The following is a 56,420-nucleotide window of genomic DNA, read 5'->3' as shown; positions in this document are numbered from 1 at the left end:
TGGTCAGCAGAGCAGGGCCTGGATGCCGTTCGGCGGCGGCCGGCGCTTCTGCGTCGGCGCTCAGCTGGCCCTGCTGGAGATGCGGGTGATCATCAGGGAGGTGTTGCACCGCCTGGATCTCACGGCGCCGGATCCGGCGCCCGAGACCAGGCGGCTCACCAACGTCACCCTGAGTCCCGCACGACTCACCCGCGTTATTGCGCGCGCCCGGTCTCTTGATCGGACGACGTAGCGGGGTGCATGTCGTCACGTCGTTCGTCGGCGCCCAACTCCTCGCGGAGGCGGTCGTAGTCGATGTGATGGCTGGTGTACTTCAGCTGGCGAGCGACCTTCGTCTGCTTCGCCTTGGCTCTTCCTCGGCCCATGGCTCAACTCCCTAGTCCCCGCTGCCCATGCTATCCGACAACGTTACGACTTGAAGAATTATGCAACTGCGCTGGATTAGTCTGTCACTATGCACGTGGAGGTCAACCAGGCCAAGGCGGATTTGTTCCGGACTCTCGGCCACCCCGCTCGCATCAGAGTGTTGGAGCTACTCCAGGAAGGGCCACTTCCCGTCAGGGATCTCCTGGCCCAGATCGACATCGAGGCGTCGAGCCTCTCACAGCAGCTGGCGGTCCTGCGCAGAGCGGGCATCGTGACCGCCATCCGTGAAGGCAGCACCGTGGTCTACACACTGGCCACACCCGAGCTCGCCGACCTGCTGCGGATCGCCCGCCGCATCCTGACCGACATGCTCGCCGACCAGGGCCAGCTGCTCGCCGAGCTCCGGGCGGAGGTCCCCTGACCGGCCCGTGGGCCGGAGCCGCCACCCGGTAGGCTTCGGCCCATGGTCTCCGAGCTGTTCGATCCCAAGGCGTGGCAGGAAGTCGAGGGGTTCGACTTCACCGACATCACCTACCACAGGGCTGTCGACCAGGGCACGGTGCGCATCGCGTTCAACCGCCCGGAGGTGCGCAACGCCTTCCGCCCGCAGACCGTCGACGAGCTCTACCGCGCGTTCGACCATGCCCGGCAGACCACCGACGTCGGGTGCGTGCTGCTGACCGGCAACGGCCCCTCGCCCAAGGACGGCGGCTGGGCCTTCTGCTCCGGCGGCGACCAGCGCATCCGCGGCAAGGACGGCTACCAGTACGCCGACGGCTCGGCCGCGACCGGGCGGCTGCACATCCTCGAGGTGCAGCGGCTGATCCGGTTCATGCCCAAGGTGGTCATCTGCGTGGTGCCCGGCTGGGCGGCGGGCGGCGGCCACAGCCTGCACGTGGTGGCCGATCTCACACTCGCCAGCGCCGAGCACGCCCGGTTCAAGCAGACCGACGCCGACGTGGCGAGCTTCGACGGCGGCTTCGGCTCCGCCTATCTCGCGCGCCAGGTGGGCCAGAAGTTCGCCCGCGAGATCTTCTTCCTCGGCGACACCTACAGCGCGGCCGACGCCCACCGGATGGGCATGGTCAACGCGGTGGTGCCGCACGAGGAGCTGGAGGCCACGGCGCTCGACTGGGCCCGCAAGATCAACGCCAAGTCGCCGACGGCGCAGCGGATGCTCAAGTTCTCCTTCAACCTGATCGACGACGGGCTGGTGGGCCAGCAGGTGTTCGCCGGTGAGGCGACCAGGCTGGCCTACATGACCGACGAGGCCGCCGAAGGGCGCGACTCGTTCCTGGAGAAGCGCGAACCCGACTGGTCGCCGTACCCCTATCACTACTGATGCCTCATCCCCGCGCGAGGCCCTGACCTCCCGAAAACCGGTTGCCCGGGCGGCCAGACTGGTGGCATGGAGATCGTGGTGCCGCCGGCGTTGACCGAGTCGCATGTCAAGTGGGAGGGCGAGGCGGGGCGGGCCTGGTCAGCGGGGCTGCCCGCGCTGGCCAGGCGTTATCTGGAGGAGTGGGGGCTGCGCCTCGACGGCGCGTCCATGCACGGCGTGGTCTCCCTGGTGCTGCCCGTGGTGCGGGCCGACGGCACGCCCGCCGCGCTGAAGCTGCAGCCCGTCACCCACGAGAACGCGACCGAGCCCGTGGGGCTGCGCGCCTGGGCCGGCGACGGGTCGGTGCTGCTGCTGGAGCACGACCCGGCCACCGGGACGATGCTGCTGGAGCGGCTGGACGAGAGCCGGTCGCTGTCGGCGGTGCCGGACGACATGAAGGCGATGGAGATCCTCGCCGAGCTGCTGGCCCGGCTGGTGGCGCGGCCCGCTCCCGAAGGGCTGCGGCGGCTCGGCGACATCGCCGGGCAGATGGTGGAGGACGTGCCCGCGGCACTCGCGAAGCTGCCGCGGGAGGAGGACCGGGCCTGGCTGCGCCGGTGCGCGGCGGCGGTCGCCGAGCTCGTCCCCGAGCCGGGCGACCGGCTGCTCCACTGGGATCTGCACTACGACAACGTGCTGGCCGCCGAGCGGGAGCCGTGGCTGGCGATCGACCCGAAGCCGCTGGCCGGCGACCCCGGGTTCGACCTGCTGCCCGCGCTGGACAACCGGTGGGGCGAGGTGGTGGCCTCCGGTGACGTGCGCGGGAGCGTGCTGCGGCGCTTCGACCTGCTGGTGGAGGCGCTGGAGCTGGACCCCGCGCGGGCGGCCGGCTGGACGCTGGGACGGGTGCTGCAGAACTCACTGTGGAGCGTCGAGGACGGCGAGGACCGCCTCGACGATGTCCAACTGGCCATCGCCGAGGCGATGGTTCACCGCCAGTAGGCCCGGCGGCCGGGGGTCAGTCCGAGAGGCCGCGCAGGAAGTCGCGGGTGAGGGCCGCGATCTGGGCGAGCCTGGTCTCCAGGGGGAAGTGGCCGGCGTCCAGCAGGTGGATGCGCGCGTCCGGCACGTCCCCGGCGAAGGCGCGCGCGCCGTCCGGGCCGAAGATCTCGTCGTTGCGGCCCCACACGGCCAGCACGGGCGGGCGGTGCGTGCGCAGGTACTCCTGCCACTGCGGATAGAGGGCGACGTTGCCCTCGTAGTCCAGGAAGAGCGCGAGCTGGATGTCGGCGCTGCCCGGCCGGTCCAGCAGCGCCTGGTCGAACAGCGCCTTGTCCGGGTTGACCAGCGTGGTGTCCGGCACGCCGTGCGTGTACTGCCACTGGGTTGCCTCCCAGGTGAAGTACGCCCGCAGCGCCGCCGTATCGGCCTGCGGGTCTGCCCAGGCCTTCTTGAACGGGTCCCAGAACGGGGTCAGCCCTTCCTCGTACGCGTTGCCGTTCTGGGTGACGATGCCGGTGATCCGCTCGGGATGCCGGACGGCGAGCCGGAAGCCGACGGGTGCGCCGTAGTCGTGCACGTAGAGCGCGTAACGCCGCACGCCGAGCGTGTCCAGCAGCCGGTCCACCACGTCGGCGAAGCGGTCGAAGGTGTAGCCGAACTCTCCGGCGGCGGGCGCCGAACTGTGCCCGAAGCCGGGGTAGTCGGGCGCGATCAGGTGGAACTCGTCGCCCAGCTCGCCCATCAGCTCCTGGTAGGCGATGGACGAGGTCGGGAACCCGTGCAGCAGGACGAGCGTGGGCGCGGACGGGTCGCCCGCCTCGCGGTAGAAGACGTCGAGCCCGTCGATCCGGACGGTGCGGTAGCGGATGGTCACGGTGAACCTCTTAACCGTTGAAAGTCTTTTCGGTGGTTAAGTGATAGCATGATGATCTGCAACCGGTCAAATCGACTTCAGGGGTTAATCACTGTGAGACTGCGTCCGCTCAGGACCGAACCCGTGGGGCTGGACCTGGTCGACACCGTGTGGATCGACAACGCCACACTGGTCGACCAGTTCGACGATCTCGACGGCGTGCGGGCCTGGCTGGCGGATCACGATCTGCCCGGCGGCGGCGACCCGGATCGCGCCCGCGACCCGCTGGTCCAGGCCCGCGACGCGATGCGCGCGCTGCTGGAGCGGGGCGAGGCGGCCCCGCTCAACGCGGTGCTGGCCCACGGCGCCCGCCGCCCCCAATTGAGCGGCGCCGAGCCGTACGAGGTCGTCGTCCTGGACGATCCGGCCTGGCACGCGGCCTGGGTGGCGGCCGCCGACCTGGCCCGGGTGCTCGGCGAGCGCCCGGAGCGGGTGCGCAAGTGTGCCAACCCGCGCTGCGTGCTCTGGTTCTACGACGTGAGCAAGAACGGCGGCCGCCGCTGGTGTTCGATGGACGTGTGCGGCAACCGGGCCAAGGTGGGCCGGTTCAACCAGCGGCAGCGCGTCCGTTCCTAGGAGACCGTGATGACGATCTTGCCTGCGCCGTGGCGGGTCTCGATCTCGCGGTGCGCGTCCGCCGCACGCTCCAGCGGGTACGTCCCGCGTACCGGGAACTTGAGCCGGCCCTCGGCGTACAGGGCGGCGTAGCGGGCCAGGCGCTCGGCGCTGCGCGTGCCCCGGGTGACCTTGATGCCCAGTTCGGCGGCCCTGTCGTGCTCGACCAGCGTGAGGATGCGGTCGCGGTCCTTGACCAGCTCCAGCGACACCTCCAGCGCGTCGCCGCCCGCGCCGTCGAGCGCGGCGTCCACGCCGCCGGGGGCGAGGGCGCGCACCCGGTCGGCCAGGCCCGCGCCGTAGGCGACCGGGATGGCGCCGAGGTCACGCAGGTAGGCGTGGTTCTCCTCGCGGGCGGTGCCGATCACGGTGGCGCCGCGCATCCCGGCGACCTGGACGGCCACCGTGCCGACCGCGCCCGCGGCGGCGTGCACGAGCAGCGTGTCGCCCTCGGTCACGGCGAGCCCCTCGAGGGCCAGCTCGGCCGTCTGCGCTCCGGCGGTCAGCGAGCCGGCCACCTCCCACGGCATCGAGGCCGGCTTGGGGGTCACGTCGCCCGCGTCGACCACCACGTACTCGGCGTAGCAGCGCAGCAGCGAGAACCCGAGCACCTCGGCGCCCGCCGTCACCCCGGTCACCCCCTCCCCCACCTGGTCCACCACGCCGGCGAACTCGTTGCCCGGGATCCGCGGCAGCCCGCCCGTCACCCCCGGCGGGGTCCAGCCGGCCCGGACGGCCGCGTCGAACGGCTGCACCCCGGCGGTCCTCACCCGTACGCGCACCTGGCCGGGGCCGGCCTGCGGAGCCGGCAGCTCCATCACCCGCAGCACCTCGGGGCCGCCGAACTCGGCGAAAGCCGCGGCCCGCATCATCTCGTCGTTCATGCGGCCAGCCTGCTTCCTCAACCGAAGTTGAGGTCAAGCGAGCTAACCGCGCGCAACATATGCCTAACCATTCGGGAACTTTTCGCTTTACTCGTTCTTTATCTGTATATAGTCCGACATGACGAGCACCGGGGGACGGGGCATCGGGTATTGACTGACTTCTTGCGGGTTGCGCTGAGCTTCCCGACGGCCGTTTTCAGCTTCCTTCTGATCGTGGTCGTCGGGTACTGGATCGTCGTGATCACCGGGATTTCCGACCTTGAGGGCGACGCCCCCTGGCTCGGGTTCGGCGGGGTGCCGGCCGGCATCACGATCTCCCTGCTCGTCGCCCTGGCGTGGCTGCTCACGCTGATCGGCAGCCAGTTCGCCGCGGGCCCGCTGCTGTGGGCCGTGCCGGTGCTCGCCCTCTGCGGAGCCTGGCTCGCCACCCGCGTGCTGATCGCCCCCCTGCGGAGGCTGGTGCCGGACGGACCACAGCCCTCACGTGGGGATTTCGTCGGCCGGCGGTGCGTGATCCGCACCGGGCGGGCGACCCCCGACTTCGGCCAGGCCGAGGTCACCGCCGCGGACGGGTCCTCCGCCGTCGTCCAGGTCAGGACGACCGGCCAGGACCGGCTCACCCGCGGCCAGACAGCCCTGATCTTCGAGTACGACGCAGACGGCGAGTTCTTCTGGGTCATGCCTTACGAAAGTGAGCAGTGAATGGATGTGATCTCCACCGGCGTCGGCGTGTTCATCGCCGTCGTCCTTGTGATCCTCATCGGCCTGCTGATTCTCATCAGCCGCCTTTTCCGCAAGGTCGAGCAGGGCAAGGCGCTGATCATCTCGAAGGTCAACAAAGTCGACGTGACCTTCACCGGCGCGGTGGTGCTCCCTGTCGTGCACCGGGCGGAGACGATGGACATCTCGGTGAAGACCATCGAGATCGAACGCACCGGCCGTGAAGGGCTGATCTGCCGCGACAACATCCGGGCCGACATCAAGATCACATTCTTCGTACGGGTGAACAAGACCGCCGAGGACGTCATCAAGGTCGCCCAGGCCATCGGCACCGAGCGGGCCAGCGACGAGAAGACGCTGCAGGAGCTGTTCAACGCGAAGTTCTCCGAGGCGCTCAAGACCGCCGGCAAGCACCTGGACTTCGTGGACCTCTACACCAAGCGCGACGAGTTCCGTGACGAGATCGTCCGGCTCATCGGCACCGACCTCAACGGTTACAGCCTTGAGGACGCGGCCATCGACTACCTGGAGCAGACCGCGCTGCACCAGCTCGACAAGAGCAACATCCTCGACGCGCAGGGCATCCGCAAGATCACCGAGCTGACGGCGATCGAGCACGTCCGGACCAACGAGTTCCAGCGCACCGAGGAGAAGGAGATCACCCGCCAGAACGTGGAGGCCCGCGAGGCCATCCTCGAACTGGAGCGCCGCCAGGCCGACGCCGAGATCAAGCAGAAGCGCGAGATCGAGACGATGAAGGCCCGCGAGGAGGCGGAGACCTACCGGGTGCAGGCGGAGGAGCGGCTGCGCGCCCAGAGCGCCGCCATCAAGACCGACGAGCAGCTCGGCGTGCAGCAGGAGAACCGCAACCGCGAGGTGGCCGTCGCGGAGAAGAACCGCGAGCGCGTCATCGCCATCGAGTCCGAGCGCATCGAGAAGGACCGCCTGCTGGAGGTCATCGCCCGCGAGCGGGAGACCGAGCTGTCGCGCATCGCGAAGGACAAGGAGGTCGAGACCGAGAAGCGGTCGATCGCCGAGGTCATCCGCGAGCGCATCGCCGTGGACAAGACGGTGGCCGAGCAGGAGGAGTCGATCAAGCGGCTGCGCGTGGTCGAGGAGGCCGAGCGGACCCGCCAGTCCGTCATCATCGCCGCCGAGGCCGAGGCGCAGGAGAACCTGGTCAAGGACATCAAGGCGGCCGAGGCCGCCGAGGCCGCGTCGAAGTTCAGGGCCCGCGAGGAACTGGTGCTGGCCGAGGCCAGGCAGCAGGCGGCCGAGCTGGACGCCCGGGCCAAGATGCGGCTCGCCGAGGGTCTGCAGGCCGAGGCGGCCGCGTCCGGCCTGGCAGAGGTCCAGGTCAAGGAGCGCGACGCCGAGGCGATCGAGAAGGTCGGCAGGGCCGAGGCGCTGGTGCTGAACGAGCGGCTGCAGGCCGAGGCCGAGGGCGCCAGGGCGATGGCGCTGGTCGAGGGCGAGCGGCTCAAGGCGCAGGCTGCGGGCGAGCAGGCGATGGCGCTGGCCAACGCCGCGGCCGTGGGCGAGAAGCTCAAGGCCGAGGCCGAGGGTCTCACCGAGAAGGCCGCCGCGATGGCCGCGCTGGACGAGGCCAGCCGGGCGCACGAGGAGTACCGCCTGCGCCTGGAGGCCGACACGGAAGTGCGGCTCAAGCAGATCGACGTCACCCGCCAGGTGGCCGAGTCGCAGGCGAGCGTGCTGGCCGCGGGCCTGGCCAAGGCCAACATCGACATCGTCGGCGGCGAGACGATGTTCTTCGACAAGGTGGTGGGTTCGATCACCGCCGCCAAGACGGTCGACGGCTTCATGGAGCACTCCGAGGTGGCGGGTTCGCTCGCGGCTCCGTACCTGAACGGGAGCGCCAGCCTGATCGAGGACCTCAGGGGCGTCGTCGGCGGGGTGAGCACCGAGGACCTGAAGAACCTGACCGTCTCTGCGCTGCTCCTGCGGCTCATCCAGCGGGGCGGGCCGGAGTCGGGGCCGCTCGGCGAGCTGCTGGACACGGCCCGGCGGCTGGGCGTGGCCGACCAGCCGGTGGCCGCGCTGGCAGCGGCGAAGGTCTGACGCGTGACGGAGCAGGTCGACCTGGAGGCGGGCACCTACGAGGTGCTGCGGAACCGGCTCGGCGCCCAGGCCAGAGCGCTGGCCGCGGCCGCCGAGGCGGTCAACGCGGCGCGGCTGGAGGTGTTCGGCGGGGCGGAGCTGCGGCTGCTGGGCACCGAGCGGATTCGCACCGAGAACAACTGCGTCCCCAGGGACATCGTGTCCCTGGGTGAGGTGATGCTGTTCGGCTACAACGTCTTCATCGGGCTCAAGCCGGAGACGTCGGTGTCGGACGTGTTCGCGGTGCACCGCTTCGCCCGGGAGGGCGACGGGTTCCGGTTCGAGCAGGGCAAGCTGGAGGCGCTGGACGACCCGGCGTTCAGGAAGGACTTCGCCGAGCTCTACCGCTACTACAAGGAGACCCGGCTGAAGCAGCTCCGGCGGGTCGAGGGCAAGCTGCTGGCGGTGTTCAGGACAGGGCCGGCCGACATCCGGGTGCTGCGCTGGGCAGTCAGCCCCACCGGAGTCACGAAATATCTGGACAACAGGGGGGAGCGCGACCACGTCTTCCCCCCGTCCCACGACTTCGAGTGGACCCCGGCCACCCGCGACGACCACGTGCTCGGCCGGCACCCGCACATCGACATCCAGGGCGAGGTGTTCGTCGAGACGCTCGGCGGCGACCTCACCATCAAGATCGAGAACAACACGGAGACCGGCGAGGGCATCTACGCCGAGCCGGTCGCCGAGCCGCTGCAGAGCCTGGCGGACGCCGACGTCGAGCACGCCCGCGTCGGCCCGCTCATCCTCATGCGGATCAGGCCGTACAAGGAGGACGCCTGGCGGCACCTGGTCTTCAACACCCGCACCAAGGCCGTGACCAGGCTCGACGGCATCGGCCAGGCCTGCCAGCGGCTGCCCGAGGACCAGGGCCTGATCTTCCCGGGCGGCTACTACCTGACCACCGGCGCCAGCAAGACGTTCGACACCGACGTGGCGGACCTGGAGTTCGAGCGGGTCGTGCGCGCGCCCAACGGCGAGGACGCGCTCTACGTCTTCCACGCCAGGGACGACGGCCGCTCGCTGCTGCTGCCGTACAACGTGATCAGGAAGGAGGTGGCCAACCCCATCGTCTGCCACGGGTACTCGCTCTTCGACGACGGCACGATGGTGGTCTTCCGGGCCACCTCCGAAGAGCCGACGCGGGTGCACCCGATGCAGGTGTGGCAGACCCCGTACGTCTCCGACACCTTCGCGGCCGCGCAGCCCGCCGGCACCGGCCCGCTGGAGCGGATCGGCAACGCCGAGCTGGTCCGGGGCATCTCCGACTGCCTGTCGGTCACCCGCATGGTGGAGGAGATGGCGCCGTCGGCCGCCACGTTCGAGGCACTGATCGCCGCCTGCACGCGCTCCTTCGACAGCTACCACTGGCTGGCCGAGCACGGCCTGAGCGAGCCGCTCGCCGACGTGCGCGCCACCGCCGAGCAGGTGCTTGACGAGTACGAGCACGTCGAGCAGCTCACCGCCCAGGCCGCCGCCACGCTCGCCGAGGCAGACGAGGAGGTCACCCAGCTGGTCAGGCGGGCCGGGGCGGACGCGCCCGGCACCGCCGACGGGTGGGTGAGCCTGCTGGCCACGCTCCGCCGGGCCCAGGGCCACCTGGTGACGCTCCGCGAGGTGCGCTACATCGACACCGGCCGGCTGGACGAGTTGGCCGCGACCCTGGCCGGTGAGCTGGACGAGGCGGGCAGGCGGGCCGTGGCCTTCCTGGAAGGGGAGGACGCGTTCACCGGCTACCACGCGGCCGTCGAGGCGCTGGCCGCCGACGCGGCGGCGATCGCGACCGCCGCCGAGGCCGAGCCTGTCGCGGGCCGGCTCGCCGAGCAGTCCGAGGGCCTGGAAGTGGTGACCGAGGTGGTCGGCTCCCTGGACATCGCCGACGCCACCGTGCGCACCGCGATCCTGGGCCGCATCGCCGAGGTGCTCGGCGGGGTCAACCGGGCGCGGGCGGTGCTCGACGGCCGCCGCCGCGAGCTGCTGAGCAGCGAGGGCAGGGCCGCGTTCGCCGCCGAGTTCGCGCTGCTCGGCCAGGCCATCACCGGCGCGCTGGCGATGGCCGACACCCCCGACAGGTGCGACGAGCAGCTCGGCCGGCTCATGCTGCAGATCGAGAACCTGGAGTCGCGCTTCGGCGAGATCGACGACTTCGCCGAGCAGCTCGGCGGCAAGCGCGACGACGTGTACGAGGCGTTCTCGTCGCGCAAGCAGGCCCAGCTCGACGCGCTCGCCCGGCGCGCGGACCGGCTGTTCGCCTCCGCCGACCGCATCCTGGCCAGCGTCACCCGCAGGATCGCCACGCTCGGCTCGCCCGACGAGATCAACACGTACTTCGCCACCGACCAGATGGTGACCAAGCTCCGCTCGGTGGCGGCCGAGCTGCGCGAGCTCGGCGACTCCGTACGGGCCGAGGAGCTGGACGGGCGGGTCAAGGCGGCGCAGCAGGAGGCCGGGCGGGCGCTGCGCGACCGGCTCGACCTGTTCGCGGACGGCGGCGAGACGATCAGGCTGGGCCGTCACCGGTTCGCGGTGAACACCCAGCCCGTCGACCTCACGCTGGTGCCTCATGACCAGGAGATGCAGCTGGCCATCACCGGCACCGACTTCCGGTCGCCGGCGCCGGCCTCGTTCGCCGACACCCGGCCCTTCTGGGAGCAGCTGCTGGTGTCGGAGACGCCCGAGGTCTACCGGGCCGAGTACCTGGCGGCCTCGCTGCTCGACCGGGTCACGCCGGGCGACGACCTGGACCGCCTGGTCCGGGAGGCCGCCGCGGCCCGCTACGACGAGGGCTACGAGCGGGGCGTGCACGACCACGACGCCGCCGCGATCCTCGACGCGCTGATCCGGCTGCGCGACGGCGCAGGCTTGCTGCGCTACCCGCCCGAGGCGCGGGCCGCGGCCCAGCTCTTCTGGGCGCACGGCGTGGACGAGGTTTCACGTAAAACATTGGCCACCAGGGCCGTGTCGCTGGTGCGGGCCCGCGAGGTGTTCGGCCCCGGGCCCGCGCTCGCCACGCTCTCCGCCGAGCTGGGCGCGCTGATCGCCGCCTTCCTGGCGACGGCCGGCCTGCCCGACACCGACGCCGCGCTCGCCGGTGAGTATCTGGTGGAGGAGCTGGCCGGCAAGCCCGCCGGGTTCGTCACCGGCAAGGCGGCCCGCGACCTGCTGGAGGGCTTCCACCACACGCTCGGGCCGGTCAGGACACGCGAGTTCGAGTCCGACCTCAAGGCGGTCGCCCTGCCGGAGCAGGTGCAGCTCGCCCGTGCCTGGCTCGGCGCGTACGCGCAGGGGCCCGAGCTGGCCGAAGCCGTCGCCGTGCAGCTGTGCGACCTGCCCAGGCACGACTCCGGCGCCACCGTCACCGCCACCGTGGAGAACCTGCTCGGCTCGCACCCGCGGATCGCCGGCTGGAAGCTGGAGATCCGGCTGGACGAGCTGCTGGCCAGGACCAGGCGGTTCGCGGCCGAGCGGGTGCCGGGCTTTCGCGCGTACCAGAAGCGGCGCACCGAGCTGGTCGCCGCCGAGCGGGAGCGGCTGCGGCTGGAGGAGTACAAGCCCAAGGTGATGAGCGCGTTCGTGCGCAACCGGCTGCTCGACGAGGTGTACCTGCCGCTGATCGGCGACAACCTGGCCAAGCAGCTCGGCTCGACGGGCGAGGGCAAGCGCACCGACCAGATGGGCCTGCTGCTGCTCATCTCGCCGCCCGGCTACGGCAAGACGACGCTGATGGAGTACGTGGCCAGCCGGCTCGGGCTGCTGTTCGTCAAGGTGAACGGGCCCGCGCTGGGGCACGACGTGACCTCGTTGGACCCGGCCGAGGCGCCCAACGCGACCGCCAGGCAGGAGGTGGAGAAGATCTCGTTCGCGCTGGAGGCGGGCAACAACACGCTGCTGTACCTGGACGACATCCAGCACACCTCGCCCGAGCTGCTGCAGAAGTTCATCTCGCTCTGTGACGCGCAGCGGCGCATCGAGGGCGTCTGGAACGGCCGCACCCGCACCTACGACCTGCGCGGCAAGCGGTTCGCCGTGTGCATGGCCGGCAACCCGTACACCGAGTCGGGGCAGCGTTTCCGGATCCCGGACATGCTCGCCAACCGGGCCGACGTGTGGAACCTGGGTGACGTGCTGTCGGGCCGGGACGACCTGTTCGCGCTCAGCTACGTCGACAACGCGCTCACGTCCAACCCGGTGCTCGCGCCGCTGTCGGCCCGCGACCGGTCGGACGTGGAGCTGCTGGTGCGGCTGGCCAGGGGCGACGCCTCGGTACGGCCCGACCAGTTGAAGCACCCGTACACCAAGCCCGAGCTGGACCAGCTGCTCAGCGTGCTGCGCAAGCTGGTGCGGGTGCAGGAGGTGGTGCTGGCCAACAACCGGGCCTACATCGCCTCCGCCGCCCAGGCCGACTCCTCGCGCACCGAGCCGCCGTACCGGCTGCAGGGCTCGTACCGGAACATGAACAAGCTGGCCGAGCGGATCGTCCCGGCGATGAACGACGACGAGCTGGAGGCGCTCGTCGACGACCACTACCTCGGCGAGGCGCAGACGCTCACCGCGGACGCGGAGGCGAACCTGCTCAAGCTGGCGGAGCTGCGCGGCCGCCTCAGCCCGGAGCAGGCGGCCCGCTGGGCCGAGATCAAGGCCGCCTACCTGCGGGACAAGGCGCTGGGCGGCGACGCCGACGACCCGATGGGCCGGGCCGTCGGCGCGCTGGGCCTGCTGGCCGACCAGGTCCGCGACGTGGGCTCGGCGATCAGGAACCGCTGACGGGTCAGGTTTCCTGCCGGGTCAGGGCGGCGGTGGCGTCGCGCTGGATCGCCGTGGCCCGGCCGAGGAAGTCGAGGATGAGCTCCAGCTGCTCGTCGGTGTAGCGCTCGTACAGGCCGGCCAGGCCGGTCGCCAGCGGCACGAACAGCTCGTCGAAGCCGGCCAGCCGCTCCCAGTCGACCTCCACGATGACGCGGCGCCGGTCCTTGGGGTGGCGGGCCCGCCGCGCCAGCCCTTTGGCCTCCAGCCGGTCGATCAGGTTGCTGACGGTGGCGGGGGCCAGGCCGGTGTGCCGGCAGATCTCCCCCGCCGTCAGCGGACCGAGGCGTTGCAGCAGGTCGATGGTCTTCTCTTCGCTCATGCCGAGGCCCAGTCGCTCGCCCATGGCCGTGTGGTACATGACGGCGGCGTTGCTGTTCTCCCGCCCGGCCGTGGTCAGGGCGTCGAGCAATTTCTTTCGGCGATCCGAAACATCTCTGGCCATACGACCCCGCCTCGGCATATATTTCGTTCGGGCGAACGAAAGGTTATCACGATGAAGGCTCTCATCACAGGGTGCGGGATCGGCGGCCCCGCCATCGCCATGGCGCTGCGCGAGGTGGGCATCGACGCCGAGATCCACGAGGCGTACGACGCCGGCGCCGAGGGCGTGGGCGCGTTCCTCAACGTCGCCTCCAACGGGATGGCCGCGCTGCGCGTGCTCGGGCTGCACCACGAGGTGGCGCGCGCCGGCATCCCCACCCCCGACATGGTCATGTGGAGCGGCACGGGCAAGCGCCTGGGCCGGGTGCCCAACGGGATGGCGCTGGACGACGGCACGGTGAGCCACACGATCCTGCGCTCGGACCTGTACCGGATCCTGCGGGACGCCGCCGCCGCACGGGGCGTCCCGATCGCCTACGGCAAGCGCATGGTCTCCTTCGACGACACCGGCTCCCAGGTGGTGGCCCGGTACGAGGACGGCACGAGCGCGACCGGCGACCTGCTGATCGCGGCCGACGGCGTGCACTCGCGCACCCGGCGGCTGCTCGACCCCGAGGCGCCCGAACCGCGCTACACCGGCCTGTACAACTGCGGCGGCATCATCAAGGACCCGAACATCACCGGCGAACCCGGCGTCTACCACATGATGTTCGGCAGGCGCGCGTTCTTCGGCTACACGGTGACCGGCGACGGCGAGACGTGGTGGTTCGCGAACCTGCCTCGCGCCCTCGGCGACGAGCCGGCGGACTGGCGGCCGGTGCTGGAGGAGGCGTTCGCGGACGACGCCGGCATCGCCGCCGGTCTGGTCCGGCGCGCCGATCTGGGCCAGGTGCTCCCCATCCACGACCTGCCGCCGGTGCCCGTGTGGCACCGCGGCAGGGTGGTGCTCACCGGCGACGCCGCGCACGCCACCTCGCCCAGTTCGGGGCAGGGCGCGTCGCAGGCCGTCGAGGACGCCGTGGTGCTCGCCCGCTGCCTGCGCGACGCCGCCGGCCACCGGGAGGCGTTCGGCCGGTACGAGAGCGAGCGGCGCGAGCGGGCCGAGCGGGTGGTCGCCTACGCCAGGAGGATCAGCAGCAGCAAGGCCGCCGGGCCGGTCGGCCGCATCTTCAGGGACGCGCTGCTGCCGATCATCCTGAGGCGTCAGGCGAACCAGGAGTCACTCGCCTGGATGTACCGTCACCAGGTCAGCCTGTGACACCGACTCCGCGCTCGCGGGAAGCAGCGGCAGCCGCACGTCGGGGGTGGGGATGAGACCGCGGGCGTGCAGCACGCCCTTGATCACCGTCGGGTTCGGCTCGGCGAACAGCGCGGCCGACAGCCGGGCCAGCCGGTGCCCCAGCGCCCTGGCCCTGGTCACGTCGCCCGCATGCCAGGCCGTGACCAGCTCCGCGAAGGCGTCCGTGGCCAGGTGCGCGGAGGCCAGGATGCCGCCGGACGCGCCGAGGGCGAGCAGCGGCGAGATGAACGCGTCGTCCCCGCCCAGCACGTCGAACCCGTCCGGCAGGTCCCCGAGCAGGTCCACCGCGTCCTGGTCGACGCCCCCCGCCGCGTACTTGACGGCGGCCACGCGCGGATGGGCGCCGAGCCGCCGCAGGGTCGCCGCGCTCACGGCCTGCCCGGTCCGGTAGGGGATGTGGTAGATGACCAGCGGCACCGGCGTCTCCTCGGCCAGCGCCTCGAAGTGCGCGATCACCCCGCGCTCCGACGGCCGCAGGAAGTACGGCACGGTGACGAGCGCCGCGTCCACCCCGCCGGGCAGCTCCTTCAGCGCCTGTCCGACCGAGCGGGTGTCGTTGCCGGCGACCCCGACGGTCAGCGGCACGCCGCGCTCCCGGCAGGCGACCGCGCAGGTCTCGATCACCCGGCTCCGCTCGTCCGGTGTCAGGGCCGCGACCTCTCCCGTCGTGCCCAGCGCGACCAGCCCCGAGGCGCCCTGGCCGAGCACGTGGTCGGCCAGCTTGCCGAGCGCGTCGAACGCCACCTCGCCGTCCGGTCCGTACGGAGTGATCAGCGGTACATGGATGCCTGTGAACATGTCTCCAGCCTGGCCCGGAAGGACACGTAAGGTCCAGCGACGTTTTCTAAGCTGCATCGTAAGATGAGCTGATGCTCGACCCTCGCAAGCTCCACCTCCTGCGCGAACTGTCCCGGCGCGGCACCATCGCGGCCGTCGCCGAGGCCGCCGCTTTCACCCCGTCGGCGGTCTCCCAGCAACTCAGCGCGCTGGAGCGGGAGGCGGGCGTGCCGCTGCTCCAACGCACCGGCCGCACCGTGACGCTCACCCCGGCGGGCCGCCTGCTCGTCGAGCACGCCCAGGCCGTGCTCGAACAGCTCGAACGCGCCTCCGCCGCCCTGGCCGCCGTCCGGGGCGGACCGTCCGGCCCGCTGCGCGTCGGCGCGTTCCCCACCGCGGCCCGCGTCCTGCTGCCGCCCGCGCTCGCCACGCTCGCCGCCGCCCACCCAGGGCTGGTGCCGATGATCTCCGAGATCGACCCCGCCGACGTCTCCGCCGCCCTGCGCGCCGGAGAGCTCGACGTCGCGCTCGTGCACGAGTACGACTTCGTGCCGCCGGTCACCGACGACGCCCTGGAGACCGAGCCGCTCTTCGCCGAGCCCATGTACCTCACCGACCGGCCCGCCATCGCCGCGGCCGCCGGCGACCCGTGGATCGCCGGCACGCCCGGCACCCTGTGCCACACGATGACGATCAGGGCCTGCCAGGCGGCCGGGTTCGAGCCGGACGTGCGCCACCACATCGACGACTTCGACACCGTGCTGTCGTTCGCGGCGGCCGGGCAGGGCGTGGCGCTGGTGCCCCGCCTCGCGGCCCTCTCCCCGCCGTCCGGGGTGCGGCTCACCCCGCTCCCCCTGCACCGCCGCACGCTCGCGGCCTTCAGACGGGGGTACGGAGAGCATCCGGCGATCCAGGCGGCCATCGCCGCCTTCCACGAGGCCCTCGCCGGCCTCAGTCTCTGAGCACGGCGTCCAGCACGGCCGCGGTGCCGGGCCGGTCGAAGACGTCGTAGTCGCCGGCCGTGACCGCCACCACCAGGTCCCGAGACGGGATCACGAGCAGCCGCTGGCCCCCGTTTCCTGAGGCGCTCACGGCCGGCGTCGCGCCCGTCTCCACGTACCAGTGATAGCCGTAGTGGCGGTCCCCGTCGATCGGCACCCGCGGCCGGAGCGCCTCCCGGAGCCAGCCCTCCGGCACCACGCCGTCGCCCCCGCGCAGCACCATCACACCGAGCGCCGCCAGGTCACGGGGCGTCAGGCGCAGCCCCGCCGCCGCCAGCGGCACCCCGTCCGCCCCCTTCGTCCACTCGAACGCGCCGATGCCCAGCGGCTCGAACAACACCTGCCTCGCGTACTCGTCCAGCGGCCTGCCCGTGCCCCGGGCGATGATCCCGCCCAGCAGCGCCGTCGCCCCGCCGCAGTACGACCACCGCGTGCCCGGCTCCTCGACGATCGGGCGCTCCAGGACGTAGCGGTAGCGGTCGGGGGCCTCCTCCATCGCGATCTCGCTGTTGGCGGCGCTGGTGTACGGCACGCTCTCGTCCCATTCGAGGCCGAGGGTCATGGTGAGCGCGTGCTCGACGGTGAGAGCCGCGTCCGCCAGGTCCCTATACGCGGGGAACTGGTCGAGGAGCCGCTCGCCCGGATCCGGCACCAGGCCGCTCTCCAGCGCGATCCCGTACAGCAGCGCCACCACGCTCTTGGTGATGGACCGCACGTCGTGCGGCGTGCCGGCGTCGAACGTGACGTGCCCCAGCGGGTCGCCCAAACGGAAGTCCTGCCCCGCGCCGTACCGCTCCAGCACCCGCTCGCCGCGCTGGACCACCACGATCCCGTGCAGCCCGGGCGCCTCCCCGGCGTTCAGTACGGCGTCCAGCCGATCCACCATGCCCGTCATGGCCTCCATCCTGGTCTAATTCCTGACACCGTGTCAGGCTCGATCGCGTGGGTAGCTGGAGAACGCGCGCGGGCGTCAGCACCCAGGGCAGGTGACATGCACAAGACAGACCCCTTTCCCTTCGAACTTTCGGTGACGGTCAGCGAACGGACCCCGGCGGCCATCGAAGCGGCCGCCTATCCCCTGGCGGAACGGTTCTTCGGCAGCGACGCGGAGGTCCACGTCGTCAGCGCCAAGGTCCAACCGGACCCGGACCACCACGACCGCTTCACAGCCACCGTCGTCTTCCGCCGAACGATCACCTAGCGGCGTCCCGTACGCCCTGGGCCGCGGTGCGGCAGAACGCTCACGTACTGTTCGGCAGAACGCCCATAGGAGTACCGGCAGAACGACCACGCACTGCTGATGACCTGCACGGCCACCGACGTCTTCAACCACATGAACGCCTGACGCCGCCCGTACCAAAGGGCTCGCCCAACCAGGCGCTCCGCGCCCCTCGCAAGCTCGGCGTGCTTCCCGGGCCTCCGGCCCTCTTTGTGCGAGGGCAAGCCCTCGCGCTGTTGTCCGGGGAAGACGGCGGCAGTGCGCTTTCACAGTCACCGGCAGAACGCTCACCAACCCATCGGCAGACCGACCACGTGACCTCCGGCAGAACGTCTCACGCGTCGGAGTTGGTCACGATGGTCCAGTTGGATGGGACGCGTACCCCGAACGGCTCACGTGACTCGCGCGTCTTGCCCAATCACCCTCCGTAAGGCATGATGGGGACTTCCGCACCCCCTGGGGTGCGGAAGTGAGGCCGGGCCTCCCGATGGAATCGGGCGTCCGGCCTTTGCGTTTCCCGCTTCATCCGACGCAAACCAGGCGTGTCTTCGGCGCGAGCATCTCATAGCAGCCTGCTCGGTCGTCCAGCCACCACGTCGTAGCGCCCACTACGGCGTCTGCCGCCCACAGAAGCGGCTCGCTGACGGCTGGCTGCCAGCTGACCACCAAGTCGTGGGGAAGGGTTCGCGCGCGACGCATACCCGTCAGGAGGCCCCGATCGAGGTGATCCTGTTCGGCGGAACGAGCTTCGATGACAACCTCGGAGCACCCCGCCAGGCTGACTTCGCCGAGAAGCCGTTCGAGACATCGGCGGCGCGCGTGTTCGGTGCGAACTGCGCAATCGTGGATGTAGATCGTGACGATTCCGTGGATGGGCATCTCTGTGAGCCGCTGGGCTATGGCGAACTGCCGCTTGACGGGCTCGTCACGCCAATGCAGGCGAGGGCTCTTGCCGACCCGGAGCGATTCAAGTGCGACACAGATGTCATCCTGGTCGACGGAATCGATGTCGTCGCCAGGGCGCCGGGGAAGACTCTCATCAACAGCTCACCGAACGCGCCAGTCCTCCTTGCGGGGCGGGTAGGCGAAGGTCTGGGTGTCGGCCCAGTCCTCGCCGACGTTGCGGTAGTCGTGATCAGCCTCGCCGGCCGTGTGCTCGCGGCCGATGTCGACCTCGTCACTGATCGACCAGACGCCGTCCACCTGCTGCTCAACGGTGTAGTAGAACTCGTTGAAGCCCGATGAGGACACCGACGTGTTGACGATGGTGAGCGAGCTCCGCCCGGTGGTCAGCTCCGGTGGCAGCTCGACGACCTGGTCCCGCCACTTGTAGGTGTTCTCGCCGAGCAGCGGCCGCCATTCCGCCGCCGGCCGGCCGTTCACCGTGATGGTGGCGTGCTGCAGGGCGACGCCCACGTCCAGGCGGCGGATCAGCCGTACGGCGGTGTGGTCGGGGTCGACGGTCACGGTGAACCGGCTCCACCCGCCCCGGGGGAACGCGCGGCCGTCGTCGGTGACGAGGTGGCCGGGGTCCATGGTGCGGACGGGCAGGTCTTCGGGCACGCCGTGGCGGGACCTGACCGACAGGGCGATGACGGCGCCCGAGACCACGACCGCCACGAGCGCGGCGAGCAGGACGGCCCGCTGCCGGCTTCCTCCGGACCCGCGAACCGTCACCGCCTCGGCGGTCCCCTGATCCGCGAGCGGCGCGCCGCCGGGAGGTTCGCGGTCCTCCCCGATGGCCATCCGGGTGATCCGCACCCGCTCCCACGCCCGTTCCCACGCCGGGATCTGCTGCTCGGGCACCCGGCAGGCGCGGAGGAACGCCAACATCACCGCCTTCTTGGGGAAACGCCGCCCGGCCAGCATGTCGGCGCACGTCGCCCGGGGAAGCCGGGCCCCGCCCGCCCGGTCGGCCCGCGACTCCAGCTCCCGCAGCGAAACGTCGGCCCTGGCGAACTGCTCGGCCAGCACCCTCACCAGCTCCGCGTGTGAGCCCACCCGTTCCAGCGCCTGATCGACAGACCGAAGATCTGGGCCGTCTTTGGGGTTCTCGTTCATCGTCGCGCAGAACCTTGCCCTCTCCCGACCAAGGGATGTCCACCAAGTGACTCCAAGTGTACGAGCAATTACCCAGAGCGTCCGGCGCCGATCGCCGGACGTCCCGGCGCGATCGAGTCCGGCCGAGTCCGTCCGACGCGCTGTTGGACACCCCCGCCGCCCGGCTTACCTGAGTGCCGAGGCGCCGACCGGCGCCTGACACCACCACACCGGGGAGAACGACATGACACTCCACACCGAGGAAGACAAGAAGGCGGCACTGCGGGAGAACCCGGCCGTGACCGAGGTCCTGGCGCAGTTCGGCGACGGCGCCGAAGCCCTGCTGGACGAGCTGGCGGCCGGGCTCAGCGCCGAGCAGATCGAGGCGATACCCCCGTCACCCGCCGTACCGCGGGACGACGTGGCCATCGCGGCGCTGAACTGCTGGAAGGCCCGGGCCGTGTACGCGGTCTACCAGCTGTTCGGCATGGCGGTCTGCACCATCGTCGGCGGCTACACGGGCGGGCTGGCCGCCATCGCGTGCCGCTTGATCAAGGCCGCCGCCGGCAAGGCGATCGACTGGAACCGCCTCTGCTGACGCGCCGACCCCCGCCCGCACCCGCGCCACGCGGGCGGGGGCCTGTCCGGCGGCTTGCCGCGCAGGCCCGCGTCACATTTTCTGGAAGGATGCCCACGAAGAGTGACGTCTTCGGTACGGTGCCGTACCAAGCGGCGCTTCCGGGGATAGGCCTCATCGGGAGCAGATCGCCATAGGTCAATCCGGTAGCGGACGTTAACGTAGAGCCCAGGTTCATCGTGGAGGAGGGTGACGCGCCTTGTACACAACGGTGCTGGCCGCCGCTCTCTCCGGCGCCTCGGTGGGCCAGTTGAGACATTGGCGACGCCGGCCTCCGGTGTTCTCACCGGAGTATTCGACGCCTCACAAGGTCCTCTACTCCTTCAGGGACGTGGTTGCGCTCCGGTCCATCGTGTACCTCCGCGAGAACGACGTCACGTCACTGCAGGGCATTCGCAAGTCGATCAAAAACTTGCGCGCACTGGGCAGGAGCGACCACCTGTCGGAGTACAAACTGGTGCGAAGCGGAAGCACCATCATCCTCGTGGACGGCGACGATGCCATAGACCTGCTGCGCCGTCCAGGCAACACCATGCTGGCTCGCATGGTGGATGTCTTCGGAGAGTTCGATGGGCGGATGGGGCGTGTCCTGCCGTTCCAGCAACCCGTGCCCGGATTGGTCGTCGACCCAGAGATCCGCAGCGGCTTCCCCGTGGTCAGAGGCACCCGAGTCGGCTATGACCAGGTTGCGGGACTCATGGCCGACGACGTCCCCGCCGAGGACATCGTGCGGTTCTTTCCCTCGGTCAACGCCGAAGCCGCACGTGCCGCTCAACGGTTCGCGGCGTACGTCAATCAGTACGCCGTCCCCAGGTCGAGCGACCGAGTCGGTTGATGAAGATCCTTCTCGACGAGAACGTTCCAGAACCGCTGTCCGAACCGCTGACCTGGCTCTTACGCGGTCACCCGATGTCGCACGTCAACAAGCGATGGAAGAGCATCAAAGACCAACAGCTTTACGACAAGGCGAAGCGGTGCGGGTACGACATCGTCATCTCCAACGACAGCCAGCAACTCTACGACTCCGAGATCTGCAGAGCGATCCAGCGATCCAGCAGGCATGTGGTGTTCGTGGAGACCAGCAGCGGCGGTTTGCGGTCTCTCTCCGCCGCTGCCGGCGCGCTGATGCACTGCATCCGTGACATCGTCACCGAATTGGAGAAGGCGGAGACACAACGAATCATCATCGTGCCGATGCTTCATGGGGAGCCGAAGTACAAGCCGTATGATCCGCGCAAGGAAGCTCCCTCCCCCATGTGGCCGCGGAAGCAGCACGGTGACCACAAGCCCAGTCGGGGAAGTCGCTGACAGCACGCCCTCGCTGCTCACAACCCCAACGCACTCTTGCCGACCTCGGTGACAGGCCGCGTCACTGCTGGACGAGACAACCAGGGTGAAGCGTGCAACGACATTCCCCGCGTCCGGTCAGCGGCGCGGCGAAGCGGGGAGTGCGAGGGCTTGCCCTCGCACACGGAGGCCCGGGAAGCACGCCGAGTTCGCGAGGGGCGCGAAGCGCCTGGACTGGCGAGCCCTTCGGGCGGGGGCCGCGGCGCGATATTGCGGTGCGGACGAGCCGGGATCCGGCCAGACTCAAGCATCATGATGAAGCGCATCAATCCCGACGAACTACATAAGACCCCCGGCTACCACCACGTCACCATCGTGGAAGCCGGCCGAACGGCGTTCCTCGCGGGCCAGTGCCCGCTCGACCAGACCGGCGCCATCGTCGGCCCCGGAGACCTGGACGCCCAGATCGACCAGGTCGCGGCCAACGCCCTGGCCGCCCTCGAAGCGGCCGGCGCGCGGCCTGAGCACGTCGTACGATCCGTGATCTACGTGGTCAGCGGTGACAGCTCCGTGCTCGGCTCCGCCTGGCGGCGTCTCAACGACTCGGTGATCGCACCGGCCTTCACCACCGCCAGCACCCTCCTCGGCGTCGCCCAGCTCGGCTTCTCAGGGCAGCTCGTCGAGGTGGACCTCACGGCGGCGCTGCCCAACTGATCAGGTCGGGGAGGCGGTGGAGAGCGGGGCGGCGATGTCTTCGAGGCCCGCCGTTCCGCCTTCACCCCGAAGATCATCTCCACGATCCCCGCCAGGATCATGAGGATGGCCCCGATGGCGAAGGCCAGCGCCGTGTCCCCCGGCACCCCGCTCGACACCAGCTTGGCGAAGATGAGCGGCCCGGCGATGCCGCCCGCCGCCGTGCCGATGGCGAAGAAGAACGCGATGGCCATCGCCCTGGTCTCCATCGGGAAGATCTCGCTCACCGTCAGATAGGCCGAGCTGGCACCCGCCGAGGCCACGAAGAGCACCGCCGACCAGCAGGCCGTGAGCGTCACAGCGGTCAGCATCCCCTCGTTGAACAGCCACGCGGTCCCCAGCAGCAGCACCCCCGACCCCACATAGGTCGCCGAGATCATCGGAACCCGGCCGACGGTGTCGAAGAGCCTGCCCAGCAGCAGCGGCCCGAGGAAGTTGCCGACCGCGATGACGGCGAAGTAGTAGCCGGTGTGCGTGTCGATCTCGTAGAACGTCGACAGGATCTGCGCGTACCCGAAGGTGATCGCGTTGTAGAGGAACGCCTGCCCGATGAAGAGCGACAGCCCCAGAACGGTCCGCGTGGGGTAGAGGGCGACCATGGTGTGCGCGATCCGGATGAACCCGATCGACTTGCGCGTGTGGATGGTGATGGCCTGCCGGGGTTCGGGCAGGGCGGCGCCGACCTCCTTCTCGACCTCGCGCTCGACCCCCTGGACGATCTTCTCCGCCTCGTCGCCGCGCCCGTGGATGAAGAGCCAGCGCGGGCTCTCCGGTACGTGCCTGCGCACGAGCAGGATGGCCAGCCCGAGCACCACGCCCAGCCCGAAGGCGACCCGCCAGCCGATGTTGACGGGCAGGTTGTTCAGCAGCGGCACGGTCAGCAGGGCGCCTCCGGCGGCGCCGAGCCAGTAGCTGCCGTTGATGAGGATGTCGATCCGGCCGCGGTGCCTGCTGGGGATGAGCTCGTCGATCGCGGAGTTGATGGCCGCGTACTCGCCCCCGATCCCGAACCCGGTCAGGAAGCGGAACAGGAAGAACCACCACACGCTGAACGAGAACGCGGTGGCCAGCGTGGCCGCCAGGTAGACGAGCAGCGTGATGATGAACAGCTTCTTCCTGCCGAACCTGTCGGTCAGCCATCCGAAGAACAGCGCCCCCGAGCAGGCTCCGGCGACGTAGAGCGCGGCGGCGAGGCCGGCGACCTGTTCCTGGGAGATGTCCAGGCCGCTGCCGGGCTTGGCGAGCTGGGCGGACAGGTTGCCGACGATGGTGACTTCGAGCCCGTCGAGGATCCAGACGGTGCCGAGGCCGATGACGATCATCCAGTGCCAGCGGGACCAGGGCAGCCGGTCCAGGCGTGCCGGAACCTTGGTGGTGATCGTGCCGGTCTCGACATCGCTCATGAGCACCTCGGGTTACCCGGCGACCGGCGCTCAAACCTTCAGCGCCTCCACCATGCGGGTCCTCGCCCACGGCCCGCCGTACCAGTACCGCCGGCCCAGGTCGCGGCTGTGCACGTCGCGCGCGCCGAGCCCGCGCAGGACGGCCTCGTACGCGGGCACGTGCCTGACGTCCGCGACGAGCAGCAGCCCGCCGGGGCGCAGCACCCGGTACGCCTCGCGCAGGGCCTGCTCGCGCCCGGCGGCGCCGGGGACGCGGTGCAGGGCGAGCGCGGACACGACGACGTCGAACCGCTCGTCGCCGAACGGCAGCTCGTGCAGGTCGGCGGTGACCAGGTCGACGCGTTCCGAGACGCCTTCGGCCTCGGCGTTGGCCCTGGTGAGCGGCTCGCCGGTGGAGCGCCACGGGTCCACGCCGGTGGCCCGGCCTGACGACAGCCGCCGGGCGGCGAGCAGGAGCACGGCGCCGCGCCCGCAGCCGAGGTCCAGCACGTCCTCGCCGCCTTCGAGCCGGTCCAGCTCCTCGCCCCACACGGCGAACCTGCCGCGCCGGGTGGTGTAGAGGTGGCTGGCGGCGCTGGCGAGCGTGTAGACGGCGCCGCTCGTGAAGACCACACCGGTGACGAGGATCCCGGTGACGAACGAGACTGCCGCCAGCGCGACCAGCAGGACCGTCCCGAGCATGAGGCCGGTCAACGCCCAGGGTGCGTCCAAACCGTACTTTCCGCGTCCATCACCCACATGGACGTTATAACGCAAAGAATCTCTTGACCCCATGTTTGGTGTTTCGTGTCATCAGGTGAGGTCAATCGGCCGCAAAGCTCATTAGCGTTGGAGAGATCTGCGGACACCAGGGGGTTTGACCAGGCATGAGAGGTAGGAAGCGCGGCTTCGGACTCGGTTCCAGCCTCGGGCTGACCCTGGGGTCCGCTCTCTTGTGGGGCGTCGCTCATCTGGCGACGCAGCGGCACCGCACCGCATTCGTGCTCATGTCGGTGCAGATCGTACTGATCGCCGCGATCCTTACGGTGCTCACCGCGTTCAGCACCCAGTTGCTGTCGCTGGCCGTCCAGCCGGGGTGGATGACCGGGCTGGCGCTCATCCTGGCCGCCGTCGCGATCGCCTGGACGGCCGTGATCATCTGGTCGTACATGCTGGTACGGCCCGCCGCGTCGGGCATGCCGGGCCGCGCCCTGGCCGCCGGCCTGGCCGTCTCCCTGTGCGCGCTGGTGCTGGCCCCGACCGCGTACGCGGCGCGGATGGCGTACGTGTCGCGCGACCTGGTGCACCACCTGTTCGCCGGCAACATGGGCCCGGTCGTGGCCGACGACCCGTGGAGCGGCACGCAGCGGGTGAACTTCCTGCTCATCGGTGCCGACTCGGCGCCGAACCGGCCCGGGGTGCGCACCGACAGCATGACCGTGGCCAGCGTGGACACCGCGACCGGCGCGACCACGCTGCTCGGCCTGCCGCGCAACCTGGAGGAGGTGCCGATGCCCGCGGGCCCCGCCCGCGCCAGGTTCCCCTACGGCTTCACCGGCGACGGCCTGGACTCCCCCGGCCTGCTCAACGAGGTCTTCCAGTACGCCGAGAACCATCCGGAGGTCGTGCCGGGTGTGCCGGACGGGCAGCGCGGCCCGGCCCTGCTGAAGGAGACGGTCGGCGGCGTGCTCGGCATCCCGGTCCGCTACTACGCCATGGTCGACATGAAGGGCTTCGCCGAGATGATCGACGCCGTGGGCGGTGTGCGGATCACCGTCGAGGAGCCGATCGTGTACGGCAAGTACCGCGAGGGCCTGCTACCGGCGGGCACCCGCCGGCTGAGCGGCGAGGAGGCGCTCTGGTACGGCCGCTCCCGCACCGACAGCGACGACTACGTGCGCATGGGCCGCCAGAAGTGCCTGATCAACGCGGTGGCCAGGCAGGCGGACCCGGTCACGCTGCTCAACAGCTTCGACGGCCTGGCCACGGCCACCAAGCGGGCGATCTCCACGGACGTCCCGCAGGACCTGCTCCCCGCCCTGGTCGAGCTGGCGCAGAAGGTCCGCGACAACCCGATCAAGAGTCTCAACTTCGTCCCCCCGCTGATCAACACCGCCTACCCGGACTGGCGGTTCATCAGGCACAAGGTCAACGAGGCGCTCTCCCCGGTGGCGCGCACGCCCGCGCCCGCCGCCCAGGCGGCCCGCCCGACCGCGTCCCCCGAGGGCCCGGTGACCCTCGACAAGACCTGCGGCTGACGGTCAGGCCCGGGGCGCTCCCGGCGGCGCGCCCGCGCCGGCCGTCTTCGTCTCGCCCGCGGCCGCGCGCGGCACGGGGTAGGCGACGTGCAAGCGCAGCAGGGAGCGGTCGCCGGACCGTTCGACGACGACCTCGTCGCAGAGCCTGCGGATGATCCAGAGACCGTAACCCCGCGACGCCGCCGGAGGCGGGTCGGCGCCCTGCCGGTAGAGGTCGCCGGCCGTCAGCGTGCCCGCCGAGTCGGCCACGTCGATCCAGATGCCCCGGTCGTCGGCCCAGGCGTCCAGCCTGCCGGCCCCGCCGCCGTGTTCGAGCACGTTGTCGGCCGCCTCGTTGACGGCGATCACCAGGTCGTCCAGCCGCGAGCCGGACAGCCCCTCCGCGCTCGCGAAGGCGCGCACGTGCTCACGAAGCAGGCCAAGGTCAGCGGTGATGGGGCAGCTCAGCGCTGTCTCCTCGCCCATGCTCAACTCCCGGCATGATTCGGCCCGGCTGCTTGCTGCCCGCTCCTCGTGGACGCATACATCGAGCGATCCTGACCTGGCCTCTTGCGCGTGCGGGCGCGCTCACACCGGGATCCCCCCGGCATCCGGACCACAGCGGAAGTTACACCGTCTGCACCGGCTTTTCCGAGCATTACGCCATATCGCGGTCATATCGACACTCTTTCCGCATGTCACCGGCCCGACATGACGCTCGATCGCCACTCCCGGCACCGGCTCCTGTGGCATGATGAGGACGCGACAGTGGAAACGGTTTTCATAATCGTGATCAGGAGGGACAAACCGTGAGAGTGGCCTTCGTCGGCAAGGGCGGCAGTGGCAAGACCACGCTGTCGGCGCTGTTCGCGAGACACGTGGCGAGCCGGGGAGCCCCGGTGGTCGCCGTCGACGCCGACATCAACCAGCACCTGGCGCTGGTGCTGGGCCTCGACCGGCCGCCCGAGCCGCTGGGCGCCCACCTCGGCGAGATCAAGGATCTGCTGCGCGGCGACAACCCGCGCATCCCGTCGGCCGACGCCATGGTCAAGACCACCCCGCCCGGCCGCGGCTCCCGGCTCCTGCGCTTCCACGAGCTCGCCGCCTACGAGCACGCGGTCACCACCTCCGAGGGCATCAGGCTCATGGCCACCGGCCCGTTCGAGGAGGACGACCTGGGCGTCGCCTGCTACCACTCCAAGGTCGGCGCGGTCGAGCTGCTGCTCAACCACCTGGTCGACGGTCCGGGCGAGTACGTGGTGGTCGACATGACGGCCGGTTCCGACTCGTTCGCCTCCGGCCTGTTCACCCGCTTCGACCTGACCTTCCTGGTCGCCGAGCCGACCCGCCAGGGCGTGGGCGTCTACCGGCAGTACCGCGACTACGCCGCCGACTACGGCGTGGCGCTGGCCGTCGTCGGCAACAAGGTGCACGGCCCGTCCGACGTCGACTTCCTGCGCGAGCACGTGGGCTCCGGCCTGCTCACCTGGATGGAACACTCCGCCGCCGTGCGCGCGATGGAGCAGGGCCGCCCGTTCGCCCTCGACGACCTGGAGCCGGCCAACTCCGACGCGCTCGCCGTGCTGCTCAAGCACCTCGACGAGCAGGAGAAGGACTGGGCGCGGTTCGGCAGGCAGGCGGCCGAGTTCCACCTGCGCAACGCCAGAGCGTGGGCCAACGCCAAGACCGGCGTCGACCTCACAGGTCAGATCGACCCCGACTTCGTCTACGGGCCCTGACCACACGACTGTCCCCCTCCAGCCATCTGGAGCGTTTCCAGATGCTCACCTAGCGTCAAAAGGCGATGTTCTTCTGAAAGGAGACAGCATGTCGCTGACCGTTCCGAACGATTTGCTCGACCGGGCCCGTGCGGGCGACGTCGACGACGCGGCCTTCGTGGCCTGCGTGCGCGACTCCCTGCCCTATGCCTGGTCGGTGATCAGCGAGCTGGTCGAGCAGCGAGACAAGACCGGAGCCGAGTTCGCCGACAACCAGGTGCCGCCGCCGGACGAGCAGGCGCGCGGGGAGCTCCTGCGCTGCCTGGCCAGCGATGCCATGCGCGGTGCCCTGGAGCGTCACTTCGGCGTTCGCCTCGCCTTCCAGAACTGCCACCGGGTGGCCGTGTTCGCGCCGTCCGCCGGCGAGGCGCTGCGCGAGTTCGTCACGCCCCGCGCGCAGATCCTCAACCAGAAGCCGGAGCTCGTCGACTGCTAGCTCCGCGCGCCTCCGGTGGGCGACCCGCCTACCGGAGGCGCGGCAGCACCTCAGCGCCCAGCCGCCGGACGTTCTCCAGCACCCGCTCCCGGTCTCCCGCGCCCTCCACCATGAGCAGGAACCTCTCGACGCCGGTCGCCTCGGCCGTGCGGGTCAGCCGTTCCACGCAGAGCTCCGGTGAACCGACCGGGTGGATGCGGGTGAGGAGGTCCACGTACGCGCCGACGTCCCTGGGCGGGCGCGGCCGGCCGTCCACCGGCACGTAACCGGCGAGCCCCGGCTCCAGCCAGGCGGGCATCGCCCGCTTCAGCTCCCCGACCGCCTCCGGCGTGCTGTCGGCGACGTGCGCCACCGCCGCCGCCACGTGCCCCGGACCCGCCCCGGCGTGGCCCGTGCCCTCGGCTCGCCGAGCGTAGTCGCTGACCATGGCGGCCTTCTCCGCGTCCCCGACGTGCATGCCGAGCAGCATCGGCAGGCCCCGGTCGGCCGCCAGCGCGGCCGTCGCCCCGGACGTGCAGGCCACGACAGGCCGCATCCGGGCCGCGGGCACCAGATTCACCTCGCGGAAGGCGAAGAACTCGCCGCCGGCCTTGACCGGCCCGCCCGACAGCGCGGCGGTGAGCAGGTCCAGCGCCTCGGGGAAGCCGCGCTCGAACCGCGCCGGCCCGGTGCCGAACACCTCCAGGTCCACCCACGGCCCGCCCCTGCCGACGCCCAGCGTGAACCGGCCGCCCGACAGGTGGTGGAGCATCGCCGCCTGCTCGGCCAGCGCGATCGGGTGCTGCGTGGACAGCACGCTCACCGCGGTGCCGAGGCCGATGCGCGAGGTCCTGCCGGTCGCCACCGCCGCCAGCGTGGTGGGCGACGGGCAGACGCCGTAGGACATGAAGTGGTGTTCGGCGATCCACGCCTCGTCGAACCCTGCCCGCTCCGCGGCCACGATCAGGTCGACGGTGTCGGCCAGGACCTGCCCTGGCTCGCGGCCGGGGAAGCCGGCCGCGATGAGGAAGATGCCGATGCGCACCTCTCCGATGATGTCAGCCGAAGAGGCTGACCTGCCCCTCCCCCACGGCTGGATCCCGGTGTCGCTTCAGGTGCCGCCACGCGGGCAGGTCGTCGAGGTACGACCAGGAAAGCCGGTGATGCGGTGTCGGCCCGAGCCGGGCCAGCGCCTCCTGGTGGAGCGGCGACGGGTAGCCGGCGCTCTCCGCGAACCCGTACTCCGCGAACCCGATCGCCGCCATGTGAGCGTCCCTGCGGACCTTGGCCAGCACCGACGCGGCGGCCACCGACACGCTGGCCGCGTCGCCCCTGACCTCCAGCCGCACCCGCCAGGGCGGGCCGATGTAGTCGTGCTTGCCGTCGAGGATCACCGCGTCGGGCCTGACCGGCAGCGCCTCCAGCGCCCGCCTGGCCGCCCTGCGCAGCGCCTCGGTCATGCCCAGCTCGTCGATCTCCAGATGGGACGCCTCGCCGAAGCCGACGCCCGCCGCCCACGGCCCCAGCTCGGCCGCCACCGCCTCGCGCCTGGCCGCGGTGAGCCGCTTGGAGTCGGTCAGCGCGGCCGGCGGCTCACCGTCGCCCGCGACCACGGCGCAGACGGTGACCGGGCCCGCCCAGGCGCCCCGGCCCACCTCGTCCACGCCCGCGACCGTGCGGATGCTCGGCTGGGACAGCAGCAGGTGCTCGATGTCGTACGAGGGCGGCATGGCCCCAGAGGCTACCGGGCCGCGAGCTGTACGGCGGCGAGGTCGGCGGCGATGAGCCGGGCCGCGACGTGGATCGCGCGCAGCGTGACCGAGACCGAGGGCCGGTTCACGCTGGAGGCGCGGGCGACGGCGAGCACCTCGCGGGCCACCGGGTTGCCGGGGAAGTCGCGCACCGACAGCCCGCGCACCCCGGCGGCCAGCGCCAGCGCGGGCACGGCGGCGATGCCGATGCCCTTGGCCACCAGCGACAGGATCGTGCCGAGGCCCTCGAACTCCCACGGGACCGGCTTGGTGCCGCCCACGTCCATCAGCAGCCGGTCCATCGCCAGCCTGGACGGCTCGCCGTCGGGGGTGGCCATCCACGGCTCGTCGCGCAGTTCGCGCAGGTCGAGCGGCACTTCCGGGTCGGCGAGCCGGTGCTTGCGCGGCACCACGAGCACGAGCGGGTCGGACAGCAGCGGGAAGACGCGCAGGTTGTCGCTGTCGGCGGCTCGCCCGTACCAGTCGTCGACCAGGGCGATGTCCACCTCACCCGATTGCACCTCGCGCATTCCCCGTCCGGACCGGCTCTGCCGCAGGCGGAGCGTGAGTTCGGTGTGGCGGCGGAGGGAGCGGGCGAGCGCCGGGGCGAATGCCACCGCCGCTGTGGGGAAGGCGGTGACCACGACGCGCCCGGCGGGACTCCCCGCGTGGGCCGACAGGTCTGATTCCGCCTCTTCGACCATGGAAAGGATGCGTTCCGCGTGGGCCACGAGCCGCCGTCCGGCGTCGGTGAGTTCAGCGCTTCTGGCCGTCCGGTCGATGAGGGCGGTGCCCGCCTCGCGTTCCAGCGCCGCCAGTTGCTGGGAGACCGCGGAGGGACTGTAGCCGAGGGATTCGGCGGTCCCGGCGATGCTGCCCCGCCGGGCGAACTCGCAGATCAACATCAAACGCCGCAGATCAAGCATCAGACTTCCTTATGCCTACCCACAACAAGCCTCGCTTGTACTGATGCCTTCATCCAACCACCCTGGGAACGTGACAAACATGGCTGTGACTCTGTCTGCCACCCTGGCGGCGAACGAGGACATCGAGCGAAGACGACGCGCCGGGGAACGCGTGCTGAACCTGGCCTTCGGTGAGGCCGGTCTGCCCGTCCACCCGGCGCTGCGCGAGCAGCTGGCCGCCGCATCCCATCGCAACGGCTACGGGCCGGTCGCGGGGGCGGCCGGACTCCGCGGCGCGGCAGCGGGCTACTGGACTCGACGGGGGCTCATCACCGACCCCGAGCAGGTCGTCTGCGGGCCCGGCAGCAAGTCGCTGCTGTACGGGCTGCTGCTGGCGATCGGCGGTGACGTCGTCCTGACGATGCCCAGCTGGGTCAGCTACGCGGCGCAGGCCGATCTGGTCGGCTCCAGCCCGATCCTGCTGCCCCCGCCGCCGGGCGAGGGCGGCGTGCCGGATCCCGACCTGGTGGCCGAGGCCGTGCGCGGCGCCCGCGCGCGGGGCAGGACCGTACGCTCCGTGCTGGTGACACTGCCGGACAACCCGACGGGGATGCTCGCGCCGAGGCGGACCATCAGCCGGCTGGTGGAGGTCGCCCGCGAGCTGGACCTCTACATCATCTCCGACGAGATCTACCGCGATCTGCTGCACGATCCCGGCCAGGAGTACACCTCGCCCGCCGACCTCGCGCCCGAGCGCACGCTGATCACCACCGGGCTTAGCAAGAGCCTGGCGCTGGGCGGCTGGCGGATCGGCGTGGCCAGGCTCCCCGACGGCGCCGACGACCTGCGCGGACGGCTGCTCGCCGTGGCCAGCGAGATCTGGTCAGCGCCGGCCGCGCCGGTGCAGGAGGCGGCCGTCTACGCCTTCACCGATCCGCCCGAGCTGACCGAGCGCATCACGCGCAGCGGGCGCCTGCACGGCACCGTGGCGCACGCCGTCCGCGACCGGTTCCTGGCGATCGGCGCGTCCGTGCCGGCCCCGCAGGGCGGTTTCTACCTCTACCCCGACCTGGGCCACCTGGGCCTCGGCGGCTCGGCGGAGATCACCCGGCTCCTGCTCGACACGCACGGCATCGGCGTGCTGCCGGGCCACGCGTTCGGCGACGACCCGGCCGCCGCGCGGGTCCGCGTCGCGGTCAGCCTCCTGTACGGGGAGACGCACGAGGAGCGCATGGCCGCGCTGGAGAGCTCCGACCCGCTCCGGTTGCCGTGGATCAAGGCCAGCCTGGACCATCTGGCCCTGGGCCTGGCGGAGCTGTCGCTGACGCGCCCCGCCCTGGTCTCCTGACCCCTTCAGACATGCGGAGGCCCCGCCCTGTCCCCCCAGGGCGGGGCCTCCGACGTCTCGGCTGATATGCGCTCCCGATGCGGCCGCCCCCGCGGGCCACACCGTCCTTGTCTGAAGGGTCGCCCGTGAGGCTCAACGGGGAATCAAAGCCGGATCAACGCGAGAATGAAGGAATGGGTTCCTTTCTAGGTGCCGGCTGAGGTTGGATCTATCATTTGGTACCAATTCGTTCCATTGCTGTGGGGACAGGCGGCATGGCTGGTCAGGGAGTCGAGGGCGGGCTGCGGTTCGCCGTGCTGGGTCCCGTCCGTGCCTGGCGCCACGGGCAGGAGCTCGACCTCGGCACCCCGCTGCAGCGCTCCATCCTCGGCATGCTGCTGCTCAAGGAAGGGCGGGCGGTCACCCCCACCGAGATGATCGACGCCATCTGGGGCGAGGAATCACCGCCGCGCGCGCTGGGCGCGCTGCGCACCTACGTCTCCCGGCTGCGTACGGTGCTGGAACCCGACCGGCCCGCCCGCTCGCGCCCGGAGCTGCTGACCTCCGTCGGCAAGGGCTACGCGCTGCGGCTGGCGGCCGACGCCCTGGACCTGACCAAATTCGAGCGCGGCATCGCGGCGGCCGAGTCCGCCCGCAAGAGCGGCCGCCCGCGCGAGGCCGCCGAGAAGATGCGGGCCGCGCTCGCGCTGTTCGAGGGCGAGCCGCTGGCCGGAGCCGTCGGCCCGTACGCCGAGCACCAGCGCGACCGCCTCGTCGAGCGGCGGCTCGGCGTGGTCGAGGCGCTCATGGACGTGGACCTGGAGCTGGGCGACCACGCGGCGGTGGTGGCCGAGCTGATCGCGCTCACCGCCGAACACCCGCTGCGCGAGCGGCTGCGCGCCCAGCTGATGCTCGCCTACTACCGGTGCGGACGGCAGGGCGACGCGCTCAACGTGTTCACCGAGACGCGCGAGGCGCTGATCGACGAGCTGGGCGTCGAGCCGGGGCCGGAGCTGACCGCCCTGCACCAGCGCATCCTGGCCGCCGACCCGACCCTGGCCGCCCCGGCCGCGCCCGCCCAAGGGGCCGCCGCCGAGGCCGGGCAGGACGCGCCCGAGCCCGACGAGGAGCCGGCGCCCGAACTCCCCAGGCCCGCCCAGCTCCCGGCCGCCGTCAACGACTTCACCGGGCGCAAGGAGATCGCCGGGCGGCTGCGCTCGCTGCTGTCGGCCCAGTCGTCGGCCGAGGGCGTGCCGGTCGTGGCGATCTGCGGGATAGGCGGCGTGGGCAAGACCACGCTGGCGGTGCACGTGGCGCACGCCACCGGCGACCTGTTCCCCGGCGGCCAGCTCTACGCCGACCTGCGCGGCTACACCGACGAGGCGGCCGACCCCACGTCGGTTCTGGGCTCGTTCCTGCGCGCGCTGGGCATCCCGGCCGACGTGATCCCCGAGAGCCCGGCCGACCGGTCGGCGCTCTACCGGTCGATCCTGGCCGACCGGCGCATCCTCGTGCTGCTCGACAACGCCCGCGACGCCTCCCAGGTCAGCCCGCTGCTGCCGGGCTCACCGGGCTGCGCGGCGATCGTGACCAGCCGGTCCAAGCTCGCCGACCTGCCCTCGGCCAGGCTCGTCGACCTGGACGTGATGGAGCCCGACGAGGCGCTGTCGCTGTTCGCCGCGGTGGCCGGGCCCGAGCGGGTCGCGGCCGAGCACGGCGCCGCCATGGACGTGGTCGCCGCCTGCGGGTTCCTGCCGCTGGCGGTGCGGATCGTCGCGGCCAGGCTGGCCGCCCGCCCGTCGTGGACGGTCGCCTCGCTGGTGCCCCGGCTGGCCGACGAGCAGCGCCGGCTGGACGAGATGCGGGTCGGCAACCTGGCCGTGGAGGCCACGTTCGCGCTCGGCTACGGCCAGCTCGACCAGACGCAGCAGCGCGCCTTCCGGCTGCTGTCGCTGCCCAACGGGCCGGACATCTCGATCGGGGCGGCGGCCGCGCTGCTGTCGATGACCGCGATCGAGGCGGAGGACGTGCTGGAGTCGCTGGTCGACGCGAGCCTGGTGGAGGCGCCCGCGCCCGGCCGCTACCGGTTCCACGACCTGCTCAAGCTGTTCGCCCGGCGGGAGCTGGACAGGGCCGAGCGGCAGCAGGCGCGCACGCTCGCGCTGCGCCGCCTGCTCGGCTTCTACCTGGCCTCGACCCAGTCGGCGCACCGGCTGGCCTACGAGGGCAGCATGATCTCCGACAACCTGGTGGTGGTCGGCAGCGGGCGCACGTTCGGCACCGCCGACGAGGCCGTCGCCTGGCTGATCGTCGAGGGCGACGCGCTGTTCGCCACCATCAACCAGGCCGCCGCCTCCGCCCGCGCGGGCGAGCAGCTGCTGCCCGCCGGCGACCTGCTGGTGGCCATGGAGCCGCTGCTGGAGTCCGGCACCCACACCCGCGAGTTCGACCACGGCACCCGCGCCGTGCTGGCCACCGCGCTCCGGCTCGGCGACCGGGGCAGCGAGCTGCGTGCCCGGTACGTGCTCGGCCGGGTGCTGTTCGCCGGCAACCGGCTGCCGGAGGCCGAGGAGCAGTTCACCCGGGTGCACGAGCTGTCGGCGACCCGCGGGGAGAAGATCGTCACCGGCGAGGTGCTCAACGCGCTGGCGGTCGTGGTGGGCCGGCAGCGCCGCCACACCGAGGCGCTGGCCTGGTTCGAGGCGGCGATGCGCTGGTACCGGGAGAACGGCGTGCCTGCGGGCGAGGCGCTGGTGCTCAGCTACTCGGCCCGCGACCATCTCGGCCTGGGCCGGCCCGAGGACGCCATCGCGGCGGCGGAGAAGGGCCTGGCCATCTTCACCGAGATCGGCAGCGGCGCCGGCACCGCCAGGGCCCGCTACCACCTCGGCATCGTGCTGTCCCGGGTCGGCCGGCTGACCGAGGCCGTCCACCACCACGCCGAGTGCCTGGCCTTCTTCCGGGCCGGCAAGCAGCGGGTGTGGGAGCAGCGGGTGTGCTCGCGGCTGGCGGAGACGTTCATCGCCGCCGAACGCTACGAGGACGCGGTGCGCCACGCCGAGCAGGCGCTGGTCGTCTCCCGCGAGATCGGTCATCCGTACGGGGAGGCGCTGTCGCTCACGGTGCTGGGCCGCGCGCTCAAAGGGCTGGGCAGCGCGGCCAGGAGCGCCGAGTGCCTACGTGGGGCCCTCGCCATCTTCACCCGGCTCGGCGCTCCCGAGGCCGGCGACGTCAGGAGCCTGCTCGACAGCGTCCCCGTCGCCGGGAAGGCCGGCGGGAAGGTCGTCGAGTCCTGAGTACAGCTCGTCGTCCAGACGTGTCATCCACACATGGTTAAACAAGGCTGTCCTTTGGGAGTCACGAACCCCCGTGGTCCGTACAGGTGGATCGGCGGCCCGGCCGGCCGCCTGACCACCGCGCGTCGCTAGGGGGCCCGGTCATCCGGATGCTCCGCGCGGCGGCTAGCCGCCTCACAACGGCGACCGGCCGGACCCGACACGGTCCTCGAACCCCCCAGGGCCGCGTCGTGGTCAGAAGTTTCCACGGCGCCGGTCAACAGCCGATCAACGCCGGATCGCAGCCCTCCGGCGGAGCGGTCAGAGGAGGAAGTAGCCCTCGGCGATGAGGGGGCGGATGGCCTCGGTCTGCGGGGCGCCGCCGTCGCCGACCAGTTCGGCGATGACGTTGAGCAGGGGCCCGAGCGCCAGCTCGCCGTCGCACACGCCGGCCAGCGCCGCCTCGACCGTGCCGACCTCGCGGGTGCGGCGCAGCCCGGTGGTCTGGCGCAGCACGATGCGCATCGGGTCCTCCGCGCCGGGCAGCCCGACGCGCTCGTCCAGCAGGCCGTCGGCGGTGCGCAGCCGGGCCGACGGCAGGTCTTGCACGCGGTGGGCGGCCGCGATCGCGTCGAGCACGCCGTCCACGTAGTCGCCGACCGGCAGCGCCACCTGGTGGGTGAGCTGCTCGACGCGGACCACCGGGTCGAGGGTGCCGGAGTTGCGCATGCTGATCCAGCCGAAGCCGACCGCCTCGACCTTGTGCTCCTCGAACCAGGCCAGCCACCGGTCGTAGCGCTCGGTGTAACCGGGGGTGCCCTGCTCGGCGGCGTCGCGCAGCCACAGCTCGACGTACTCGGCCGGGTCCTGCACGTCGCGCTGCACCACCCAGGCGTCGCAGCCGCCCTCGCGCAGCCAGCCGCCCACCCGCTCGCGCCAGTCTTCCCCCTCCACGTGCAGCCAGCTGGCCAGGAAGTGCGCCTGACCGCCGGGGCTGAGATGGCGCGGCGTCTCCCGTACGAGATCGCGGCAGAACGCGTCGCCGCCGGCGCCGGTCTCGCGGTAGGTCAGCGTGCCGCCCGGAGAGATCACGAACGGCGGGTTGGCCACGATCAGGTCGTAGTGCTCGTCCGCGACCGGCTCGAACAGCGAGCCGACGCGGGCGTCCACGCCGGACACGCCCGAGAGCCGCCAGCTCAGCCGGGCCAGCTCGATCGCCCGCGGGTTGACGTCGGTGGCCGTCACGTGAGAGGCCCGGCCGTCGAGCGACACCACCTGCACGCCGCAGCCGGTGCCGAGGTCGAGCGCCCGGTCGGCGGGGCGGCGGGTGACGAGCTGGGCGAGGTTGGCGGACGCGCCGCCCGCGCCGACCACGTGGTCGGGGCGGACAGTCGGGTCGCCGGGGCGCACCTTGCGGTCGGAGACCACGTAGCCGTCGCTCTCCCAGGGCTGCAGGTGCACGTCGGCGCGGACCGTGTCGCCCTCGGCGCTGACCAGCCCGGACTCCAGGACCACCGCCGGCAGGCTCGCGGCCTCGACGGGAACGCCGAGCCACCAGAGCCGGATCAGCGCGCCGAGCGGGTCGCCGTCGGCGGTGGCGCGCAGGGCCGGGACCAGCTCTTCGCGGGCGAGCGTGGAGGCCGCGACGTCGCCCAGCCGGTCGCGCACGCCGTCCACTGTGTAACCGGTCTCCAGGAGATGATCGCGCAGTCGTTCCACGACACCATCCTTTCACCGTGAACCAACACGCATGATCCGATACTGTCAGTGATCATACTGTTACGAGATACCGCAGCATTCTCCAAGCGAGGCACAAGTGTGGCGGGGTATCTCTTGGATGCTCTCCCCCGCCGTTCGAAGAGGAGCGGATCCCGTGCTCATCCCCTGTCTGGCCTGCGAGGCGCGTTTCGTGCCCGACGACTACTTCGCCGCCTGCTCCGACTACAACCGCGGCCTGGACCTGGTGTCGTGGACGTGCCCGCACTGCGGCAACCGCGACGACCTCCGGGTGCTGCCCGGGGAGCTCGGGTTCGGCTACTCGCGCGGCGGGCGCTTCGACGTCCAGGACCGCGTGCGCGTGCCGGGGCTGCGCCGGCAGCGGGGAGAGCTGCGGCTGGACATCTCGCTCGACGCGGCGAGCTGGAGGGTGCGGACGCGGGTGCGGCAGCCCGCCTGACCGCTAGTCCTCGTCGCGCTGGCGCAGGCTGTGCCAGGCGGCCTCGCCCAGGCCCTTGACCTCTTCCTCGGTCGGGGTGTGCGCGCCGGCGAACCACAGCCGGCAGATCTCCTGCGCCGGCCCGAGCCACAGCACGTAGCACATGGTCGGGGAGACGGGCTGGAGCATGCCGTTCCTCATGTGCGGCCGCCACCAGTCGGACACCTGGCGGAAGAACTCGCGCCGGGCCTCGGCCACCTCGGCGCCGCCCGGCTCCTGCTTGCGCGGCGGGCGCTCGCTGACGAGCAGCCTGGCCCGCTCGGGGTGCTCGCCCGACCAGCGCATGTGGAAGGCGACCACGGCCTCCACGCCGTCGCGGGCGTCGTCGTGGCGCCTCAGCTCGGCGACGAACTCCTGCTGGTAGGCCCGGAGCGTCTCGGCGTAGAGCACGCCGAAGACGTGCTCCTTGCTCGCGAAGTGGTGGTAGAAGCTGCCTACGCTCACACCACTCTCGTCACGGAGGCTGGCCAGGGTGGTGGCCGACACCCCATCCTGGCTGAATCGGCGGAGGGCCCCCTCGATGATCCGGGTCCGGCCGTCGCGTCCGTTCTTGGCACTCTTCACACTGTCAATGGTGAGCCACCAGAACCTTGTTCCGCAAATATCTGGGCCTCTCGGATCATAGCGGTCACCTCCACCGATCCGGCGGATACTTTCATCTGCGCGCCCGGCCAGATCCTGCGGATCATGCCCAGCACCTTGCGGTTGTCACCGAGCACGTCCATGCCGACGGTGCTGGCCCCGCGCACGGTCGCCCTGGCCAGCAGCGTGTCGATCAGGGCGGGGCCGAGCCCGAACCCCTGCCACTGGTCGGCCACCACCACCGCGATCTCCACGTCGGTCTGGCCGCCCCGGTAACTCATGGCGTGGCCGACGACCTCTCCCTCCAGCACGGCGACGAGCGCGTCCCTGGTCTCGTTCACCTCGATGAGCGCGCGCACCAGGCTCGCCGCCGGACGGCTGACGCCGGCGAAGAAGCGCAGGGTCTGCGTGTGCAGGGAAAGGCCCGTCAGGAAGCGCCGGACGCGCTCGGCGTCGTCGCTCACGGCCGGACGGATCAGCACGCCGCACGGAGGTTCCCCCTGAGTTCCAGACATGAACTCAGCTTGCTTCAGCAGACCTGAGTCTGTCAATTGAACTCAGGTAGAATGTGCGGCATGAACGTGCCTTTCCGGGTGAACAACTGCTCGATCGAGAGCACCCTGGACGTCGTCGGGGAGAAATGGACCTTCCTCGTGCTGCGTGAGGCGTTCAGCGGCGTGAGACGGTTCGCCGACATGCAGTCCAACACCGGCGCGCCGCGCCAGGTGCTCAGCGCCCGGCTGACGCGCCTGGTCGACGAAGGGCTGCTGCGCAAGGTCCCCTACCGCGAGCCGGGCCAGCGGCAACGCGACGAGTACCGGCTGACCGAGAAGGGGCGCGACCTCTATCCGCTGCTGGTCGCGCTCATGCACTGGGGCGACAAGTACCTCACGGGCGAGGAGGGGCCGCCCGTGCTGCTCTCCCACCGCGACTGCGGCGCCCTCGTCGAGCAGCACTTCCGGTGCGCCGAAGGCCACGAGGTGGGCGGCCCGAGCGAGGTCACCCCGCTGCCGGGAGCTGCGCGTAAGACCGCCTGAGCCGCGTGCGGGACCACCCGCCGCGGTGCCTACCCTTGAAGCGTGTACCGGTTCCTGCTCACACCCCGGTGGATCGCGCTCCACGTCGTCGTGCTGCTCGTGATCCCCGCCTTCGTGCTGCTGGGGCAGTGGCAGTTCGGGCGCTTCGAGGAACGCTCGGCCAACAGCGACCTGGTCACCCGCAACATCGAGAGCGCCCCGGTGCCCCTGGAGACCCTCGTCCAGCCGGGCCGGCCGGCCAAGGAGTCCGACCGGTTCAAGAACGTCACGGTCACCGGCACGTACGACCCCCAGCAGGAGCTCGTCGTGCGCCGGCGGCCGCAGGGCGGGCGGCCGGGCTACTACGTGCTCACTCCCCTGTCCATCGGCGGCGGCCACGCCGTTCTGGTCAACCGGGGCTGGGTCAAGGCGGGCGCCACCGCCGACGAGTATCCCGCGGTGCCGCCGCCGCCCACGGGTGAGGTAACTGTCACCGGGAGGCTACGCCCGAGCGAGACCGAGGCCGGCAGCGGCATCAGGGAGCGGTCCGGGCTGCCGCCCCGGCAGGTGCTGCTCATCAACCCGGCCTCGATCGGCCGGTCCCTGCCGTATCCCCTGCTCGACGGGTACGTCGAGCTGACCGGGCAGGAGCCCGCGGGCGCCGCCGCCCCCGAGCCGGTGACCGAGCCCGACGTGGGCGCGGGCGGCGGGCTCAACCTCGCCTACGGCGTGCAGTGGTGGCTCTTCATCGGCATCGCGATCGGCGGCTGGGTGCTGCTCATCAGGCGCGAGGTGGCCGACAGGAAGGCGCAGGAGTCCGTACCCGAGCCGGAGGAAGTCCGCGCCGATTAAGGTGTTGGACGTGATCCGGCACATCAAATTCGCCAACATCCACAATTTTCGTGACGTTGGCGGATATGCCACCGCCGACGGCCGGTCCGTCCGCTGGCAGCGCCTCTACCGCGCCGACTCCCTCGGCTGGCTGGCCGGCGAGGACCTCGACACGTTCCGGGCGCTGCGCGTGCGCACCGTCATCGACCTGCGCAACCCCTTCGAGGCGGAGAAGTACGGCCGGGTCCCCGAGGAGCACGGGCTGGCCTACCACAACCTGCCCATCGAGGGCCGCCGCTGGGACTTCGCCCTCTACGAAGAGGACCGGGGCGTCGCCCGCTACCTGGCGGACCGCTACCTGGAGGTGACCGAGGACGGGGTCGCCAACCTGCGCACCGCCATGGAGACGATCTGCCGCGCCGACAGCGCGCCCGTCGTCGTCCACTGCGCCGCGGGCAAGGACCGCACCGGCCTCCTCCTGGCGATCGTGCTGTCCCTCCTGGGCGTCGCCGAGGACGACATCGTCGCCGACTACGCCCTGACCGGCCTGGCCACCGACCGCTTCATCGCCGACTGGACGGCCCGCCACCCGGACGGAACACTCTGGCCCGGCTTCGGCCTGGCCCCCGCGGAAGCCATGCGCCTGTTCCTCACCGACTTACGCGCCCGCCACAACTCCATAGAGTCATACGCGACGAAAACCCTCGGCCTCGGCGCCGACCCCATCACCGAACTCCGCCGACACCTCCTCACCAACTAACGGGCAGTGCCAGTGCCTGGACTGAGGAGGGAGGGAGCCCCGCGAGGAGCGCCGGTGTCTGGACTGAGGAGGGAGGGAGCCCCGCGAGGAGCGCCGGTGTCTGGACTGAGGAGGGAGGGAGCCCCGCGAGGAGCGCCGGTGTCTGGACTGAGGAGGGAGGGAGCGAAGCGACCGAGCGACGAGGGAAGACGCCGGGTCTGAGCGACGAGCCGCGATCCGCAGGATCGCCATAAGCACAGCGACTGAGCGACGAGGGAAGGCGCCGGGTCTGAGCGACGAGCCGGCGATCCGAAGGATCGCCAATCAAACACAGCAGATCGCAATTAGAGACCTCGCAGCTTGTTCCACGTTATCCAGCCGTCGTACGGTTACCTGCGTGACTACGCCGCTGCTTCCCGACCCAGAGCCGAGGCGGCGCGACTACGTGATCATTTCCGCCGACGATCATCTGATCGAGCCCCCCGACCTTTTCGAGGACCGGGTGCCGGAGAAATTCGCCGACGTCGCGCCGAAGGTGGTGGAGACCGAGGCCGGTCACCAGGTGTGGCGCTATGGAGGCGCCACCTATCCCTGCGCGGGGCTCGACGTCGGCGCCGGCCTGCCGCGCGAGCAGTGGACGCTCGACCCGGTCAGGTTCGAGAACATGCGCCCCGGCTGCTACGACATCGAGGCCCGCGTCAAGGACATGGACACCGCGGGCGTGTGGGCCGCGCTCTGCTTCCCCGGCATGGTGGCGGGCCAGTCCGGCATGGCCTTCGCCAGGACCCGCGACCAGGAGCTCGGCCTGGCCCTGGTCAAGGCCTACAACGACTGGCACATCGACGTCTGGGCCGGCACCTTCCCCGAGCGGATCATCGGGCTGCAGCTGCCCTGGCTGCCCGACCCCGACGTGGCCGCCAAGGAGATCAGGGCCAACGCGGCGCGCGGTTTCAAGGCCGTGGTGTTCCCCGAGTTCCCGACGCGGCTGCGGCTGCCGTCCATCCACAGCGGCCACTGGGATCCGTTCTTCGCGGCCTGCGAGGAGACCGGCACCGTGGTCGCCCTCCACACCGGCGCGTCCAGCTGGTCGCCGGTGCCGTCGCCCGACACGCCGATCGAGGCGATCACCACGCTGATGCCGACCGGCGCGATGTTCGCGTGCGCCGACTGGCTGTGGTCCGGGCTGCCGCTGCGCTTCCCCAACCTGCGGATCCTCATCGTGGAGGGCGGGGTGGGCTGGCTGCCGATGCTGGCCGATCGGGCCGACTACGCGCTCGACCACCCGGTGACGGGCGGCGAGACGTCGTGGGAGGGCGGGCTGAAGCCCAGCGAGGTGCTGCGCCGCAACTTCTTCTTCGGCACGCTCAACGACCACGCGCTCTCGGGGGTGCGGCTGGCGGTCGGCCTCGACCACGTGCTGCAGGAGAGCGGCTACCCGCACTCCGACTCGACGTGGCCCGACACGCAGAAGGCCGTGGCACGCAACCTCGGCCCGCTGCCGCCAGCCGACATCGCCAGGGTCGCGTACGGGAACGCGGCGCGGTTGTTCGGCCACCCGCTCCCGTCACGCGCCTGGCTGCGCATGGAGGAGATCTAGCCTTCCTGCGGCCGGGCCTCCACGTGCCCGGTGACGACCTTGCGCTCCCAGTCGACGTAGCGGCCGCTCTCCCCGAGCAGCGACGCCATCAGCCACAGGAACACCCCGAAGTCGTCGGCGACCCCGATCAGGACGAGGAAGTCGGGCACCAGGTCGATGGGCGAGATCATGTAGACCACGCCCATCGCCATGAGCCCCAGCTTGCCCTTGCCGAGCCCCTCGTACCGGCCGCGCATCACGTCGCCGATCATGCGCGGGATCGCCCGCACCCTCGTCATGAAGGACGGGGAGCCCGGCTTGCTCACTTCGCGGTACGTCCGATAGACCGCGGCGGCGCGTGCTGGTTTCGGCTTCATGTGATCCCCTTACCCCGGTTTCACGACATAACGTGTTACCCACGGGGATTGGTTCCTAACGATCAGGCTTTCGGCGCGAGGTCCCGGACGGCCTGGGCGATCGGGGTCTCGCCGGGGATGGGCGCCAGCACGGGCGTGTCGAGGCCGTTGTCCACGTACTCCTGGATCCTGGCCCGGCAGGTGGCCGCGTCGCCGTGCACGATGAGCGCGTCGACGACCTCGTCCGGGATGGCCTGGAGCGCGGCCTTGCGGTCGCCGGCGGCCCACGCCTCGTGCAGCGGGCGCAGCTGCTCGCCGCGGCCCAGCCAGTCGTGGAAGGCCGCGTAGGCGGGCACCGTGAGGTAGCTGGCCAGCATCCAGCGCCCGCGCTCGCGTACCGCGTCCGCGTCCTCGCTGACGCAGACGAACAGGCGGGCGATCAGCTCGGTCTCCGGCCGGACCTCCGCGCGGACCTTGCGCACGTCGTCGGGCGAGAGCCAGTTCGTGATCGCGCCGTCGGCCTCCTCGGCGGCCAGCCGGAGCATCCGGGGCCGGAGGGCGGCGAGCACGATCTTCGGCGCGACCTTCGGCGCCCGCTCCAGCTTGAACCCCTTGACCGCGAACGTCTCGTACGTCTCCGACACCTTCTCGCCGGCCAGGGCGGCCCGCAGGAAGCGCAGGGTGTCGCGGGTGCGCGCGTACGGCTTGGTGAACTCCATCGCGTTCCAGCGCTCCACGATGGCCGGCGAGGACGAGCCGATGCCCAGCACGAACCGCTCCGGCGCCAGGTCGGCCAGCGTCGCGGCGGACATCGCCAGCAGGCCGGGGCCGCGCGTGGAGACCGGCACGATCGCGCTGCCGAGCCGCGTTCCCGGGGCCCACTGCGAGGCCAGGGCCAGGGGCGTGAACCCGTCGGCGCCGTTCACCTCCGCGGACCACAGATCGGTGTAACCGAGCGACGGCAGCTCCTCGATCAGCTCCTTCGACGCGGCGAGCGAACGGTCGTAGAAGGGAATGGTCATGCCCCAGTTCTGCGTCATGCACCGCACCATACCAATCGGTATGTGGTACGCCTATGCCCTGAGCTCGTGCATCGCCGCGATGAAGTCCTTGGTGATGCCGCGCAGCCCCGGCAGGTGCGACATCCCCACCAGCCGGTCGACCAGCGGCACGGTCACCTCGATCAGCCGGTACGTGCGCGCGCACCCCGGCGAGGTGTCGTGCACCCAGAACAGCACCATGCCCATCGACAGCAGCCAGAGCAGCTCGGGCAGCTCCTCGCGCAGCTCGGCGTCCATGCGGTCGGCCGCGCCCTCGACCACCTGACGGTAGATGGCGATCGACGCCTCCCTGGCCGGGGAGGACTGGGCGCTGAACGGGCTGAGCGGGTTGGCCGGCTCGGCCGCGTGCTTGAAGAACTTGACGGCGAACGCGTGGTACGGCTCCGAGACCCGTACCCACTCCCGCAGCACGCCACTCAGGCGGGCCGCGAAGGCGCGCTCGGAAGCCAGCAACTCCGCGCAGGCCTCCTCGTGCTCGGCCTGGGCGCGGTCGTAGTACGCCTGGACCAGCGCTTCCTTGCTGTCGAAGTAGTAGTAGGCGTTGCCCACCGACACCCCGGCCTCGGCGGCGATGGCCCGCATCGTCGTCGCCTCGAAGCCACGCTCCCGGAACAGCCTGAGGGCCGTCGCGACGATGACCTCCCGGGTGCTCTCCGATCCTCGGTTTCGGGCTTCGGCCACGTTCGTCACTTTACGGCTTGATGCCGGGTTAGGTCATGAACCCGCACGGTGATCGCAGACACAGGGCAAAGATGCCGCTGAGACAGGGGTCATCTCGTGTGAAGCGTGGGATTGATGATTCCAGCGGAAGGGCTATTCCGCGAAAAGGCACAGACATGTGGATACGTAGGACAGTGCGGCTCTGCGTGGTCGCGCTCTTTGCTATAGAAACTTCCATAATCGCCATGGCCACCGCCGCCTCAGCCACTCCGATCCCTCCCGGTAAGGACCTGGGAGAGGAGCTGGTGCCGATCATTCGCATCGAGGACGCGTTCAAGGCTCCCCGCTGGATCGACTCACTCGAGAGCAGAAACGACGGCCTGGACTGGACGTACGGCGGCGCCCGCTCGCTGGCCCCTCGCCACGAGCATGCCGCGCACCGGATCCGCGAAGCCGGACGGCACGTCCGGGACATCGGCTGGTCCGGCTACCGCGCGGGCCCACCGGCCCACAGGACCAGGTGGCACGACTACGAAGCAGACTGGCGGTCCCGGGCCCACGAGGCGCTGGAGGGCACCGACAGCCGCGGCAAGCGGCGCGTGAAGCTGGCCCGGGTCAAGCCCAGGTACGCGACCATGCACCTGTCGCACAGCCACGCCACCCGCTGGCTCAAGCAGGCGGGCCTGCGCTGGACCTCGTCGGGCGGCTGCGCGAACCGGCACGTCCGCCACTGCACCTCGCTCGAATCCGTACGCACCGCGACCGTGCAGCGGATGGTCCAGCTCAAGAAGCGCAGCGGCTGCTCCGTCACCGTCACCGGCGGCACCGAGACCGGGCACGCGCCCGGCCGCTTCAGCCACGGCAGCGGCCACAAGCTCGACATCGGGCACAACAAGTGCATCGACCGCTACATCAAGAAGACCGCCGAACCGGCCGGGGTGCGGGGTGACGGCGCCCGGTTGTACCGTTCGCCGTCAGGCACCGTCTTCGCCGACGAGGGCGACCACTGGGACATCCTCTTCAGATGACGGGCCCGTACCCCGGCCGCTCGGTCAGAACTCGGCGGCGACCAGCTCCGCGATCTCGGCCGCGTTCAGCGCGGCGCCCTTGCGGAGGTTGTCACCGCAGACGAACAGGTCGAGCGTGTTGGGGAAGTCGACCGCCTGGCGGACCCGGCCGACATAGGTCGGGTCGGTGCCGACGACGTCGGCCGGAGTGGGGAAGACGCCGTTGGCGGGGTCGTCCATGAGGACCACCGTCGGCGCCGCCTCCAGCACCCGGTGCGCGTCGGCCACCGTGATCTCGCGCTCGAAGCGCGCGTGCACCGCCAGGGAGTGGGTGGTGATCACCGGCACCCTGACGCAGGTCGCGGAGACCTTCAGGCCGGGGATGCCGAGGATCTTGCGGGACTCGTTGCGGAGCTTGAGCTCCTCCGAGGCCCAGCCACCGTCCTTGTAGGAGCCCGCCCACGGCACCACGTTGAACGCGACGGGCGCGGGGAACGGCGAGTCGTCAGGCAGCTTGTTGGCCAGCGCCTTGCGCACGTCGCCCGCCGCCTGGCCGATCGACCGGTCGCCGGCCAGCGCCTCGACCTCGTCGTAGAGCCTGGCCGAGCCCGCCACGCCGGCGCCGGACACCGCCTGGTAGGAGGCCACCACGAGCTCCTGGAGGCCGTACTCGGCGTGCAGGGCGCCCATGGCCGCCATCATCGACAGCGTGGTGCAGTTGGGCGTCGAGATGATGTTGCGCGGGCGCTCGCGCGCGTCGTGCGGGTTGACCTCCGGCACCACCAGCGGGACGTCGGGGTCCATCCGGAACGTGCCGGACTTGTCGATCACGATCGCGCCCCGCTCCGCGGCGATCGGCACCCACTCGGCCGACACCTCGTCGGGCACGTCGAAGATGGCGATGTCGATGCCGTCGAACACCTCGGGCGCGAGCGCCCGCACGACGACGTCCTCGCCGCGGACCCGCAGCACCTTGCCCGCCGAGCGCGGGGAGGCGACCAGGCGGACCTCGCCCCAGACGTCGTCACGCGACGAGACGATGTCGCGCATGACGGTGCCCACGGCACCGGTCGCGCCGATCAGGGCCAGATTGGGTCTGCTCATCGTCCGGTACCTCCATACACAACGGCTTCGACCTGGTCGACGTCGAGGTCGAAGGCGTGGTGGGCGGCGGCGACCGCCGAGTCCACGTCGTCCTGCCCGACGACCACGGAAATCCGGATCTCCGAGGTGGAGATCATCTCGATGTTGACCCCCGCGTCCGCCAGAGCCGCGAAGAACGTGGCCGTGACGCCGGGGTGGGAACGCATGCCCGCGCCGATCAGCGAGACCTTGCCGATCTGGTCGTCGAACAGCAGCGACTCGAACCCTATCCGGGCCTGGATCTTCTTCAGCGCCGTGAGCGCCGTCTGGCTGTCGGCCGTCGGCAGCGTGAAGGAGATGTCGGTGCGGCCCGTCGCAGCGGCCGAGACGTTCTGCACGATCATGTCGATGTTGACCTCGGCGTCGGCCAGGGTTTTGAAGATCGCGGCAGCCTCACCGACCTTGTCGGGGACCCCGACAACAGTGATCTTGGCCTCGCTCCGGTCGTGTGCCACGCCGGAGATGATCGGCTGCTCCATCTCGGTTCCTTCGGAGTAGGGGTCGGAGACGACCCACGTGCCTTCCTTGTTGCTGTACGAGCTGCGTACGTGGATCGGCAGGTCGAAACGGCGAGCGTACTCGACGCAGCGCAGGTGGAGGATCTTCGCGCCGCAGGCCGCCATCTCCATCATCTCGTCGTAGGAGATGCGCGGGATCCGGCGGGCGGCCGGCACGATGCGCGGGTCGGCGGTGAAGATGCCGTCGACGTCGGTGTAGATCTCGCACACGTCGGCCTCGAGCGCCGCCGCCAGCGCGACCGCGGTGGTGTCGGAGCCACCGCGGCCGAGCGTGGTGATGTCCTTGGTGTCCTGCGAGACGCCCTGGAAGCCGGCCACGATCGCGATGTGGCCCTGGTCGATGGCCTCCTGGATGCGGCTCGGCGTCACGTCTATGATGCGCGCCTTGCCGTGGGTGGAATTGGTGATCACACCCGCCTGCGAGCCGGTGAACGAGCGCGCCTCGTGGCCGAGGTTGGCGATCGCCATCGCCAGCAGCGCCATCGAGATGCGCTCGCCCGCGGTCAGGAGCATGTCGAGCTCGCGGCCCTGCGGCAGCGGCGACACCTGCTCGGCCAGGTCGAGCAGCTCGTCGGTGGTGTCACCCATGGCGGAGACGATGACGGCGACGTCGTTGCCGGCTTTTTTCGTCGTGACGATACGCTGCGCCACCCTTTTGATGGAGGACGCGTCGGCAACGGACGAACCACCGTACTTCTGCACAACGAGTGCCACGAGAGTCTCCCGATCTGGACTGTGAAAGCCCAGTCTACTTGGGACGTCTCATGCCACTGATGTGCCAACCACTATGTGGACACCTACCCGGTCGTGACCTCTTCCGCCACGTCGAGCCGCGAGTGCGCGGCCAGGGCCTGCAGCGCGCGCATGGCCGCGCCCGCGTGGTTGCCCCAGGTGTTGAAGTAGGAGTATTGCCACCACCACAGCGCCTCGTGCGGCCGGCCCGCCTGATAGTGGCGCAGCCCGTGGATGAGATCGGCGGCGACCGCCGTCAGGTCGTCGGACAGACGGTAGGGAGTCACCCCGGTGTCCTTGTACGGGTCGAACACCTCGGCGTAGTCGTCGACCGGGCCGAGCCGCTCGGCCAGGGCCGTGCGCACCCCGTCGATGTCGGGATCCTCGCTCAGCGGCGGTTCGTAGTTGCCCGAGAGGATCACGTCGCGGTTGGCGCCGAGCTTGGCGCCCGCCAGGCTCACCTGGGCGACCTCGACCAGGAGCAGCGACCAGATGGCGTCGCCCCCCTCGCCGCCCGCGACCCTCGCCAGGCCGTCGACGTAGTTCTGCGCGTGACCGGCGATCTCCTCCGCCAGCGCTCCCCACTCGTCAGACATCCAGCAGCCTCCGTCCTTCGAACGCGCGGCCCAAGGTCACCTCGTCGGCGTACTCGAGATCACCGCCCACGGGCAGACCGCTGGCCAGTCGTGTCACTTTCACACCCATCGGCTTGACCAGACGGGCAAGGTAGGTAGCCGTCGCCTCACCCTCGAGATTGGGGTCTGTGGCGAGGATGAGCTCCGTCACCCGGCCGTCGGCCAGCCGGGTCATGAGCTCGCGAATCCGCAGGTCGTCGGGGCCGACACCGTCGATCGGGCTGATGGCACCGCCGAGCACGTGGTAAGTGCCGCGGAACTCGCGCGTCTTCTCGATCGCGACGACGTCCTTCGACTCCTCCACCACGCAGATCACGTGAGTGTCGCGGCGCGGGTCGCGGCAGATGCGGCACTCCTCCTCGGAGGCCACGTTGCCGCACACCCGGCAGAACCGGACCTTCTCCTTGACCTCCAGCAACGCGTGCGCCAGCCGCTTGACGTCGGCCGGGTCGGCCGCCAGCAGGTGGAAGGCGATGCGCTGCGCGCTCTTGGGACCTACGCCGGGCAGCAGGCCCAGCTCGTCGATCAGATTCTGGACGACCCCTTCGTACATCGCTAGAACCCTGGCAACTGGCCGAGGCCGCCGCCGCCCAGCCCCTGGGCCAGCGGCCCGAGCTTCTCCTGCTGCAGGTCGCCGGCCGCCCTGACGGCGTCGCGCACGGCGGCGATCACCAGGTCGGCGATCGTGTCGGCAGTGTCCTGCGCGTCTCCGGCGTCGATGACACTCGGATCGATCTTGAGCTCCAGCAGCTCGCCCGAGCCGTTGACGACGGCGGTGACCATCCCGCCGCCGGCCGAGCCCTCGATCTGCGCGTCGTTGAGCTCCTGCTGGGCGCTCACGAGCTGCTGCTGCATGAGCTGGGCCTGCTCCAGCAGCTGCTGCAGGTTGACATCCCCTGGGTTCACCGTCGTGCGCTCCTCGTGGCTCCGCGTTCTTGACTGCCACGAGCCTACGGTGTTTGGGCCTCGGCATGTACTGGAGGCTTGCAGGTGTTTCGCTCCCGGGCCGTGAATCCGGACATCTTCTTGGCCGGGTCCCGGCCCCCCTCCAGCGTCCGGGACCCGGCCAATCGCGTCGACCGGAGCGGCCGCACCACGCCGACGCGGTACGCCGGAACGCTAGCGGCAGTGACGTTGCACACACGTTGCTATCGTTCAATCACCCTCGGCAATCCCCTGAACTGCTTGCGCGGGCGGCACCCCAACGCGGATGCTCCCCCTAGGGGACGATTACTTGGAGTGGCTGATGAGTTACGCTCACCTTGACGCATACTCCCGCCGTCTGCAGGCCGCGCACGAGGTGGTGACCGCTGCCGCCCCGGTTCCCGCAGGCCCGCGCAAGCTGATCCGCGACTCCTGGCGCCGCTCGCTCGCCGCCGGCATCGACCCCGACGCCCCCGGCGCGCCCGCCGCCCACGACCCCGGGCAGGTGAAGAACGCGTTCGAGACCCACCCCCTGCGGCCCCTGCTCCCGCTCATCAAGCAGACCCTGCGCACGGTCGCGGACGAGGGCGAGCACATCATGGTCCTCACCGACCGCGAGGGCCGCGTCCTGTGGCGCGACGGCCACACCGCCACCATGCGCCGCGCCGACGAGGTCGGCCTCGCCGGCGGCTACCGCTGGGCCGAGGAGGCCGCCGGCACCAACGGCATCGGCACCGCGCTCGCGCTCAGGCGGCCTGTTCACGTCTACTCCGAAGAGCACCTCATGCGCGTGCTGCGCGTCTGGTCCTGCAGCGCCGCCCCCATCACCGACCCGGAGACCGGGCAGCTCCTCGGCTGCGTCGACGTCAGCGGCACCGCGCCCAGCCTCCACCCCGCCACCGTCGCCCTCGTGGCCGCCACCGCGAAGCTGGCCGAGACCCAGCTCGCGCTCCGCATGCGCGACCACGACGATTCCCTGCGCCGCCGCTACGAGTCGCTCCGCGCCCGCCCCGCCGTGCTGCTCTCCGCCGGCGGCCGGGTCATCGCCGGCGACCCCGGCGGCCAGCTCGGGCCGCGCCTCCAGCTTCCCGTCACCGGCGAGCGCATGATCCTGCGCGACGGGCGGATCGCGCTCCTGGAGCCGTTCTCCGACGGCTACCTGCTGCGCGCCACCTCCAACACCGCCTCCACACCCGCCGCGCTCGCCCTCACCTTCCTCGGCGACGGCCCGCCGACGGCCATCGTCGGCGGCCGCAAGGTGCTGCTCTCCCTCCGCCACGCCGAGATCCTCGCCATCCTGGCGCTCCACCCGCGCGGCCTGACGGCCGAGCAGCTCTCCTTCCACCTGTACGGCGACCTCGGCAACCCGGTCACCATCCGCGCCGAGATCCACCGGCTGCGCACCCAGCTGGACGTCCCCATCGACGCCAAGCCCTACCACCTGGCCTGCCCCGTCGAGGCCGACTTCCTGGACCTGCGCCGCCTCCTGGCCGCCGACCACCCCGCCTCCCTGGTGGCCCGCGCCTACCCCGGCCCCCTGCTGGCCCGCTCCGAGTCCCCCGAGATCCGCCGCGAGCGCGACGAACTGGAGGTCCTGGTACGCACCTGCCTCCTCCAGCGCGGCGCCCCCGAGGACCTGTGGACATACGCCCAGACGATGAACGGCCGCGAGGACTTCCAGCTCCTCGAACGCCTCACCTCCAGCCTCCCCCAGGCGGACCCCCGCGCCGCCGCCGCCCGCGCCCGCCTGCGCGCCCCTTGACCCCTCACACCGCGAAACCCCTACGGCGCTCACTGAAGTCACATCCCGCCGCCCGCCCCCCGAACACTCCCCGCACGGCCGTCACCCACCTCAGACCTGAGAACCCCCGCGGCACTCACCCCACGACCCCCGCGCGGCCCCATTTGCCGTCTCCGCCCGCACGGCAAGCCCCGCGCCGAATCACCAACACGCCGCGCCCGTACGACCGGGAGTACAAGCATCCCGAAGCCCGACCTGCGGCCATGTGAAAGGTGGGACCGGTTACCGGCTCCGACGTGCCGCCCGTACAGCTACCGACCCTTCCGTACGACCGCGAACGCGAGTATCAGGAAGACGCATCCGAAGCTCGACCGGCGGCCCTCTGGAAGGTCAGATCGGCCACCAGCTCCAACGCTTCGCCCGTACGGCAACCAATCCCTTTCCGTACGAACGCGAGCATCGGGAAGACGCACCCGAAGCGGCCCTCTTAGAAAGTCCGAGCGGTCCCAACTCCGACGTGCCGCCCGTACGGCAACCGGTCCCTTGCGGCCGGGAGTGCGGTATCGGAGAAGGTCGGCCCACGGGAAGGGCTGGCGGCTCGCTGTCAGGAGTGGTCGATCTCGCCGATGACCTGGGCGCCCAGTTCACGTTGCAGGAGAGCCATCCCCGAGAGCTCGTCCACGTCGGCGTCGGCGTCGTTCAGCGGGTCCACGTCATCCGTGTCGGGAGCGCTGGCTCGCTTGGGGATGGCGCTGGGCCACCCGGCCGAGCCGCCTCCCTGCCTGGCGGCCGGAACCCGGGGGCCCGCCTGCGCCGCCGCCCTGGCCGCCGAACGAGCGGCAGCCAGCCCGGTCCCGGTCATCACACCGGCGGGAGCGGCCTGCGACGGATCCGGCCCAGGCGGGGACCCAGGCCCGGGTTCGTCGGGAGCCGACGGCCAGGACTCGTCCGTCGTCGGCCGCTGCTGGGACCCGCCCGCCGCCTGAACGCCTCCAGCCTCCGCGAACTGTCCAGACGACACGGCACCCACGGCACCGCCCGGCCCTGAGCCGACGCGACCGTCCATCCCAGCTCCGGCGCCATGCGCCGCAGAGCCGGCGTGACCATTCGCACCGGTCACCCCGGAGCCCACCCGGCCATCCACACCGGTCACCCCGGAGCCGGCCTGGCCATCGGCACTGGTAATCCCAGAGCCGGCGTGACCATCCACACCGGTCACCCCCGAGCCCACGCGGCCATCCACACCGGTAATCCCAGAGCCCGCGCGGCCATCCACACCGGTTACCCCAGAGCCCGCGCGGCCGTCCACACCGGTCATCCCAGAGCCTGCACGGCCATCCGCAGCGCCCGCGTGCCCGCCAGCGTCAGGCATCCCGGCACCGGCCCGACCCTCAGCACCGTGCGTCGCGGAGCCCGCGTGGCCATCCGTGCCAGGCGTTCCCGTCCCGGGGCCGCCGGTGGACGGCCGCGTACCGCCGGAGGCGTGGGCGCCAGGGGAACCGGCGGCGTCACCCCAAGAATCTTGGGAACCTCCGTACGGTCCAGCGGCTCCTCCTGGAGAACCCGCAGGCCCCGACCCCCCCGAGTGGGTCCCACGAGACGGCGGAGGACCGTTGCCGACCACGGCCTCGACCCGCCACGTGCCCCCCAGCACGTCGGCGAGCGCCGTGGCCACGACGGCGTCCTTGCCGCCGCCGGTGAAGTTCTTCATCGCACCGATCTGGGTGAACCCGAGCGTCACCAGGTTGCCCTCGACGCCGACCACCTGCGCGTTGGTGCTGACGTTCGCCCACACGACGATGCTGCGCTGCTTGAGCGCCGCCAGCACCGCGGGCCACTGCTGCTGCAACGCCGCCGTACCGCCGCCCGACTGCGCAGCCCCCGCCTGTCCGGAAGCCTGGGGACCACCATGAGCCGGACCACCCTGCTCCTGGCCGCCGCTCTGGGATTGCCCACCGTACGCGGGAGCACCCGAGCCGGAGCCCGGCCGAACGGTCTCGGGCCAGTCGTCGGCCACAGGCCCACCGGTCCGGGCCGGGTGAGGCCCGTCCAGCGCCTGACCGCTCGGCGTCGCGACGGTGCCCGGCCCTCCCGCCTGCGAGGCCGCGGGCACACCACCACCGGCATGCCCCGTACCGACGCTCCCGGAAGCACCGTGACCAGACGAGGCCCCCGCAGCCCCGGACGAGGCGTGCCCAGAAGCCGCAGACCCAGAAGCGCCAGGCCCGGAAGCCGCAGGCCCGTGGGCCGCGGGCCCGGAACCCCCCGGCCCAGAAGCCGCAGGCCCGTAGGCCCCCGGCCCAGAAGCCGCGGGCCCGGACGAAGGGTGCCCCGTGGCGGTGGGTCCGGACGAAGGCGGCCCGGCGGACGGAGGCGCGGCGGGGACCGAGCGGGCGGCCATGCCGGCGACGGCGCTGCCGCGTTCGAGGCGCTCCAGGCGGGCCAGCAGGGCGGCCTCGCCCTGTTCGGCCGCCGGGAGGAGGACGCGGGCGCACATCAGCTCCAGGAGCAGACGCGGCGAGGTGGCGCCGCGCATCTCCGTGAGACCGGCGTTGAAGATCTCGGCGGCCCTGGTCAGCTCGGCGGGCCCCATCGAGGCCGCCTGCTGGACGAGCCGCTCCAGCTCGTCGGCGGGCCGGTCGAGCAGGCCGTTGGCGGCCGCCTCGGGGACGTTGGCCAGGATGACCAGGTCACGGAAGCGTTCGAGGAGGTCGGAGGCGAAGCGGCGGGGGTCGTGGCCGCCTTCGACGACCCGGTTGACCGCCTGGAAGACCTGGCCGCCGTCGCGGGCGGCGAACGCGTTGACCACCTCGTCGAGCAGGTCGCCGTCGGTGTAGCCGAGCAGGGAGACGGCGCGGGCGTAGGTGATGCCGTCGTCGCCGGAGCCGGCGAGGAGCTGGTCGAGGATCGACTGCGAGTCACGGGCGGAGCCGGCGCCCGCGCGGACGACGAGCGGCAGCGCGGCGGGCTCGAACGGGACGTTCTCGGCGGTGAGGATCTCTTCCAGCAGCGCGCGCAGCGTCGCCGGCGGGATCAGCCGGAACGGGTAGTGGTGGGTGCGCGACTTGATCGTGCCGATGACCTTTTCCGGCTCGGTCGTCGCGAAGATGAACTTGAGGTGCGGCGGAGGCTCCTCGACGAGCTTGAGCAGCGCGTTGAAACCCTCGCGGGTCACCATGTGCGCCTCGTCGATGATGTAGATCTTGAAGCGCGCCGACACGGGGGCGAAGAACGCCCGCTCACGCAGGTCACGCGCGTCGTCGACGCCGCCGTGGGAGGCCGCGTCGATCTCGATGACATCGAGGTGGCCGGGCCCGGTCGGGGCGAGCGCCACGCACGACTCGCACTCGCCGCAGGGGTCGGGGGTCGGGCCCTTCTCGCAGTTGAGCGAGCGCGCCAGGATGCGCGCGCTGGAGGTCTTGCCGCAGCCGCGGGGCCCGCTGAAGAGGTAGGCGTGGTTGATGCGGCCGGTGCGCAGCGCCTGCCGCAGCGGGTCTGTGACGTGTTCCTGACCCTTGACCTCCGCGAAGGTCCCGGGTCGGTACTTGCGGTAAAGCGCAAGGCTCATGCGACCATCCCGCCTGCGAGGGGCTTCCCAACGAAGGAACCCCTCGCACACCCGCCAGAGCCCGCTTATCCTTGCTGCCTTCCGGCCCTGGGGAGGTTCACAGGATGACGCCGCGCGAGGGGTCCGGGGACAGTCTATCCACATGCGGCAGTGCTCGCTGCCACGAAATGGTGGTCCCGAGACCCTGCCGAGTCCGGTAAGCTCGTCGGCGGAGGATTCGCCTAGTGGCCGAGGGCGCACGCTTGGAAAGCGTGTAAGGGGCAACCCTTCGGGGGTTCAAATCCCCCATCCTCCGCGCCTGGTTGAGGCAGTAAACGCGAAGGGGCCGACCCTATCCAAGTCGGCCCCTTCGCTGTTTTCCGACCTCATCATGCTCGCAGCATGCCGAGGGCGCGGACCCGGCGGCGCGTCAGGTTCGGCGGATCCCGGTGAGCTTGTCGGGGTTGGTCACCGAGTAGATGCCGGCGATCCGGTCGCCGTCGGGCGTGAGGTCCACGACGACGACGGCCAGCGGGCTGTCGCCGGAGAAGACGAGCGCGCACGGGTCGCCCGCCACCCGCCGGTAGCGGATGTCCAGCCCGCCGTCGGGCAGCGTCGCGGCGACCGACACGAACAGCGCCGCCACCCGGTCGCGGCCGTGCACGGGACGCAGCCTGGTGGCGGGCCCCTTGCCGCCGCCGTCCGTCCACAGGGTCACGTCCGGCGCCAGCACCTCCAGCAGCGCCCGCAGGTCCCCGCCGAGCGCGGCGGCGGCGAAGCGCTCGGTGACCTGGGCGTGGACGTCCGGCTCGGTCCGGTGGCGGGGGCGGCGCGCGTGCACGTGGCGGCGCGCGCGGGCCGCGAGCTGGCGGACCGCCGCCGGCGTGCGGCCCAGCATGCCCGCGATCTCCGGATGGCCGAAGCCGAACACCTCGTGCAGCACGAACACCGCCCGTTCGAGCGGTGACAGGGTCACACGGCGCCGACCTCCCCGCGACGACGCCGGACGTGGCCACCGCCCTCACCGAGGCGGCGCACGACGTCGGGCTGCGGGTCGTGGCCCACGCGATCACCGCGGCCGAGGTGGGGATCGCGCTCGACGCCGGCGCCGACGGCCTGGCCCACGTGTGGACCGACCTCGCGCCGGGCGACCCGGCTTCCCGGCGGCTGGCCGAGCGGGTACGCGCCCAGGGCGTCTTCGTCGTGACCACGCTCGCGTACTTCGAGGCGATCACCGCTGGGCACGTCGAGACCGCTGACCGCGCGCGTCCCGGCAGCTCGGCCGGGGCCGCCGGCGCGCTGCGGGACCTGCACCGGGCCGGGGTGCCCCTGCTCGCGGGGACCGACGCCACCCCGTTCGCGCCCGCCCACGGGGCCGGCCTGCACCGCGAGCTGGAGTTGCTCACCGAGGCCGGGCTCAGCGCGGAGGAGGCGCTCGCCGCCGCGACCGGCCTGCCCGCCCGGCACTTCGGCCTGGACGACCGGGGCCGGATCGCCCCAGGTCTCCGGGCGGACCTGGTGCTGGTCGAAGGCGACCCCACCCGTGACATCACCGCCACCGGCGCCATCGTGGACGTCTGGCGCCGAGGGGTGCGCCAGACCCGTCGGTGACGCACTGTACCTTCGTCCTTATTGCACATGGATTGCAATAAGGAGGCCTTCATGTCCGACGCCAGCCCGCCGGTCCGGCGCTCGCTGTTCCTGCACGCGCCGATCCGGCGGGGGCCGCGCATGATGCTGGAGCGGATGCTCGCCCTGGTCGACGACGACACCCCGGCCGACGGCCCCGAAGGCCCCGTCGCGGTGCTGGAGCGGCGGCTGGCCGAGCTGCTCGGCAAGGAGAGCGCACTGTTCTTCCCCAGCGGCACGATGGCCCAGCAGACCGCGCTGCGCGTGCACGCCGACCGGCGCGGCCGCCGCACGTTCG

At 71.2% G+C, this 56,420-nt stretch carries 53 protein-coding genes, 1 tRNA gene, 1 other RNA gene and 2 pseudogenes (2 of these 57 cut by a window edge); 30 read left to right on the top strand and 27 right to left on the bottom strand.

All coding sequences use genetic code 11. From position 1 onward, the window contains the following. A protein-coding gene (locus FR742_RS37735; RefSeq protein WP_187281562.1) for a cytochrome P450 crosses the window boundary here: on the top strand, positions 1–232 show its 3' end. 1,052 nt of this gene lie to the left of the window's left edge; the window shows 232 of its 1,284 coding nt (coding positions 1,053–1,284); its start codon lies off the left edge, out of view; it ends in the stop codon at positions 230–232. Here the strand turns inward: FR742_RS37735 and FR742_RS46680 are convergent. Then, complete coding sequence (locus tag FR742_RS46680; protein WP_148036040.1) at positions 195–365, bottom strand: DUF3073 domain-containing protein; 171 nt, start codon at positions 363–365, stop codon at positions 195–197. The genes FR742_RS37735 and FR742_RS46680 overlap by 38 nt on opposite strands. Positions 366–454: 89 nt before the next feature. Here FR742_RS46680 and FR742_RS37725 point away from each other — a divergent pair, with 89 nt between their 5' ends. From FR742_RS37725 to FR742_RS37715, 3 genes are all read left to right on the top strand, one after another. Then, complete coding sequence (locus tag FR742_RS37725) at positions 455–787, top strand: helix-turn-helix transcriptional regulator (protein ID WP_148036039.1); 333 nt, start codon at positions 455–457, stop codon at positions 785–787. Positions 788–829: 42 nt separating this feature from the next. Continuing rightward, a complete protein-coding gene (locus FR742_RS37720; protein ID WP_148036038.1) occupies positions 830–1,708 on the top strand; it encodes a 1,4-dihydroxy-2-naphthoyl-CoA synthase in 879 nt (292 codons plus the stop codon). 66 nt (positions 1,709–1,774) lie between these two features. Next, positions 1,775–2,689, top strand: coding sequence for an aminoglycoside phosphotransferase family protein (locus FR742_RS37715; RefSeq protein WP_148036037.1), 915 nt, complete (start codon positions 1,775–1,777; stop codon positions 2,687–2,689). A 16-nt stretch (positions 2,690–2,705) separates the two neighbouring features. Here the strand turns inward: FR742_RS37715 and FR742_RS37710 are convergent, their stop codons facing one another. Beyond that, positions 2,706–3,563 carry an alpha/beta fold hydrolase gene (locus FR742_RS37710; protein WP_148036036.1) on the bottom strand — a complete coding sequence of 286 codons (858 nt, stop codon included), beginning with the start codon at positions 3,561–3,563 and terminating at the stop codon, positions 2,706–2,708. Positions 3,564–3,656: 93 nt separating this feature from the next. On the opposite strand from FR742_RS37710, the gene FR742_RS37705 reads away from it, so the two are divergent. Beyond that, entirely contained in the window at positions 3,657–4,178 is a 522-nt protein-coding gene (locus tag FR742_RS37705; RefSeq protein ID WP_261808997.1) for a CGNR zinc finger domain-containing protein, read from the top strand. Here the strand turns inward: FR742_RS37705 and FR742_RS37700 are convergent. Beyond that, positions 4,175–5,101, bottom strand: coding sequence for an NADP-dependent oxidoreductase (locus FR742_RS37700; protein ID WP_396990627.1), 927 nt, complete (start codon positions 5,099–5,101; stop codon positions 4,175–4,177). The genes FR742_RS37705 and FR742_RS37700 overlap by 4 nt on opposite strands. Positions 5,102–5,263: 162 nt before the next feature. Between FR742_RS37700 and FR742_RS37695 the strand changes: the two genes are divergently transcribed. From FR742_RS37695 to FR742_RS37685, 3 genes are read left to right on the top strand one after another with little or no spacing between them, the layout of a single operon-like run. After that, positions 5,264–5,803 carry a YqiJ family protein gene (locus FR742_RS37695; protein WP_261808996.1) on the top strand — a complete coding sequence of 180 codons (540 nt, stop codon included), beginning with the start codon at positions 5,264–5,266 and terminating at the stop codon, positions 5,801–5,803. Further along, positions 5,804–7,900: a flotillin family protein gene (locus FR742_RS37690; protein ID WP_148036034.1), complete on the top strand. Its 2,097-nt coding sequence runs from the start codon at positions 5,804–5,806 to the stop codon at positions 7,898–7,900. It abuts the gene before it with no gap. Between the two features lie 3 nt (positions 7,901–7,903). After that, complete coding sequence (locus tag FR742_RS37685; RefSeq protein WP_148036033.1) at positions 7,904–12,703, top strand: DNA repair ATPase; 4,800 nt, start codon at positions 7,904–7,906, stop codon at positions 12,701–12,703. A 4-nt stretch (positions 12,704–12,707) separates the two neighbouring features. On the opposite strand, the gene FR742_RS37680 is transcribed toward FR742_RS37685, so the two are convergent. Continuing rightward, positions 12,708–13,154 (bottom strand): MarR family winged helix-turn-helix transcriptional regulator, encoded by a 447-nt coding sequence (locus tag FR742_RS37680; protein ID WP_261808995.1) that lies wholly within the window; start codon positions 13,152–13,154, stop codon positions 12,708–12,710. An 84-nt stretch (positions 13,155–13,238) separates the two neighbouring features. On the opposite strand from FR742_RS37680, the gene FR742_RS37675 reads away from it, so the two are divergent. Beyond that, positions 13,239–14,384, top strand: a complete 1,146-nt coding sequence (locus FR742_RS37675; RefSeq protein WP_148036031.1) for an FAD-dependent monooxygenase — start codon at positions 13,239–13,241, stop codon at positions 14,382–14,384. Here FR742_RS37675 and dapA read toward each other — a convergent pair. Continuing rightward, positions 14,346–15,224 (bottom strand): 4-hydroxy-tetrahydrodipicolinate synthase, encoded by an 879-nt coding sequence (gene dapA / locus FR742_RS37670; RefSeq protein WP_148036030.1) that lies wholly within the window; start codon positions 15,222–15,224, stop codon positions 14,346–14,348. The genes FR742_RS37675 and dapA overlap by 39 nt on opposite strands. Before the next feature lie 71 nt (positions 15,225–15,295). Here dapA and FR742_RS37665 point away from each other — a divergent pair, with 71 nt between their 5' ends. Next, on the top strand, positions 15,296–16,165 hold the full coding sequence (locus FR742_RS37665; RefSeq protein WP_148036029.1) for a LysR family transcriptional regulator: 870 nt from the start codon (positions 15,296–15,298) through the stop codon (positions 16,163–16,165). On the opposite strand, the gene FR742_RS37660 is transcribed toward FR742_RS37665, so the two are convergent. Continuing rightward, complete coding sequence (locus tag FR742_RS37660) at positions 16,155–17,099, bottom strand: serine hydrolase (RefSeq protein ID WP_148036028.1); 945 nt, start codon at positions 17,097–17,099, stop codon at positions 16,155–16,157. The genes FR742_RS37665 and FR742_RS37660 overlap by 11 nt on opposite strands. A 96-nt stretch (positions 17,100–17,195) precedes the next feature. Between FR742_RS37660 and FR742_RS37655 the strand changes: the two genes are divergently transcribed. Then, the gene (locus tag FR742_RS37655; RefSeq protein ID WP_148036027.1) at positions 17,196–17,405 is read left to right on the top strand and encodes a hypothetical protein; all 210 of its coding nucleotides are present in this window, start codon (positions 17,196–17,198) and stop codon (positions 17,403–17,405) included. A 1,065-nt stretch (positions 17,406–18,470) separates the two neighbouring features. Here FR742_RS37655 and FR742_RS37650 read toward each other — a convergent pair. Continuing rightward, positions 18,471–19,424, bottom strand: a complete 954-nt coding sequence (locus FR742_RS37650; RefSeq protein WP_148036026.1) for a hypothetical protein — start codon at positions 19,422–19,424, stop codon at positions 18,471–18,473. A gap of 283 nt (positions 19,425–19,707) precedes the next feature. Between FR742_RS37650 and FR742_RS37645 the strand changes: the two genes are divergently transcribed. The 4 genes from FR742_RS37645 (at position 19,708) to FR742_RS45465 (ending at position 22,101) form a co-directional block, all read left to right on the top strand. Next, on the top strand, positions 19,708–20,061 hold the full coding sequence (locus tag FR742_RS37645; RefSeq protein ID WP_148036025.1) for a hypothetical protein: 354 nt from the start codon (positions 19,708–19,710) through the stop codon (positions 20,059–20,061). 238 nt (positions 20,062–20,299) lie between these two features. Beyond that, complete coding sequence (locus FR742_RS37640; RefSeq protein ID WP_148036024.1) at positions 20,300–20,935, top strand: DUF433 domain-containing protein; 636 nt, start codon at positions 20,300–20,302, stop codon at positions 20,933–20,935. Beyond that, positions 20,935–21,408, top strand: coding sequence for a hypothetical protein (locus tag FR742_RS37635; RefSeq protein WP_148036023.1), 474 nt, complete (start codon positions 20,935–20,937; stop codon positions 21,406–21,408). The genes FR742_RS37640 and FR742_RS37635 overlap by 1 nt, the downstream gene beginning before the upstream one ends. Before the next feature lie 291 nt (positions 21,409–21,699). Continuing rightward, the gene (locus FR742_RS45465; protein WP_148036022.1) at positions 21,700–22,101 is read left to right on the top strand and encodes a RidA family protein; all 402 of its coding nucleotides are present in this window, start codon (positions 21,700–21,702) and stop codon (positions 22,099–22,101) included. Positions 22,102–22,178: 77 nt separating this feature from the next. On the opposite strand, the pseudogene FR742_RS37625 reads toward FR742_RS45465, so the two are convergent. Together FR742_RS37625 and FR742_RS37620 are read right to left on the bottom strand one after the other, a co-directional pair. Next, a pseudogene (locus tag FR742_RS37625) lies at positions 22,179–23,462 on the bottom strand (MFS transporter); the annotation flags it as partial. Between the two features lie 111 nt (positions 23,463–23,573). Next, a complete protein-coding gene (locus FR742_RS37620) occupies positions 23,574–24,254 on the bottom strand; it encodes a class I SAM-dependent methyltransferase (RefSeq protein ID WP_261808994.1) in 681 nt (226 codons plus the stop codon). Between the two features lie 155 nt (positions 24,255–24,409). Here FR742_RS37620 and FR742_RS37615 point away from each other — a divergent pair, with 155 nt between their 5' ends. Beyond that, positions 24,410–25,780 carry an LCP family protein gene (locus tag FR742_RS37615; RefSeq protein WP_261808993.1) on the top strand — a complete coding sequence of 457 codons (1,371 nt, stop codon included), beginning with the start codon at positions 24,410–24,412 and terminating at the stop codon, positions 25,778–25,780. Between the two features lie 3 nt (positions 25,781–25,783). On the opposite strand, the gene FR742_RS37610 is transcribed toward FR742_RS37615, so the two are convergent. Then, positions 25,784–26,245, bottom strand: coding sequence for an ATP-binding protein (locus FR742_RS37610; protein ID WP_148036019.1), 462 nt, complete (start codon positions 26,243–26,245; stop codon positions 25,784–25,786). Between the two features lie 323 nt (positions 26,246–26,568). On the opposite strand from FR742_RS37610, the gene FR742_RS37605 reads away from it, so the two are divergent. Beyond that, positions 26,569–27,498 (top strand): ATP-binding protein, encoded by a 930-nt coding sequence (locus tag FR742_RS37605; RefSeq protein ID WP_148036018.1) that lies wholly within the window; start codon positions 26,569–26,571, stop codon positions 27,496–27,498. Positions 27,499–27,586: 88 nt separating this feature from the next. Beyond that, positions 27,587–27,973, top strand: a complete 387-nt coding sequence (locus tag FR742_RS37600) for an SCO5389 family protein (protein ID WP_148036017.1) — start codon at positions 27,587–27,589, stop codon at positions 27,971–27,973. Between the two features lie 28 nt (positions 27,974–28,001). Here the strand turns inward: FR742_RS37600 and FR742_RS37595 are convergent, their stop codons facing one another. Genes FR742_RS37595 through FR742_RS37585 form a run of 3 tightly spaced genes read right to left on the bottom strand, consistent with a single transcriptional unit; the run spans position 28,002 to position 30,629 of the window. Then, the gene (locus tag FR742_RS37595) at positions 28,002–28,997 is read right to left on the bottom strand and encodes an LLM class flavin-dependent oxidoreductase (protein ID WP_148036016.1); all 996 of its coding nucleotides are present in this window, start codon (positions 28,995–28,997) and stop codon (positions 28,002–28,004) included. 13 nt (positions 28,998–29,010) lie between these two features. Then, a complete protein-coding gene (locus FR742_RS37590) occupies positions 29,011–29,682 on the bottom strand; it encodes a ribonuclease HII (RefSeq protein ID WP_148036015.1) in 672 nt (223 codons plus the stop codon). An 11-nt stretch (positions 29,683–29,693) separates the two neighbouring features. After that, positions 29,694–30,629 (bottom strand): LysR family transcriptional regulator, encoded by a 936-nt coding sequence (locus FR742_RS37585; RefSeq protein ID WP_148036014.1) that lies wholly within the window; start codon positions 30,627–30,629, stop codon positions 29,694–29,696. A gap of 79 nt (positions 30,630–30,708) precedes the next feature. On the opposite strand from FR742_RS37585, the gene FR742_RS37580 reads away from it, so the two are divergent. Both FR742_RS37580 and FR742_RS37575 read left to right on the top strand, forming a co-directional pair. Then, positions 30,709–31,956, top strand: a complete 1,248-nt coding sequence (locus FR742_RS37580; RefSeq protein WP_148036013.1) for a pyridoxal phosphate-dependent aminotransferase — start codon at positions 30,709–30,711, stop codon at positions 31,954–31,956. Between the two features lie 254 nt (positions 31,957–32,210). Further along, positions 32,211–35,231: an AfsR/SARP family transcriptional regulator gene (locus FR742_RS37575; RefSeq protein ID WP_148036012.1), complete on the top strand. Its 3,021-nt coding sequence runs from the start codon at positions 32,211–32,213 to the stop codon at positions 35,229–35,231. Between the two features lie 300 nt (positions 35,232–35,531). On the opposite strand, the gene FR742_RS37570 is transcribed toward FR742_RS37575, so the two are convergent. Continuing rightward, positions 35,532–36,929, bottom strand: coding sequence for a class I SAM-dependent methyltransferase (locus FR742_RS37570; protein WP_148036011.1), 1,398 nt, complete (start codon positions 36,927–36,929; stop codon positions 35,532–35,534). A gap of 154 nt (positions 36,930–37,083) precedes the next feature. On the opposite strand from FR742_RS37570, the gene FR742_RS37565 reads away from it, so the two are divergent. Beyond that, positions 37,084–37,386, top strand: coding sequence for a hypothetical protein (locus FR742_RS37565; RefSeq protein ID WP_261808992.1), 303 nt, complete (start codon positions 37,084–37,086; stop codon positions 37,384–37,386). Between the two features lie 3 nt (positions 37,387–37,389). On the opposite strand, the gene FR742_RS37560 is transcribed toward FR742_RS37565, so the two are convergent. Together FR742_RS37560 and FR742_RS37555 are read right to left on the bottom strand one after the other, a co-directional pair. Then, on the bottom strand, positions 37,390–37,989 hold the full coding sequence (locus FR742_RS37560; RefSeq protein WP_148036010.1) for a TetR/AcrR family transcriptional regulator: 600 nt from the start codon (positions 37,987–37,989) through the stop codon (positions 37,390–37,392). Beyond that, the gene (locus tag FR742_RS37555; protein ID WP_148036009.1) at positions 37,986–38,522 is read right to left on the bottom strand and encodes a GNAT family N-acetyltransferase; all 537 of its coding nucleotides are present in this window, start codon (positions 38,520–38,522) and stop codon (positions 37,986–37,988) included. The genes FR742_RS37560 and FR742_RS37555 overlap by 4 nt, the downstream gene beginning before the upstream one ends. Before the next feature lie 60 nt (positions 38,523–38,582). Here FR742_RS37555 and FR742_RS37550 point away from each other — a divergent pair, with 60 nt between their 5' ends. From FR742_RS37550 to FR742_RS37535, 4 genes are all read left to right on the top strand, one after another. Beyond that, positions 38,583–39,044, top strand: a complete 462-nt coding sequence (locus FR742_RS37550; protein WP_148036008.1) for a helix-turn-helix domain-containing protein — start codon at positions 38,583–38,585, stop codon at positions 39,042–39,044. 42 nt (positions 39,045–39,086) lie between these two features. After that, positions 39,087–39,875 (top strand): SURF1 family protein, encoded by a 789-nt coding sequence (locus FR742_RS37545; protein ID WP_148036007.1) that lies wholly within the window; start codon positions 39,087–39,089, stop codon positions 39,873–39,875. Positions 39,876–39,885: 10 nt separating this feature from the next. Next, positions 39,886–40,614: a tyrosine-protein phosphatase gene (locus tag FR742_RS37540; RefSeq protein WP_148036006.1), complete on the top strand. Its 729-nt coding sequence runs from the start codon at positions 39,886–39,888 to the stop codon at positions 40,612–40,614. Between the two features lie 376 nt (positions 40,615–40,990). Further along, positions 40,991–42,190, top strand: a complete 1,200-nt coding sequence (locus tag FR742_RS37535) for an amidohydrolase family protein (protein ID WP_148036005.1) — start codon at positions 40,991–40,993, stop codon at positions 42,188–42,190. Here FR742_RS37535 and FR742_RS37530 read toward each other — a convergent pair. The 3 genes from FR742_RS37530 to FR742_RS37520 form a co-directional block, all read right to left on the bottom strand. Beyond that, complete coding sequence (locus tag FR742_RS37530; RefSeq protein ID WP_148036004.1) at positions 42,187–42,546, bottom strand: YkvA family protein; 360 nt, start codon at positions 42,544–42,546, stop codon at positions 42,187–42,189. The genes FR742_RS37535 and FR742_RS37530 overlap by 4 nt on opposite strands. A 62-nt stretch (positions 42,547–42,608) precedes the next feature. Then, positions 42,609–43,565: an LLM class F420-dependent oxidoreductase gene (locus tag FR742_RS37525; protein ID WP_148036003.1), complete on the bottom strand. Its 957-nt coding sequence runs from the start codon at positions 43,563–43,565 to the stop codon at positions 42,609–42,611. Between the two features lie 33 nt (positions 43,566–43,598). Beyond that, positions 43,599–44,267, bottom strand: coding sequence for a TetR/AcrR family transcriptional regulator (locus FR742_RS37520; protein ID WP_222709254.1), 669 nt, complete (start codon positions 44,265–44,267; stop codon positions 43,599–43,601). 284 nt (positions 44,268–44,551) lie between these two features. On the opposite strand from FR742_RS37520, the gene FR742_RS37515 reads away from it, so the two are divergent. Beyond that, a complete protein-coding gene (locus tag FR742_RS37515; protein ID WP_148036001.1) occupies positions 44,552–45,274 on the top strand; it encodes a hypothetical protein in 723 nt (240 codons plus the stop codon). A 24-nt stretch (positions 45,275–45,298) separates the two neighbouring features. Here FR742_RS37515 and FR742_RS37510 read toward each other — a convergent pair whose 3' ends face one another. From FR742_RS37510 to FR742_RS37490, 5 genes are all read right to left on the bottom strand, one after another. Then, on the bottom strand, positions 45,299–46,357 hold the full coding sequence (locus FR742_RS37510) for an aspartate-semialdehyde dehydrogenase (RefSeq protein WP_148036000.1): 1,059 nt from the start codon (positions 46,355–46,357) through the stop codon (positions 45,299–45,301). Further along, complete coding sequence (locus FR742_RS37505) at positions 46,354–47,628, bottom strand: aspartate kinase (protein WP_148035999.1); 1,275 nt, start codon at positions 47,626–47,628, stop codon at positions 46,354–46,356. The genes FR742_RS37510 and FR742_RS37505 overlap by 4 nt, the downstream gene beginning before the upstream one ends. Before the next feature lie 83 nt (positions 47,629–47,711). Next, positions 47,712–48,242 carry a DUF5063 domain-containing protein gene (locus tag FR742_RS37500; RefSeq protein ID WP_148035998.1) on the bottom strand — a complete coding sequence of 177 codons (531 nt, stop codon included), beginning with the start codon at positions 48,240–48,242 and terminating at the stop codon, positions 47,712–47,714. After that, the gene (recR, locus tag FR742_RS37495; protein ID WP_148035997.1) at positions 48,235–48,834 is read right to left on the bottom strand and encodes a recombination mediator RecR; all 600 of its coding nucleotides are present in this window, start codon (positions 48,832–48,834) and stop codon (positions 48,235–48,237) included. The genes FR742_RS37500 and recR overlap by 8 nt, the downstream gene beginning before the upstream one ends. Positions 48,835–48,836: 2 nt before the next feature. Then, positions 48,837–49,187 carry a YbaB/EbfC family nucleoid-associated protein gene (locus FR742_RS37490; protein WP_187281561.1) on the bottom strand — a complete coding sequence of 117 codons (351 nt, stop codon included), beginning with the start codon at positions 49,185–49,187 and terminating at the stop codon, positions 48,837–48,839. A 340-nt stretch (positions 49,188–49,527) separates the two neighbouring features. Between FR742_RS37490 and FR742_RS37485 the strand changes: the two genes are divergently transcribed. Beyond that, positions 49,528–50,967: a helix-turn-helix domain-containing protein gene (locus tag FR742_RS37485; RefSeq protein ID WP_187281560.1), complete on the top strand. Its 1,440-nt coding sequence runs from the start codon at positions 49,528–49,530 to the stop codon at positions 50,965–50,967. Between the two features lie 1,570 nt (positions 50,968–52,537). On the opposite strand, the pseudogene FR742_RS37480 reads toward FR742_RS37485, so the two are convergent. Beyond that, positions 52,538–54,514: pseudogene (locus FR742_RS37480) on the bottom strand (DNA polymerase III subunit gamma and tau); the annotation flags it as partial. A 29-nt stretch (positions 54,515–54,543) separates the two neighbouring features. Then, an RNA gene (ffs, locus tag FR742_RS37475) (signal recognition particle sRNA small type) lies at positions 54,544–54,642 on the bottom strand. An 82-nt stretch (positions 54,643–54,724) separates the two neighbouring features. On the opposite strand from ffs, the gene FR742_RS37470 reads away from it, so the two are divergent. Next, positions 54,725–54,809 (top strand) — tRNA-Ser (locus tag FR742_RS37470). Positions 54,810–54,923: 114 nt separating this feature from the next. Here the strand turns inward: FR742_RS37470 and FR742_RS37465 are convergent. Continuing rightward, positions 54,924–55,469 (bottom strand): sigma factor-like helix-turn-helix DNA-binding protein, encoded by a 546-nt coding sequence (locus FR742_RS37465; RefSeq protein WP_261808991.1) that lies wholly within the window; start codon positions 55,467–55,469, stop codon positions 54,924–54,926. On the opposite strand from FR742_RS37465, the gene FR742_RS37460 reads away from it, so the two are divergent. Together FR742_RS37460 and FR742_RS37455 are read left to right on the top strand one after the other, a co-directional pair. Continuing rightward, entirely contained in the window at positions 55,457–56,104 is a 648-nt protein-coding gene (locus tag FR742_RS37460) for an amidohydrolase family protein (protein ID WP_261808990.1), read from the top strand. The genes FR742_RS37465 and FR742_RS37460 overlap by 13 nt on opposite strands. A 51-nt stretch (positions 56,105–56,155) precedes the next feature. Continuing rightward, on the top strand, positions 56,156–56,420 hold the start of the coding sequence (locus FR742_RS37455; RefSeq protein WP_148035994.1) for a low specificity L-threonine aldolase. The gene runs 812 nt beyond the window's last position; only the first 265 of its 1,077 coding nucleotides appear in the window; the start codon lies at positions 56,156–56,158; its stop codon lies off the right edge, out of view.

It is taken from the genome of Nonomuraea sp. C10 (assembly GCF_008017515.1).
Classification (GTDB): Bacteria; Actinomycetota; Actinomycetes; order Streptosporangiales; family Streptosporangiaceae; genus Nonomuraea; species Nonomuraea ferruginea.
This window is presented reverse-complemented; position numbering and strand designations above follow the sequence as displayed.

Excerpts from the sequence above, each read along its gene's own strand:
- FR742_RS37485 (WP_187281560.1), top strand. The coding sequence starts at position 49,528 with ATGAGTTACGCTCACCTTGACGCATACTCCCGCCGTCTGCAGGCCGCG.
- FR742_RS37635 (WP_148036023.1), top strand. The coding sequence starts at position 20,935 with ATGAAGATCCTTCTCGACGAGAACGTTCCAGAACCGCTGTCCGAACCG.
- FR742_RS37645 (WP_148036025.1), top strand. The coding sequence starts at position 19,708 with ATGACACTCCACACCGAGGAAGACAAGAAGGCGGCACTGCGGGAGAAC.
- FR742_RS37655 (WP_148036027.1), top strand. The coding sequence starts at position 17,196 with ATGCACAAGACAGACCCCTTTCCCTTCGAACTTTCGGTGACGGTCAGC.
- FR742_RS37590 (WP_148036015.1), bottom strand. The coding sequence starts at position 29,682 with ATGCCGCCCTCGTACGACATCGAGCACCTGCTGCTGTCCCAGCCGAGC.
- FR742_RS46680 (WP_148036040.1), bottom strand. The coding sequence starts at position 365 with ATGGGCCGAGGAAGAGCCAAGGCGAAGCAGACGAAGGTCGCTCGCCAG.
- FR742_RS37700 (WP_396990627.1), bottom strand. The coding sequence starts at position 5,101 with ATGAACGACGAGATGATGCGGGCCGCGGCTTTCGCCGAGTTCGGCGGC.
- FR742_RS37675 (WP_148036031.1), top strand. The coding sequence starts at position 13,239 with ATGAAGGCTCTCATCACAGGGTGCGGGATCGGCGGCCCCGCCATCGCC.
- dapA (WP_148036030.1), bottom strand. The coding sequence starts at position 15,224 with ATGTTCACAGGCATCCATGTACCGCTGATCACTCCGTACGGACCGGAC.
- FR742_RS37660 (WP_148036028.1), bottom strand. The coding sequence starts at position 17,099 with ATGACGGGCATGGTGGATCGGCTGGACGCCGTACTGAACGCCGGGGAG.
- FR742_RS37525 (WP_148036003.1), bottom strand. The coding sequence starts at position 43,565 with ATGACGCAGAACTGGGGCATGACCATTCCCTTCTACGACCGTTCGCTC.
- FR742_RS37530 (WP_148036004.1), bottom strand. The coding sequence starts at position 42,546 with ATGAAGCCGAAACCAGCACGCGCCGCCGCGGTCTATCGGACGTACCGC.
- FR742_RS37510 (WP_148036000.1), bottom strand. The coding sequence starts at position 46,357 with ATGAGCAGACCCAATCTGGCCCTGATCGGCGCGACCGGTGCCGTGGGC.
- FR742_RS37580 (WP_148036013.1), top strand. The coding sequence starts at position 30,709 with ATGGCTGTGACTCTGTCTGCCACCCTGGCGGCGAACGAGGACATCGAG.
- FR742_RS37720 (WP_148036038.1), top strand. The coding sequence starts at position 830 with ATGGTCTCCGAGCTGTTCGATCCCAAGGCGTGGCAGGAAGTCGAGGGG.
- FR742_RS45465 (WP_148036022.1), top strand. The coding sequence starts at position 21,700 with ATGATGAAGCGCATCAATCCCGACGAACTACATAAGACCCCCGGCTAC.
- FR742_RS37585 (WP_148036014.1), bottom strand. The coding sequence starts at position 30,629 with ATGCTTGATCTGCGGCGTTTGATGTTGATCTGCGAGTTCGCCCGGCGG.
- FR742_RS37690 (WP_148036034.1), top strand. The coding sequence starts at position 5,804 with ATGGATGTGATCTCCACCGGCGTCGGCGTGTTCATCGCCGTCGTCCTT.
- FR742_RS37715 (WP_148036037.1), top strand. The coding sequence starts at position 1,775 with ATGGAGATCGTGGTGCCGCCGGCGTTGACCGAGTCGCATGTCAAGTGG.
- recR (WP_148035997.1), bottom strand. The coding sequence starts at position 48,834 with ATGTACGAAGGGGTCGTCCAGAATCTGATCGACGAGCTGGGCCTGCTG.
- FR742_RS37555 (WP_148036009.1), bottom strand. The coding sequence starts at position 38,522 with ATGTCTGGAACTCAGGGGGAACCTCCGTGCGGCGTGCTGATCCGTCCG.
- FR742_RS37725 (WP_148036039.1), top strand. The coding sequence starts at position 455 with ATGCACGTGGAGGTCAACCAGGCCAAGGCGGATTTGTTCCGGACTCTC.
- FR742_RS37610 (WP_148036019.1), bottom strand. The coding sequence starts at position 26,245 with ATGGGCGAGGAGACAGCGCTGAGCTGCCCCATCACCGCTGACCTTGGC.
- FR742_RS37615 (WP_261808993.1), top strand. The coding sequence starts at position 24,410 with ATGAGAGGTAGGAAGCGCGGCTTCGGACTCGGTTCCAGCCTCGGGCTG.
- FR742_RS37665 (WP_148036029.1), top strand. The coding sequence starts at position 15,296 with ATGCTCGACCCTCGCAAGCTCCACCTCCTGCGCGAACTGTCCCGGCGC.
- FR742_RS37575 (WP_148036012.1), top strand. The coding sequence starts at position 32,211 with ATGGCTGGTCAGGGAGTCGAGGGCGGGCTGCGGTTCGCCGTGCTGGGT.
- FR742_RS37550 (WP_148036008.1), top strand. The coding sequence starts at position 38,583 with ATGAACGTGCCTTTCCGGGTGAACAACTGCTCGATCGAGAGCACCCTG.
- FR742_RS37600 (WP_148036017.1), top strand. The coding sequence starts at position 27,587 with ATGTCGCTGACCGTTCCGAACGATTTGCTCGACCGGGCCCGTGCGGGC.
- FR742_RS37500 (WP_148035998.1), bottom strand. The coding sequence starts at position 48,242 with ATGTCTGACGAGTGGGGAGCGCTGGCGGAGGAGATCGCCGGTCACGCG.